The sequence below is a fragment of the Paenibacillus sp. FSL H8-0315 genome (assembly GCF_038005365.1).
GTDB lineage: Bacteria > Bacillota > Bacilli > Paenibacillales > Paenibacillaceae > Paenibacillus_AQ > Paenibacillus_AQ odorifer.
Map to the genome: position 1 here is coordinate 980,415 of NZ_JBBOTA010000001.1, position 57,671 is coordinate 1,038,085.

Annotated in this window: 46 protein-coding genes (2 of these 46 cut by a window edge); 11 read left to right on the plus strand and 35 right to left on the minus strand. The window is 43.2% G+C overall.

Going from position 1 to position 57,671, the window contains the following annotated elements; translation table 11 throughout:
- The 8 genes from MHB56_RS04245 to MHB56_RS04280 form a co-directional block, all read right to left on the minus strand.
- A protein-coding gene (locus MHB56_RS04245; protein WP_076183115.1) for an ABC transporter ATP-binding protein crosses the window boundary here: on the minus strand, positions 1-895 show its 5' portion. It extends 107 nt beyond the left edge of the window; only the first 895 of its 1,002 coding nucleotides appear in the window; the start codon lies at positions 893-895; its stop codon lies off the left edge, out of view.
- A gap of 13 nt (positions 896-908) precedes the next feature.
- Positions 909-1,739, minus strand: coding sequence for an ABC transporter permease (locus tag MHB56_RS04250; protein WP_370510612.1), 831 nt, complete (start codon positions 1,737-1,739; stop codon positions 909-911).
- A 147-nt stretch (positions 1,740-1,886) separates the two neighbouring features.
- Positions 1,887-2,810: an ABC transporter permease subunit gene (locus tag MHB56_RS04255; protein WP_036689023.1), complete on the minus strand. Its 924-nt coding sequence runs from the start codon at positions 2,808-2,810 to the stop codon at positions 1,887-1,889.
- A gap of 112 nt (positions 2,811-2,922) precedes the next feature.
- Complete coding sequence (locus MHB56_RS04260; RefSeq protein WP_076129894.1) at positions 2,923-4,527, minus strand: glutathione ABC transporter substrate-binding protein; 1,605 nt, start codon at positions 4,525-4,527, stop codon at positions 2,923-2,925.
- 89 nt (positions 4,528-4,616) lie between these two features.
- Positions 4,617-5,621, minus strand: coding sequence for an asparaginase (locus MHB56_RS04265; RefSeq protein WP_076281469.1), 1,005 nt, complete (start codon positions 5,619-5,621; stop codon positions 4,617-4,619).
- Between the two features lie 28 nt (positions 5,622-5,649).
- Complete coding sequence (locus tag MHB56_RS04270) at positions 5,650-6,807, minus strand: ROK family transcriptional regulator (RefSeq protein ID WP_076218480.1); 1,158 nt, start codon at positions 6,805-6,807, stop codon at positions 5,650-5,652.
- Between the two features lie 467 nt (positions 6,808-7,274).
- Positions 7,275-7,937, minus strand: coding sequence for an MgtC/SapB family protein (locus MHB56_RS04275; RefSeq protein WP_094903188.1), 663 nt, complete (start codon positions 7,935-7,937; stop codon positions 7,275-7,277).
- Positions 7,938-8,084: 147 nt separating this feature from the next.
- Positions 8,085-8,639 (minus strand): GNAT family N-acetyltransferase, encoded by a 555-nt coding sequence (locus MHB56_RS04280; RefSeq protein WP_081387118.1) that lies wholly within the window; start codon positions 8,637-8,639, stop codon positions 8,085-8,087.
- 186 nt (positions 8,640-8,825) lie between these two features.
- Here MHB56_RS04280 and MHB56_RS04285 point away from each other — a divergent pair, with 186 nt between their 5' ends.
- Entirely contained in the window at positions 8,826-9,221 is a 396-nt protein-coding gene (locus tag MHB56_RS04285; protein ID WP_076129897.1) for a DUF2871 domain-containing protein, read from the plus strand.
- Positions 9,222-9,278: 57 nt separating this feature from the next.
- On the opposite strand, the gene MHB56_RS29815 is transcribed toward MHB56_RS04285, so the two are convergent.
- Positions 9,279-11,972, minus strand: a complete 2,694-nt coding sequence (locus MHB56_RS29815) for a glycoside hydrolase family 6 protein (protein ID WP_445667741.1) — start codon at positions 11,970-11,972, stop codon at positions 9,279-9,281.
- Positions 11,973-12,380: 408 nt separating this feature from the next.
- On the opposite strand from MHB56_RS29815, the gene MHB56_RS04300 reads away from it, so the two are divergent.
- A complete protein-coding gene (locus MHB56_RS04300; RefSeq protein ID WP_076183122.1) occupies positions 12,381-12,809 on the plus strand; it encodes a VOC family protein in 429 nt (142 codons plus the stop codon).
- A 64-nt stretch (positions 12,810-12,873) separates the two neighbouring features.
- Here MHB56_RS04300 and MHB56_RS04305 read toward each other — a convergent pair whose 3' ends face one another.
- From MHB56_RS04305 to MHB56_RS04320, 4 genes are all read right to left on the minus strand, one after another.
- Positions 12,874-15,216 (minus strand): ABC transporter permease, encoded by a 2,343-nt coding sequence (locus MHB56_RS04305; RefSeq protein WP_076281466.1) that lies wholly within the window; start codon positions 15,214-15,216, stop codon positions 12,874-12,876.
- 2 nt (positions 15,217-15,218) lie between these two features.
- Complete coding sequence (locus tag MHB56_RS04310; protein WP_076183127.1) at positions 15,219-15,992, minus strand: ABC transporter ATP-binding protein; 774 nt, start codon at positions 15,990-15,992, stop codon at positions 15,219-15,221.
- Between the two features lie 159 nt (positions 15,993-16,151).
- The gene (locus tag MHB56_RS04315) at positions 16,152-17,426 is read right to left on the minus strand and encodes a HAMP domain-containing sensor histidine kinase (RefSeq protein WP_076190536.1); all 1,275 of its coding nucleotides are present in this window, start codon (positions 17,424-17,426) and stop codon (positions 16,152-16,154) included.
- Between the two features lie 2 nt (positions 17,427-17,428).
- Complete coding sequence (locus MHB56_RS04320; protein ID WP_076129903.1) at positions 17,429-18,112, minus strand: response regulator transcription factor; 684 nt, start codon at positions 18,110-18,112, stop codon at positions 17,429-17,431.
- A gap of 66 nt (positions 18,113-18,178) precedes the next feature.
- Between MHB56_RS04320 and MHB56_RS04325 the strand changes: the two genes are divergently transcribed.
- Positions 18,179-19,444, plus strand: a complete 1,266-nt coding sequence (locus MHB56_RS04325; RefSeq protein WP_076276075.1) for a serine hydrolase domain-containing protein — start codon at positions 18,179-18,181, stop codon at positions 19,442-19,444.
- 43 nt (positions 19,445-19,487) lie between these two features.
- Here the strand turns inward: MHB56_RS04325 and MHB56_RS04330 are convergent, their stop codons facing one another.
- A complete protein-coding gene (locus MHB56_RS04330; RefSeq protein ID WP_340010665.1) occupies positions 19,488-19,847 on the minus strand; it encodes a hypothetical protein in 360 nt (119 codons plus the stop codon).
- A 280-nt stretch (positions 19,848-20,127) separates the two neighbouring features.
- Here MHB56_RS04330 and MHB56_RS04335 point away from each other — a divergent pair, with 280 nt between their 5' ends.
- On the plus strand, positions 20,128-20,337 hold the full coding sequence (locus tag MHB56_RS04335; RefSeq protein WP_076100132.1) for a hypothetical protein: 210 nt from the start codon (positions 20,128-20,130) through the stop codon (positions 20,335-20,337).
- Here the strand turns inward: MHB56_RS04335 and MHB56_RS04340 are convergent.
- The 6 genes from MHB56_RS04340 to MHB56_RS04365 all read right to left on the minus strand — a co-directional run bounded on the left by MHB56_RS04340 (position 20,334) and on the right by MHB56_RS04365 (position 26,268).
- Complete coding sequence (locus MHB56_RS04340) at positions 20,334-20,816, minus strand: DinB family protein (RefSeq protein WP_179086268.1); 483 nt, start codon at positions 20,814-20,816, stop codon at positions 20,334-20,336. The genes MHB56_RS04335 and MHB56_RS04340 overlap by 4 nt on opposite strands.
- A 37-nt stretch (positions 20,817-20,853) precedes the next feature.
- Positions 20,854-21,891, minus strand: a complete 1,038-nt coding sequence (locus MHB56_RS04345; RefSeq protein WP_076191015.1) for an LCP family protein — start codon at positions 21,889-21,891, stop codon at positions 20,854-20,856.
- Between the two features lie 74 nt (positions 21,892-21,965).
- Positions 21,966-22,775: a GNAT family N-acetyltransferase gene (locus MHB56_RS04350; protein WP_341143312.1), complete on the minus strand. Its 810-nt coding sequence runs from the start codon at positions 22,773-22,775 to the stop codon at positions 21,966-21,968.
- Positions 22,776-22,983: 208 nt separating this feature from the next.
- Positions 22,984-23,211: a DNA-binding protein gene (locus MHB56_RS04355; protein WP_076190527.1), complete on the minus strand. Its 228-nt coding sequence runs from the start codon at positions 23,209-23,211 to the stop codon at positions 22,984-22,986.
- Positions 23,212-23,275: 64 nt separating this feature from the next.
- Positions 23,276-23,476 (minus strand): cold-shock protein, encoded by a 201-nt coding sequence (locus MHB56_RS04360; protein WP_036685790.1) that lies wholly within the window; start codon positions 23,474-23,476, stop codon positions 23,276-23,278.
- A 683-nt stretch (positions 23,477-24,159) separates the two neighbouring features.
- On the minus strand, positions 24,160-26,268 hold the full coding sequence (locus MHB56_RS04365) for a methyl-accepting chemotaxis protein (RefSeq protein ID WP_341143313.1): 2,109 nt from the start codon (positions 26,266-26,268) through the stop codon (positions 24,160-24,162).
- A gap of 178 nt (positions 26,269-26,446) precedes the next feature.
- Here MHB56_RS04365 and MHB56_RS04370 point away from each other — a divergent pair, with 178 nt between their 5' ends.
- A complete protein-coding gene (locus MHB56_RS04370) occupies positions 26,447-26,851 on the plus strand; it encodes a CBS domain-containing protein (RefSeq protein ID WP_038572361.1) in 405 nt (134 codons plus the stop codon).
- A 54-nt stretch (positions 26,852-26,905) separates the two neighbouring features.
- Here the strand turns inward: MHB56_RS04370 and map are convergent, their stop codons facing one another.
- Positions 26,906-27,652: a type I methionyl aminopeptidase gene (map, locus tag MHB56_RS04375; RefSeq protein WP_036685786.1), complete on the minus strand. Its 747-nt coding sequence runs from the start codon at positions 27,650-27,652 to the stop codon at positions 26,906-26,908.
- A 399-nt stretch (positions 27,653-28,051) separates the two neighbouring features.
- On the opposite strand from map, the gene MHB56_RS04380 reads away from it, so the two are divergent.
- Positions 28,052-29,689, plus strand: coding sequence for a cellulase family glycosylhydrolase (locus MHB56_RS04380; RefSeq protein WP_341143314.1), 1,638 nt, complete (start codon positions 28,052-28,054; stop codon positions 29,687-29,689).
- A 1,255-nt stretch (positions 29,690-30,944) separates the two neighbouring features.
- On the opposite strand, the gene cysI is transcribed toward MHB56_RS04380, so the two are convergent.
- The 5 genes from cysI to MHB56_RS04405 form a co-directional block, all read right to left on the minus strand.
- Positions 30,945-32,669, minus strand: coding sequence for an assimilatory sulfite reductase (NADPH) hemoprotein subunit (gene cysI, locus MHB56_RS04385; protein WP_076130761.1), 1,725 nt, complete (start codon positions 32,667-32,669; stop codon positions 30,945-30,947).
- Between the two features lie 46 nt (positions 32,670-32,715).
- Complete coding sequence (locus tag MHB56_RS04390) at positions 32,716-34,572, minus strand: assimilatory sulfite reductase (NADPH) flavoprotein subunit (protein ID WP_076309288.1); 1,857 nt, start codon at positions 34,570-34,572, stop codon at positions 32,716-32,718.
- A 234-nt stretch (positions 34,573-34,806) separates the two neighbouring features.
- The gene (locus MHB56_RS04395; protein ID WP_340976487.1) at positions 34,807-38,067 is read right to left on the minus strand and encodes an ATP-binding protein; all 3,261 of its coding nucleotides are present in this window, start codon (positions 38,065-38,067) and stop codon (positions 34,807-34,809) included.
- Positions 38,054-38,425, minus strand: coding sequence for a response regulator (locus MHB56_RS04400; RefSeq protein ID WP_076130763.1), 372 nt, complete (start codon positions 38,423-38,425; stop codon positions 38,054-38,056). The genes MHB56_RS04395 and MHB56_RS04400 overlap by 14 nt, the downstream gene beginning before the upstream one ends.
- Positions 38,426-38,486: 61 nt before the next feature.
- Complete coding sequence (locus MHB56_RS04405) at positions 38,487-40,118, minus strand: diguanylate cyclase (protein WP_076130764.1); 1,632 nt, start codon at positions 40,116-40,118, stop codon at positions 38,487-38,489.
- Between the two features lie 217 nt (positions 40,119-40,335).
- Here MHB56_RS04405 and MHB56_RS04410 point away from each other — a divergent pair, with 217 nt between their 5' ends.
- Both MHB56_RS04410 and MHB56_RS04415 read left to right on the plus strand, forming a co-directional pair.
- Entirely contained in the window at positions 40,336-40,605 is a 270-nt protein-coding gene (locus tag MHB56_RS04410; RefSeq protein WP_036685776.1) for an ACT domain-containing protein, read from the plus strand.
- A gap of 17 nt (positions 40,606-40,622) precedes the next feature.
- Positions 40,623-41,978, plus strand: coding sequence for a PFL family protein (locus tag MHB56_RS04415; protein ID WP_248548616.1), 1,356 nt, complete (start codon positions 40,623-40,625; stop codon positions 41,976-41,978).
- 89 nt (positions 41,979-42,067) lie between these two features.
- Here MHB56_RS04415 and MHB56_RS04420 read toward each other — a convergent pair whose 3' ends face one another.
- Positions 42,068-42,478, minus strand: a complete 411-nt coding sequence (locus tag MHB56_RS04420; RefSeq protein ID WP_248548519.1) for a hypothetical protein — start codon at positions 42,476-42,478, stop codon at positions 42,068-42,070.
- Between the two features lie 207 nt (positions 42,479-42,685).
- On the opposite strand from MHB56_RS04420, the gene MHB56_RS04425 reads away from it, so the two are divergent.
- Together MHB56_RS04425 and MHB56_RS04430 are read left to right on the plus strand one after the other, a co-directional pair.
- On the plus strand, positions 42,686-43,723 hold the full coding sequence (locus MHB56_RS04425) for a glycosyltransferase family protein (RefSeq protein WP_076310482.1): 1,038 nt from the start codon (positions 42,686-42,688) through the stop codon (positions 43,721-43,723).
- A 13-nt stretch (positions 43,724-43,736) separates the two neighbouring features.
- On the plus strand, positions 43,737-44,804 hold the full coding sequence (locus tag MHB56_RS04430; RefSeq protein WP_076130767.1) for a glycosyltransferase WbsX family protein: 1,068 nt from the start codon (positions 43,737-43,739) through the stop codon (positions 44,802-44,804).
- A gap of 33 nt (positions 44,805-44,837) precedes the next feature.
- Here MHB56_RS04430 and MHB56_RS04435 read toward each other — a convergent pair whose 3' ends face one another.
- Positions 44,838-46,298, minus strand: a complete 1,461-nt coding sequence (locus tag MHB56_RS04435; RefSeq protein WP_076278765.1) for an MFS transporter — start codon at positions 46,296-46,298, stop codon at positions 44,838-44,840.
- Between the two features lie 164 nt (positions 46,299-46,462).
- Here MHB56_RS04435 and MHB56_RS04440 point away from each other — a divergent pair, with 164 nt between their 5' ends.
- Positions 46,463-46,882: a MarR family winged helix-turn-helix transcriptional regulator gene (locus tag MHB56_RS04440; RefSeq protein ID WP_076130769.1), complete on the plus strand. Its 420-nt coding sequence runs from the start codon at positions 46,463-46,465 to the stop codon at positions 46,880-46,882.
- Between the two features lie 53 nt (positions 46,883-46,935).
- On the opposite strand, the gene MHB56_RS04445 is transcribed toward MHB56_RS04440, so the two are convergent.
- The 7 genes from MHB56_RS04445 to MHB56_RS04475 form a co-directional block, all read right to left on the minus strand.
- Positions 46,936-48,603 (minus strand): extracellular solute-binding protein, encoded by a 1,668-nt coding sequence (locus MHB56_RS04445; protein WP_339187776.1) that lies wholly within the window; start codon positions 48,601-48,603, stop codon positions 46,936-46,938.
- Positions 48,600-50,006 carry a response regulator transcription factor gene (locus MHB56_RS04450; RefSeq protein ID WP_076130771.1) on the minus strand — a complete coding sequence of 469 codons (1,407 nt, stop codon included), beginning with the start codon at positions 50,004-50,006 and terminating at the stop codon, positions 48,600-48,602. The genes MHB56_RS04445 and MHB56_RS04450 overlap by 4 nt, the downstream gene beginning before the upstream one ends.
- The gene (locus MHB56_RS04455) at positions 49,999-51,744 is read right to left on the minus strand and encodes a sensor histidine kinase (protein ID WP_341143315.1); all 1,746 of its coding nucleotides are present in this window, start codon (positions 51,742-51,744) and stop codon (positions 49,999-50,001) included. The genes MHB56_RS04450 and MHB56_RS04455 overlap by 8 nt, the downstream gene beginning before the upstream one ends.
- Before the next feature lie 134 nt (positions 51,745-51,878).
- Entirely contained in the window at positions 51,879-53,714 is a 1,836-nt protein-coding gene (locus tag MHB56_RS04460; RefSeq protein WP_341143316.1) for an ABC transporter substrate-binding protein, read from the minus strand.
- A gap of 91 nt (positions 53,715-53,805) precedes the next feature.
- Entirely contained in the window at positions 53,806-54,702 is an 897-nt protein-coding gene (locus MHB56_RS04465) for a carbohydrate ABC transporter permease (RefSeq protein WP_036685756.1), read from the minus strand.
- A gap of 17 nt (positions 54,703-54,719) precedes the next feature.
- Entirely contained in the window at positions 54,720-55,679 is a 960-nt protein-coding gene (locus tag MHB56_RS04470) for an ABC transporter permease (RefSeq protein WP_076130774.1), read from the minus strand.
- A 1,738-nt stretch (positions 55,680-57,417) separates the two neighbouring features.
- Positions 57,418-57,671: the end of an MDR family MFS transporter gene (locus MHB56_RS04475; protein ID WP_076301775.1), read on the minus strand. 1,294 nt of this gene lie beyond the right edge of the window; 254 of the gene's 1,548 nt are visible here — the last part of the coding sequence; its start codon lies beyond the right edge, outside the window — the gene reads right to left on this strand; it ends in the stop codon at positions 57,418-57,420.

The window sequence follows — 57,671 nt, forward strand, 5'->3', positions numbered from 1 at the left end:
GCTCCATGGCAAATTCGCAGCGTGGCGCAAACTTACAGCCGGCAGGCATTTGTGAAAGGTCTGGCACATTCCCTTTTATAGACTCCAAGCGATGTACATTCTGGCGCAGCTTAGGTACCGATTGAATCAATCCCCTGGTATACGGATGTTGCGGTCTGGCGAACAGCTCCTGAACAGAGGCTTCTTCCACCACACGACCTGCATACATAACAACTACCCGGTCACATAATTCGGCAACTACTCCAAGATCATGGGTAATGAGCAGCATTCCCATATCCTGTTCATCTTTCAACTGCTTCATCAGATCAAGAATTTGCGCTTGAATCGTTACATCGAGTGCGGTCGTGGGTTCATCGGCAATCAACAGCTTTGGATGACAAGACATGGCCATTGCAATCATAACCCGCTGTCTCATCCCGCCGGATAGTTGATGCGGATATTCATCGATTAATTCCTCTGCGCGAGGGATACCTACAAGCCGCAACATATGAATCGCATGCTCACGAGCCTTCTTGCGTCCATAACCCAAATGCAGTCTAATCGGCTCTGTTAATTGCAGCCCAATCCGCAGCACTGGATTAAGAGAGGTCATCGGCTCCTGAAAAATCATTGCCAGATCATTTCCCCGGATTTGGCGCATCTCCTTCTCAGAAATCTTCGTCAAATCCTTTCCTTCAAAACGCACAGAACCTTCAGAAATTCTGCCCGGCGTATCTTTAAGCAACCGCATGATCGATAATGAGGTTACACTTTTGCCACAACCAGATTCACCAACCAGGCCTAACACTTCGCCTTTTTTAATAGCAAAGTCTACCCCCGCAACCGCAGTTATACTTCCACCGCCGCGTTTGAACTCCGTTTTCAGCCCTTGTACATCCAACAAATGTTGAGTCATGTCTTGTCCCTCCTTAGTTTTTCATTTTGGGATCAAGAGCATCACGCAGTCCGTCCCCGACCAGGTTAAATGCAAGTACTGTTAAAAAGATGGCTATCCCCGGAAAATAAACGATATGTGGAGCAATACTTAAATAATCACGTCCCATACTTAACATTGCGCCCCAATCGGGCTCTGTTGTTTTTGCACCCATTCCGAGAAAGCTCAATGAAGCAGCGGCCAAGATCGCTCCGCCAATCTTCATGGATAGATTAACGATAATGCTGGGCACGGTCTCAGGAAAAATATGACGCCAAATAATCCGGCGATGCTTCGCTCCCATGGAACGAGCCGCTTCCACAAACAATGTTTCTTTCGCAGACAGCGTTACGCTCCGAATAATTCGGGCGAACGATGGAGTACCAAAAACTGCAACTGCGATAACAACGTTGGATAGACCCGGACCGAGAATGGCGACGATCCCAATGGCAAGCAGCAAGTCAGGAAAAGAAAATAGTACATCACTGCCACGCATAATTATCCGATCTAGCCAACCGCCATAATATCCGCTTAACAGACCTAGGATAGTTCCAAGTACACCTGCGATTAAGACGGAACTGAGACTGACCGCTAAGGTTAAGCGAGTACCATCAATCAGACGGCTTAGAATATCACGGCCATATTCGTCTGTCCCGGCCCAATGTGCAGCAGAAGGACCTGCCATAAGAGCATCGTAGTTTGGTTCATCAGGATTATACGGGGTCAGAAATGGCCCGAAAATTGCAATTAGGAATAGCAATATAATAAAAAATGCGGCCACAAGGGGCATCTTTTGTTTACTGAACTTACGTAAAAAAACACCCATACGGCCTTTTGTTTTCTCCGGGGCCAGTACCTCTCCGGGTAATGGAGATTTTGCTCCCATCACCGCCGAATTGTCACTCATGATATCCCTCCTGATCCTAAATTCACCCTATAAATCTATTGAAATTCTGCTTCTTAGTCGCATTAGCTACTGAGAAAACCTTATTTTCGGATTAAGTACGCCATACAATAAATCTACTAATAGATTGATAAGAATAAATTGTGTAGCAAACAGAAGCAGTAAGGCTTGAATGACTGTATAATCCCGGAACAAAATGGAGTCTACTAGCAGCCTGCCAAGACCCGGAATACTGAATACCGTCTCAACCATTACAGAGCCGCCGAGCAGGAACCCAAACTGAAGTCCAGCTACGGTAACCACCTGAATCAAAGAGTTGCGCAGCGCATGCCTGCCGATAACAACATACTCGCGTAAGCCTTTTGCACGTCCTGTACGGATATAATCCTCCCGAAGAGTCTCCAGCATAGATGACCTAGAATAACGGGCCAACATAGACATAATCCCCATCCCGAGTGTAATGGAAGGAAGAATATAGGACTTCCAGGAATCAACACCACCCGTTGGAAACCAACCAAGCTCTACCGAGAAAATTTGAATGAGTACCAAGCCTAACCAAAATCCAGGAATAGACATCCCTGAAATGGCTGTCAACGTCCCTAAATGATCCGGCCACCGATTGCGATAAACGGCTGAAACCACGCCAATTAGAAGACCAATAATTAGAGCCCAGGCCATACTAAGAAAAGTCAGCCACAACGTAGGCATTACTCTGCTTTCCAGCATGTCAGTAACCGGGATCCCTGAACGGATCGAATTGCCCAGATTCCCACTTAGCAGATCACCCATGTAGTTTATGTATTGCTTCCACAAAGGCAGATTGAGACCCAGCTGCTCCTGAATTCCACGAATCTCTTCAAGCGTGGCATCTTTACCGGCAATAAGTCGGGCTGGATCGCCTGGGATTAAGTGAATAAACAAAAAGACAAGCACCGATACAATGAACAACAGCGGAATAACCCCGAGGAGTCTTTGTAAAGCATATCTACCCAACTCATAAGCCCCCTTCAGTATCGACAAATGATTTAGTGAGGCCGCTTCCCACCATACTACAGAAGCGGCCTCGTTCATTTCTTGGGATATTAAACCTAACGTTTGTTTAGCATTATTTCACTTCTGCATTCAGGACATTAATGGAACCATCCGGGAAGACCTTAACTCCTTCCAGATACGATCTTTTGCCTGAGATGATTTGGTCGACGCCCATGAATGCCCATGGAGCATCTTCCCAAATTGTTTTTTGAATATTGCCATAGATGGATTTAGCCGCTTCTGGATCAACAGATTTATTCGCCTCAGCGATCCATTTGTCTACATTTTCATTTTTGTAATAGGCTGTATTTGAGCCAGCAGGCGGGAACATTTCACTACTGAACAACCCTCTGGTTGCACCATCTGCATCACCAGAAGACGGAGACCAGCTGACATACCACATTTGAATTTTCGCTTCTTCTGGTGTCTTAGCAGAGTTAATTTGGTCGGACAACGTGCCGCCTTCCATGGATTTCACGTCTACCTTAATCCCTACAAGTGCTAGCTGTTGCTGAATAAATTGCATACCCTTCATAGTTTCGGATTCATTTTCACCCCAAATTTCGGTTTCGAATCCATCAGGATAACCTGCTTCAGCAAGCAATTGTTTAGCTTTTTCAATGTCATAGTCATAACCTGTTTGCGGGGAATAGTATTGTGTTTTGGAAGACATCGTGGAATCAAGCTTAGCACCAAGACCCGATTTCACAACTTTGATATAAGCTTCTTTATTGATAGCATAGTTAATGGCTTGACGTACCTTCACATCATCAAAAGGTTTTTTCATCGTATTTAACGTTACATAACGGACAATTGTCGAATCGATGGTATCTACAGTAATTCCTTCAAGACCTTCAACCTCAGATACTTGCTCCGTTGGCATTGGATAAATGAAATCCGCCTCGCCGGTTTTTAGCATGGCTATCCGTGATCCATTCTCTGGTACAGGTCTAAAGGTCACACTATCCACTTTTGGCAACCCCGCTTGCCAGTAATCAGGGTTCTTAACGACAACCAAGCGGTCGCCTTGCACCCATTCTTTGAACTTAAATGGACCCGTCCCTACAGGATTTTTTGAAATATCGGTGCCATTTTCTTCTAAAGCTTTCGGACTAATAATTGGTGCCATAGCTACTTTATTTAAAAATGCGTTGTACGGCTCGCTGAGTGTAATAACCACGGTTTTAGCATCAGGAGTCTCCACTTTCGCTACCTTTGCGAAGCTTTTGCGCAGTCTCAGATTGTTCTTCTCATCTTGAATACGGGCGATGTTTACTTTAACCGCTTCAGCATTAAAGTCAGTACCGTCTTGGAATTTAACATTCTCTTGCAGCGTAAACGTGTAGACCAACCCGTCTTCACTTATGGAATGGCTTGCGGCAAGAACAGGAACCACGTTCATATTCTCGTCAAAACCCATCAGACCTTCGTACATCGTTCTGGCAGCGCTGATTGAATGCGTATCGCTTGCGTTATGAGGGTCCAGCGTAATAAAGTTAGAATTGATGGCAATTACAATGTCTTTATCATTCTTTGTAGTTGGGGTGCTAGTTTCAGTTCCACCAGCAGTATTGCCTTTTTGTCCCTCGTTGCTCGCTTTGTTGCCGCACCCTGCAGTCACTACTACTGTAATAAGCAGCAGCATGAACATTGACCATACTTTTCCTTTTGCTTTCATTTTTTACACTCCCCTATTCAAACGATGTATTAGAAAAGCTTCTAGTCCGATTAATCACCAAACTTGAAGATTATTCTTGACCTTATGCTCTAGATCTCCCATTGAAATACAGCACGGCGTTCGCCGACTACAGTACCGCCATCATTAACAATCGTGTTAGGCACGAGTGCATATAGGCGATCAATTGTGTCTTGATTGCTGTAACCAATACGTTCTAGAATCGATGCGATAATACATGGCCAGACTTGTTCTGATCCGTCGGATACTTTCAGTGATATACCCATTCGTTCCTTACGGAGTCCGATACCGTATACCCCTTTTGCTCCACCCTTAGCCGTCAGATTGTCATCCTTCAGGAGCTCTGAGCATACAAATTTCGTGTCAGCAATCATAACCGGGTTATCGTTCATAAGTTTTGCAATGGCAGCGGCTGCGTTACGTATATCCGTATCCTCAATTAAATCGGGACACGCTAGCTTTAGATAGGAATAAGCGATTTTATGAAGCGGAAGTGCGAAGATAGGAAGTCCACAGCCATCAATACCTTGCGGGATGGACGCTTTGGGAACTTCAGCGATATAAGCCATCATCTCAAGAATCTCCTGTTGTACAGGATGGTTAGGATCGTAATAAGTGTTTATATCCCAACCCATATATTTGCTAAGGCCCATTAACCCTGCATGTTTGCCTGAGCAGTTATGAAAGATTTTACGAGTGGGCTCATTTGCCCGGTGACGTTCTGCTTTGGCTTCTTCATTCAGCGGGTATGTAGAGCAGCAATGTAGTGACTCTTCTTTTAATCCCATTTTCTGAAAAAGAGCTTCAAGCGCTTCAATATGGAAGGCTTCTCCCCGGTGTGAAGCGGTAAACAGCGAAGCTTCTTTACTTGTCAAACCATATACTTCATCGATCCGGCGTTTCATTACCGGCAAAGCTTGGAATGGCTTAGCAGCAGAGCGAAGATAAGTCATATGCTCCGGATCGCCTGCTTTGTACAAAATGTTGCCCTTCTCATCAACTACACTAACTGCACCATAATGCACATTCTCCAGCAGGCCACCACGATATTCTTCTACCAATGTTGTAAATCCCATCTGTACAACCTCCCCAGCAGTAGTTAATTTAATCTAAGGCAAAAAATCGATTCTGCGATAAAAGTCCCGATCCAATAATTACACCCTTCTCATTCAGCAACGAGCGATGAATCGTAAAGGAACCACGAAGCGGCTCCCAGGTAAAGCGCGAGAGGTACAGCTGCTCAACTTCTTCGTATATATCCGGGAATTTGTCCACGAGTTCTCCACTTAAAATCACGCTGTCGGGGTTATACATGCATACGACATTATTAATGGTGATGGCCATATACATGAGTGCACGGTCGATCAAGTGAATCGCCCATTGTTCTCCTGCATGTTTTGCTGCGAATAACTCCTCAATCGTACGGATCGGGCGAATCCGATTAGCTTCAGATAATAAAGAACTGATATTTATATAGGTCTGTAAACAGCCCGCTTTGCCGCACTCACACATCATTCCGTTAGGATCCACTGTCGTATGCCCAATTTCACCCGCACTGTTCATCACACCTCGATAGATCTCTCCCTCGAGAATCATCGCAGAGCCCACGCCTTGACCGAAACCCAATAATGCCGTACGGCTGGAGCCGACTGCAGCTCCTTTAAGATGTTCAGCAAGAGCCCTTACTTTCAGCTCATTGTCCACAGCGATTTCAAAACCTGTCAGCTCTTTCAAGCGTTTGGCTAACGGCACATTTTTCCATCCTAGCTGAACAGAGAAGACAACAATTCCTTCTTCGTTATTCACAATGCCGGGAAGTCCAACGCCAATACCCACGATACGTGTTCTGTCAATCACATGCTGCTGGAACAATTGCTCAATGGCTTCATGAATCCGTTCCAGCGTTCGATCCGGGCTTTCGTCTGGTGTACGGGGAAATTGACTACTGCAGATAAGCTGTCCTTGTAAGTCCACAATTCCAATAGACATAAGACTGCGATCCAGTTCAACGCCAACCGATAATACAGAAGCGTCCATCATACCTATTAACGTTGATTTCCGACCTAATCCTGATGATACCTGCTCTGAATCGAGTAAATATCCTTCCTCCGTCAACTCTCCGACAATTCGACTTACAGTCGTAGGACTCATACCAGTCTGTTTAGCAATAGAAGCGCGAGAAATCGGTTGTTGATTTTTTATAATTTCGAAAACCGTTAAACGATTTTGTCGCTTCATAAAATCCTGATCGTGCTTTTTCACGGGCATTCTCCTAATTATTTTCTCCAGTGCATTAATTGGATTAATAAACCACAAAAACAAGAAATTATTTGCAAATAAAGCGCTGATAATGTATTCTTTGATTTAAATTTTAATTTAGTTTCTCCAGTGATGGGATTAATAATAAAGGGTCATGGTTTATGTGTCAATATAAATGACATATTTTTTATTTAAAAATAAATGTAAGCGGTTAACGAAAGATAACCAACACAAAAACCACTCAATATATAACACAGACATAACATATAAGCCCATGGATTAGCATTTAATTTGAATCTTGAACCTATTAATTGGAATAGAAAGACTGAAAGTGGTATTTTGCTTGGATTAATGTGAGGGTGTGTGAATCGATGGTAAATTGAAGGTAACACTCGCATCAAAAGGAAACTCTCAAAAAGGAGGTAGCTTTTGATGCGAAGTGAGTTAGTTACATCGAAGGTGCTAAAAAATCATTGAAACTCAACGGTCTTAACCGCTGCGTCCTCTTGGATCATCGATAACAATTGTACTGGATTAAATGATTCAGGCAATCTTACAACGATTTCTACGTTTAATTCGGATTCTACACTGTTATTTTCAGCATGAAAACTTAGAACAGCGATTTTGTGTTCTTTAAGCAACTCTTGAATTCGGCCCATAGCGCCTTCTGTGTTAGCTAGACTTATAACGAGCTGTTGGGTTTTTGGTGCGGCCAGCCAGCTGTTACGACTGTGTAAGATCTTTTGCCCAAGTAAAATGATTATCGTTGCTCCTACGCCAAGAATATAAAGACCAGACCCTATAGCCATGCCCACTCCGGCTGTTGCCCAAATCCCTGCAGCAGTAGTGAGCCCTTTGACTGTGTGTCTTTGCATAAAAATCATTCCTGCGCCCAAAAAACCTACTCCGCTTACTACCTGAGCAGCTATCCGAGCGGGATCAAGAGAAAGATTAGGCCAATCCGCTTGGTCCTGAAACCCATATTTGGAGATGACCATCATGAGTGCAGCACCTAAGGCCACAACAAAATGTGTTCTAACTCCAGCTTCTTTCATCCGGCTTTTGCGTTCATATCCAACTAATACGCCACAAATTCCCGCGCCAATTACACGAAGCAAATACTCAAACTCCATACCTTCACCTTCTTTCATCATGATATGTATGTTGGATTAGTACCACGTAGGATAAAGTCGATAATCTATTTATTGTATCACAAACAAAAAACCATAATACGTCCTCTCGCATTATGGTTAACTCGCTTTTTTATAATTTTATACTTCTTAGTTCGTATCGGAAGCTAACAAAGAGCAAATCTCCGCATCTACAAATCTACCTTTTTCAAAAAAAGATTCGCGCAACAATCCCTCATACTTAAAGCCCGCTTTCAAAAGAGACTTCTTGGAGGCAATATTAGCCGGATCATAAAACGCCTCAATTCGATGGAGCTTCATATGCTCAAAGCCATACGCAATAATAGCTGTCAGGACTTCCGTCATCACACCCTGCCGCCAATAAAGTGGAGATAATTCATACCCAATCTCTGCTTTGAAATTTCTGTGCGCCCAGTTATGATATCCGCATGAACCCATCATTATATTATCCTCACGCCTGGCTATTCCCCAGCGAATACTTTGTTTGCCTTTGAAACGTTCATCCCATCTTTCGATAAGGTTGATCGCTTGCTGTATATCGGTAAAGCTATCCAGATCATAATACTGGGTCACTTCATCTTTTGAAAAATAATTATATATTTCTTTAGCATCATCCAGTGTAATTCTTCTCAAAATAAAGCGGTCTGTTTCGAGCACAGGAAATCCTTCAACGTTATCGATCATATTTTCCTTAAGTCTCCTCTCATTTCTCTAGTAGTACAGTTCGTCGTGGAAAGTGAAACTTCCTTTAGGATATAATGTATTTTATAAACTAGTGATTTTTTTCACCTTGTAATCATTTGTTCATATTGCGTTCTTAATTGCTTGATACACTTCAATCATAACGATAACTACAAAGGAGATATTCTTATGAAAAAATTGTATTACACGTCTTTTTTCTATGCAATTCTTGGTTTGATAGCCGGAGTGGCCTATCGCGAAATTACTAAAATGAATGATTTCACAGGAGATACTATATTAGTTGCGCTTCACACTCACATTCTAGTCTTAGGATTCTTTTTCTTTATTATTGCTATGATCTTAGACAAGTTATTTAATATCCATGAGGCTAAATCTTTTGGTGCATGGTACATTGTCTATAACATTGGTCTTCTAATCACGATTGGTGCAATGGCTACACGCGGAATGCTGCAAATTAACGGCAGTGATATTAGCTTCCTGCCCCATATTGCGGGTCTTGGTCACGCCATTGTTGGGGCTGGAATCATCTGGCTGCTTGTGCTACTCGGTAAACGAATTAAATAATACAGAAAGAGCCGCCAGGATCACTCCAGCGGCTCTTTTAAATATCCCCTGCTTCCGTTACGGAGCAATCCCCCATACGAGAGCATCACTTTGATAAAGCGTCACTTTATCCCAGTTAGTATAAGCAGTTTTAGTAGCATCAAAGGAGTAGTCATTGGCTTCGTTAAAATTAGTCCAATCTGATTTATATATTCTGAGTTGAATATCTCCGGACTGGCCTCCAGCTGGAATGGAACCAGCCGAAGAAGCAAACGAAAGTTCAACGTAAGTGTCTGCATTCGTGCCAGTGTAGTCTGCAAAGGCGACTTGAACATTATTATTGCCGATCTGTGCCCAATCAATTGTGCCATTTAACGTCTGATTACTATCTTTAGTGAAATAATAACGGATTTTAAGATCGCTTAAGTTCACTGCGGTTGTGCCGTTATTTTTAATATTAAAATAAGGTTTGATCTGATTGTCTGTCGCATTAGTATCTCCTGCCCGATACTGCAACGTCAGACTAGTTGCTGCCGGAACTTGTGGAACAGCACTTGCTTGTGCCGAATCCACACTTTCTCCTACACTGTTGGTTGCGCTTACAACATAGTAATAGGTTGTTCCGTTAGTTAAGCCTGTGTTGGTGTAGCTCGTTGCCGTTAGCCCGGTTGCTACAGTGGTGTACGGCCCTCCGCTTGTGGTAGCACTTTTCACAGTGTAGCTAGTCGCATCACTGGATGCGCTCCAGCTCAGGTTTACTTTTGCATCTCCTGCAGTCGCTACCAAGTTAGTTGGTGCCACTGGAACTGTCGCCACTGCTGCTGGAGCCGCACTCGCTTGTGTAGAATCCGCACTCTCTCCCACACTATTGGTTGCGCTTACAACATAGTAATAAGTTGTTCCGTTCGTTAGGGCGGTGTTAGTGTAGCTCGTGGTCGTTAGCCCTGCTGCTACAGTAGTGTACGGGCCTCCGCTTGTGGTTGCACTTTTCACAGTGTAGCTAGTCGCACCATTGGATGCGCTCCAGCTCAGGCTTACTTTCGCATCTCCCGCTGTCGCTACCAAGTTAGTGGGTGCCGTCGGAACAGTCGCCACCGCCGCTGGGGTCGCATTCGCTTGTCCCGAATTCACACTCTCTCCTACACTATTGGTTGCGCTTACAACATAGTAATAGGTTGTTCCGTTCGTTAAGCCTGTGTTGGTGTAGCTCGTTGCCGTTAGCCCGGTTGCTACAGTGGTGTACGGCCCTCCGCTTGTGGTCGCTCGTTTTACGGTGTAACTAATCGCACTGCTGGATGCCGTCCAGCTCAGGCTTACTTTTGCATCTCCCGCTGTCGCTACCAAATTAGTGGGTGACGCAGGAACTACAGTACCCCCTCCGTTACTCAGAGGAATTACAGGGTAAGCATTCTGTACCAGCTGAACAAATTGATCATGGAACCAGTGGCCTGATACAGGCGCATTAGGTAATGCACCGGTCAGTGTGCCGCTTGAGCTGGTATAAGTCGGATCACACATTCTGTCAAAGCCCTTGCCCTCATTATTTGGAATGGCGCTGCTGGAGCCGTCAGATTCTCCCGGAGGTTTCACCCAGACGAATGCATCCAAATGTGAGGCTGCATAACCTGCGGGTGCTGCTTGTGGAACTTCTCCAATTCCGGCACCGCTGGCATTACACCAATTGCCGCGATGGAGACGTTTATCAATCCGACCGGAATCCGCATAAGCGTTAACGGTTGTTCCGCTTGCACTAGTCGGACGATTTGCTCCTCCCCACCCATTACGGGAAGTATCAATAAGGAAGCCGATCGTGGAAGGCCAACCTTTTGCTACAAAACCTGAATACAAAGCTGCTGTGAAATCAGCTTCATCAAAATACGGATTCCATTCATAATAACTTGCAGAACGAAGCTGCTGGCTGCCTATCGTAAGATTCGGATCTGGAAGATTAGGTTCTACTAGTGGAGTGGTATTGGCTGTATTCGTAATGAATCCATCGACACTAGCAAGTCCAGCTGTAGTGCCTGACACAACCGAAGTAAAGAGGTCGATAGCGGGGCCACGGTTAGTATCCCATCCGAGCCAACCAGAGTGACCAATATCCATGTAAGTATACACATTTGGAATGGCATGGAGAGCATTTAAAGTGTAACGTGTAGCATCACGGTAAATATTCGTGGAGTTAGCTTGAGCACACTGTGGTGTGCTGAGATTGGTAACTAGATTCGGAAGCGAATCCGGCTCTACGATAGTCACTATCCGAATGTCACTATATTTGGGCTTTGCAAAAATACTGGCGATTACGTCAACATAATCTGATTTGTAGGTTGTCAAACCCGCTGCTGTCAGTGGCAGCTCGCCATTGGAGGCCAAAGCGTGGCAATCCCGCCCAGGCATATCATAAATTACGAATGTGGCTGTAATCGGCGTGTTTGGTTGCTTTTGCGCGAGTACGGAATCTAATGTTTCCTCAAGACTTTTTCTGCCTCCGTTTTCTGTCCCGCCATAAATTGCAGCAATTCGATCCAGCCATACGGCTGTCGGATATTTTTTAATGGTCTCCATCTTGGAAACTAAAGTACTATCGGTAACCTGAGCAATAGAGGTATCAATCAGTGCGGCATAATCAGGATTAACATATGCTGTAGCTCCTACAAACGGATTGTCAACATGCGCCTCACTGGCATACGTGGTAGAAGGAGCATATCCGGTGATAACTAAAGCCATGATCGTAAGCAATAACAACATTTGCTTCCTTAGTGCTTTTGTCATTTATTATTCTCCTTTCGACAATTAAATAAATTCGTAAATAATTTATTAATAGCCACGCGATGCTACAATTGCAGTATTCACTCCTTTAAAGAATGGTCACCTCCTCTATGCCTTACCCGCACTCATCATCACCTCCTCTCCGTTTTAAAGATCTAACAAGAGCCTAAATACCCTAACTATTTAACATAAATATAATTTTATTTAATTTATAGAAAATTATCCCTTTTCTTGAATACTACCATATCCTATTTTTAATTAGAAGATAGTAGATGAAATAAAAGTTTAATAATGAGACTATAAGAATATTTGTTTATAAACTGGTAAATGATACAATGTGGAAGTGACAAGGTATTTTGAATTTTAAGTATTTTCGAAGTAACGCTAACAAACCTTTAAGGAGTGAAAAAAATGTCCATCGATGTTTATCTTAATTTCAATGGGAATTGTCGTGACGCAGCAGAGTTTTACGCAGAGGTGTTTGGCACTGAACGTCCACAAATCATGACCTTTGGTGAAACACCACCCGATCCCAATTTCACTCTTCCTGAGGAAGCTAAAGATTTGGTTATGCACACCCGCTTGAATATCGAAGGCAGTAATGTAATGTTTTCTGATGTTTTTCCAGGCATGCCTTTTATCGAAGGAAACAATATTAGTCTTTCCGTAGTTAGTAAGGATTTAGATAACATAAAGAAATATTTCGATAAGCTTCAAGAGGGCGGTAAAGTAGTTATGGAACTGCAAGAAACCTTCTGGAGCTCTTGTTATGGTAGTCTAAAAGATAAATTCGGCATCGACTGGCAATTCAATTATGATGACGGACGAATAAATATGTAATAAAAAAACAACGGGCATGGAGTAACTAACCTCCTGCTCGTTGTTTTTTTGTTTTTCGCTTAAATTAGTCCATAATCAAATCGTACACACTAACCTTCCGAATTCGCCGGGCAACAAGCATAGACACCGCATAAGCGACTACTAGAATGGCTGCACACAATAGCAATACTTGAGGCAAACTAACCGCCAGTTGGACATTATAAATCCCTAAACTCGAGAGCAATAGTACAAACGCTGAGTCTGAGAAAAAATACCCCCCTATGCTCCCCAAAGCTACTCCCACCACAATCACCGGAAACAGACTAAAGGTAATCTGCGTCATCAGATTAAAAGTGGTGTAACCCATTCCTTTAAGAATGCCGAACTCACGTTTCCGCTTCAGAATCAAAGTCTTAATCACTAAATACAAAATCAGACTGACTACTATAATCGTCACCACAGTGATGACTGCTGTCATAGAAGATACTGCGGCAGTGAATGTACTGAGCGTACTATCAACCGTTTCTCGAATGTTAGTAATGTTCCATTGCTTAGGGAAGCGTGCTTCCAGATCCTTCACAAAAGCTTGCGCATCTCCCCCCTCTTTCAGATACACATTGATGGACAGAGGGGTGTACTCCGGTTGAAGTCTTCTCATTCCATCACCGGTCATACTCGCCACCATTCCAAGTTGGCTAATCTGCTGGCTTAAGCCAGTAACCAAATAATTCTCCGTCACACCATTAAAAGTGATCGGGACCTCGTCCCCTATTTCTGAATTTTCCAACTTTGCAATAACACCGGAAATCACAATTTCATTATCATAAATTGGCTCTCGCCCTTTGTATATGGTTTGTGTCTCCAGCTTGCTATAATTGTCAGATACCCGGAGCATAAAGCTGGTGTTTTTAATCGAAGCGACCATGCTATCCAATACAGTCAACTTTTCAACCCCTGGCATGGCTTCTAATTCTGTAAACTTCCCCTGCTGTAGGTCACCGTTTTTCGGCAATAACAAAAAGTCGCTGCGTTCTATACCTACCAGTTCTATAACGGCGGAGGTATCTCCCTTAAAGTTGAAATTCAATATAGAGCAAAAAATACTAGAAAAGGTTAATCCGGCAACGATCAATACGATCATCATATTCTGTTTTGCCTGCCTTACTAAAGCTTTAAGGCTTAAGCTAAATTGCAGATTCATCCGGGATGTTTCGAGTGGAATTGGGTTCCGCTTGAAATTGTGAGTGAGGATTCCGCTCTGCAGAGCTGTAATCGGAGTAATGTTCCGAATTCGCCGGCTCGACAGATAGGTAACAAGTAGCACTAGTCCAGAGACAATAACCAAACTAAGCACTGCACTGACCCCTTCAAAGGATATTGGCCACAGAAGTCCGATTGAAGACGAAATCATATTCCCTACCAACGGCATAACCAGCCCAGATAACCCGCCTCCCGGTATAGCTGCAATGATGGAAACTGAGGTGAACTGTAGCAGAAGCGCATTTTTAATCTGCCATGAAGTATAACCGTTAGCTTTTAAAATACCGATGTTCGTTAAATTGTCTTCAATATGCCCCAATATTTGAAACCTGATGACAATAAGCGAGATTAGAACCATAATCAGTGCAAATACGATTAAAATGGCTGCTAAAAGATTAACAAAAACACGGTTTCCTTCGAGCCCAACCTCTGCCCGCATGACTTGAAATTGATCCGTACTTCCTGAGGCAAAAATCCGCTCACTAAGCATTTGCTCCAGCTTTACATCCTTTGAAGGATCGGTTAAATCTGCTGATAGAAAGCTGTACTGAGCTTCAGTTCCAAGACGTTCCCCCAACTGTTTATAACCTTCATCATTCAAAAATACTTTTAAAGCTCCATTAGTTAACGTCCCTAGCAACGGCTCCTCAATAAAGCCACCTATGGTATAAGAAAATGAGTTATTATCGTATACAAAAGTAAAAGTATCCCCAAGGTTATACCCCGATCCAACATGGAACAAATAAGGCAGATAGATCATATTCGCATCCTTAGATCCTAGTGGAGTCGTTGTCTTGAACAGTCCCTTGGTCCGCGGTGTATCCATGTTAAGAATTATAAAAGCTACCGTAGTGTCCGTTTGTCCGTACTTCATTTTAGCATCTGCTAACAGAATTGCTGCTTCATTCTCCCAGGATTCTGTATATGAATAACTATCCACAAGCTCCTCATACTCTTCTAGATAATCATCTTTTGGAAAATATGCACTTATTTCTGGAGTCCTTAATTCAGTCATTTTTTCTTGCTGGAAGGAATTGAGCTTCAAAATGACCGTAAGACCAATGTTCAGCAGCAGCACAGCTATCATGATAAGAATGAAGAGCGTAACCGTAGCACTTTTTCTTTTACGAATATTGGACCAAGCTAATTTTCCTATTAGGCTGCTCATCCCTACCACCCCAATTCGGTTAGAAAGGACTGTAATTGCTGCTGCCGTTCAGGTCCGTTATCTTCGCTATAAGGGGTAAGACGCAAATCTCCCACGATGACTCCATCCCGCAAATACAATATCCGATTTCCACGCAACGCGGTTTTAAGATCATGAGTAACCATAATTATACTTTGCCCTTGTCTATTCACCTCAGTAAGGACGCGCAGTACACCTATTCCTGCTGAACTATTTAACGCACCCGTCGGCTCATCGGCGAAAACCGCTTTTGGACTGTTGATCAATGCCCGGATAATCCCCGCCCGCTGAGCTTCGCCACCTGAGATTTGCGCCGGAAACTTGCCCCAGACAGAGTCATCCAGACCTACATCAGAGAGTAGCTTTTTGGCTTTTTTTACAGCACCTGCTCTATCCTTTTGTACAAGAAAAGCACTTGATAATACATTGTCGAGGACACTCATCGTATCCAGTAGATGAATCTGCTGAAACACGAACCCACAATTCTTCCGCCGGAATATCGCAAGCTGATCATTACTCATGGCTGTAATATCCTGACCTTCAAATAGAACCTCTCCAAGTGTTGGCTTATCCATACCCGAAATGGCATACAGCAGTGTTGATTTACCAGAACCAGAGCTGCCCATGATAATCGTAAAATCACCATGATATAAGGTCAGATCCAGATTTTTCAAAACATGCTGCTGAGTTCCTCCATGGGAGAAGGTTTTTCCAAGCTTATTAGTCTGCATCAGCACTTTATTATTCACTTCGCTCATGTTGAACACTCCATTTACATTCATGCTCATTAATTGCGCTAAGAAAAATCATAGTTCTACGCGAAATATAATGGCTGCAATCACAAGCTCATTCGTAATTGCAACCTTATCGTACGTTAAATGTTCTTAACATGTCTTTGTGCAATCCTTAGCTAATTCTTAATTCTGTCCTGCTAAAGGAATTAGCAGTTTGACTGTAAATCCGTCCTCCCGATTGGAGCACAGAATATCGCCTTGCATTTTTTGCATCATATAACGGGAAATGTACAGGCCTAGACCTGCACCATTCTGGCTCACGGCCAGACTGCCCCGAAAAAATTTATTGAATACTAAAGGCAGCTCCTCTTCAGGAACCCCGGGACCATAGTCCAGAATATCTACCTCCAGATAATGATCCGTGATCTCGAACTTAATATCTATGGGTGTGTCTGTGTAGGCATATTTGTAGGAATTATTCACAACATTATCGATCACCTGCTGCAACCGCAAGGGGTCCACCGTAATGAGACAGTCAGGCACAGATGCTGCTGAAATCCGTTCATAGAAATTCACATTATTTATAATTTGGATCAGCAGGTGGCTTTGCTCTTCCGTTAAGCTGACTTTAAGTTCATTTAGTTCCTCCAAGGTCGAATGGAACATATCAGTCACCAGACGATCAATCTGATCTGCTTTGGAGTACAAAGTGTTAAGCTGTCTGCCGGTCTTCTCATCCCTTGCGCTTAATAACATCAGTTCCGTGATCGCCTTTAACGAAGCAACGGGTGTTTTAATGTCATGACTGAGACTAGCAACCAGTTCCTTTTTACTTTTATTCGCCAAATATTCGCTGTGTCTAGCCGCTGCAAGCTCTTCCCGCATCATATCAAAGCTTTCGGTAAAAGCACCAAACAGATGATTACGATCCATCTCCAGCGGCACTTCCAGATCACCTCTCGCGATATGCTTCGCGAATTGCTGCATTTTGCGGAACGGACGGAGAACCGATCGATTCAGGAACCAAATATAGAGAACGCCTAGAACCGTAAGCAGAAGCAGCATCACAATAGAAACTTGTATAAATTGTTTTTTCATATGTATAAAGATCGCACGGTAATCATTATTAATAATCACCTTCCCCACCATCTTATCCTGAACAAAAACGTCCACTAGAGTATCCCGATTATTGATGGCTTCGTTAACAGTAACGGAAATCGCATTTCCCGTCTGATATTTAAGTACTCCCGTGGTATCTATAATAGCAAATTCATAAGGACTTTCCTTGTACAGCTTCGGATCAAGCTTGTCCCAGTTCTGTTCCGTGAGCTTCACAATGGTATTGATCGCCACTCTATCTGTTCCTGTCTCCACCTGCAAATTAAGAATTAGGAAGGTGAGCGCTAAACTTGCGGCAAATATAGTAAGCAGAAGGGCCAACAGCAGTTTTTTTGTCATAACTATTTGTCCTCAAAAGCATAACCGATGCCCCATACTGTACGGATGTACTGAGGATCATTAGGATTCTGCTCAATCTTCTCACGTAGATGACGGATATGTACATTTAAGGTGCCATCCCCCGCAAAAACATCTCCCCATACCTCAGTAAATAACTCCTCTTTGGGGATTACCCTATTTTTCTGCTGAATCAAATAGCTGAGCAATTTATATTCCATCGTTTTCAGCTTGAGAGCTACGCCATTAAGGCTTGCCCTCCTAAGTTCGGGGTCTATCTGGATAGGGCCGGCTTGGAGGATAGCTGCCTCAGCTATAACTTCATTATTGTGGCGTTTAAGCACCGCCTTCACTTTTGCGAGCAGCACTCGCAGGGTATACGGCTTATGAATATAGTCATCTCCTCCGATATCAAGAGCAATCAATACATCATCTTCACTGGAGCGGGCACTAATAAACAAGATGGGAATCCCCATCGTCTGACGCAGCTCTTTGCATAACTGGAAGCCGGATTCACCGCCTAAATTAATATCTAGCAGTAACATTGAGACCTGATGCTCACGTAAAAAGCTTCGACAGGCATCAGCGCTTGTAACAAACGCGGTTTGAACATCGAACAAATTAAAATATTCGCAGGTGGTCTCCGCAAGTTCAGTTTCATCATCAATAATTAAACAATCATATCTCATGGATTTCTCTCCGCTTCAACAGAATTTAGTATTATGTTAGAATATGCCTTTAAGGAGGGGTTACCTGTGGATAAACAATCCCAGCGTCTGGAGCAATTTTTAGATAAATACGAACAAAGCTGGCCATTGAGCGGCACAGTCTTGATAGCTCAGCATGGAGAAATCAAGCTACAAAAGGCATATGGGTATGCGAATCTTGAACATCAGGTCCCGAACGCTATAGATACCAAATTCCGGATCTGGTCGCTAACCAAGTCATTCACTGGCATGGCAATTCTGATGCTAAAAGAACAAAAACGTCTGCGACTGGAAGATCCGATCTTAAAATATCTTCCTGAACAGCATGCATTCGAGGGGATGACCATCCTTCATCTGCTGGGACATACCTCGGGTATAGCCAACTACACTTCTCTACCCGAATATAATCAAAAATTAAATAAACTGAAGCTGACTCCCTTGGAGATGTTACAGCTATTTGTGAGTCAACCGCCTGCATTTATGCCCGGCACATCGTTTTCCTATAATAATTCGGGTTATTATTTATTAGGAATGATCATTGAAAAGATTACTGGCATGACATTTGAAGATTATATCACTACTTTTATATTACAGCCTCTTGGCATGGTAAATACAGGAGTTTATAACAATCAGCAAATCATTTCAAAATTAGCCTCACCTTATCATTCCTCATGGGGAGAGTATACTCAGGGTGAATACATACATATGAGCTCTATCCTGTCAGCGGGTGCCATGTATTCGACGGCTGCTGATCTTTTCCTGTGGGATCAAGCGTTATACTCCGATCAATTAGTGTCTCACGATACTCTGGAGATGGCTTTTCATTCAAGTAATCTCAAGTATCGATTTGGTTGGTTTTTGGACGAACGTTATGATCGCAAAAGAATGTATCATGGTGGTGCTTATCGCGGCTTCCGAAGTGAAATGCACAGATATCCAGAAGAGCAGACAACCGTCATCATGTTGACCAATTATGATTGTGTCCCCATTACCAAGTTAACGGAATCTCTATCTGGATTAGTATTCGGTGAGCCTGCTGAAATGCCGATATTCCCGCGAGCCTTTCCACTTGATGATAGCATGTATGCTGAATATATGGGGACCTATGAGGGATTTGGCTGCAAAGCGAGCGTGGAGCGTAGGGGCCAGGACTATTATTTTGTCTGGAATGATGAAGAGGTTACACCGTTCTATCCTATCTCAGAAACAAGATTCCATCATACCAAGCATGACAGTGAATTTGAATTTAAACGAAATGAACAGGGTGAGCTTTCATTTCTGGGGATGAAAAAAAACAAACGAGTGCCGCAATAGCCATAAAATAGCTACTGGGCACCCGCCTTTTTTCAGCTAAGGCCTAAGCCTTGGCCAAAATTATAAATTGCGTGAGCATCACGATTACCGCTGAAGACACCCCCAGCGAATTAATGATTGTTAAAGCATTTGGATAACTTTCTTTCCGAAATTGTGAGAACAAAGACACCGTCCATAACACGCTGAAAAATAACGACGACAACCCAGATACAGCTTCACTATCAATTCGTCTGCTCCGGAGAAACAATCCGGCAAGGGTGGCGACAGTATAAACAATATATATTACTAGCTCTATCGATGTGATAACGATCGCCTCGCCGGTAGAGAACAAACGCATTAACAAGTATTGAAAACCTAAACAGATAAACACAAGCTGGTTAAAAGATAGTCTCTTCACTCTCATAGCTTAGCTCCTTTAGGATATATTTTCACAAAAGACAACGCTTACATTGTACTAGTGATTGAATATATCTTCTGTGACTTTCCATACCCTGCCAAATATTAGTCGGATAATATCCTCACATACAAAAAAGGAAGTACACTTTGCGAAAAAAATCCGCAAGGCATACTTCCTTTTTTTTACGATTCGATTGTAGATTTAGACGGAATGGGACATCTTAGTTCCAAAATAGAATGAACAGTGGATTTATAAGATGTTTTCTTAAAATTAGGAGGTCATTGCTGTGAGAAACAAACAATCCATTGTCTTCGTGACCATTCCATTATCCGAGATCAAGAAGTTCATCCTTATTGATATTGTTGCTGGATGGGTCTTTTATTTTGCTATAAAATTCCCCTTCCATTCCTTAATTGCCGCCTCTGCCGGAAGCATGTTTGGTCCTATCCTCATACGCCAATCCATGAAGTTAGTTCAAAATCGCGCCAAGTTTTAAGGTTTTAAGAACTGCTCAATCTGTTTTTTATGATGCTTATCATGTGGGATAAAACTTCTCAAGTACTTGCGAACGCTGAATTTTTTGCGATCTCCATCCTTATATTCCTGATTGAATTCCTCTTCCGTTAAGCCTACAGCTGCATCTATGATTTTAGTTCTATAACGTACAAATTGTTCAATTAATGTTTGTTCAGATAATAATTTAGCATATTCTACAGCGTTAGCATTAAACTCGTTAAAATCCAACTGCTTGGTTGTGATCGGTTCCCGGAGAATTATTTTCTTAATCGCACCTTCATAAAAATATTTATCCCATAACATGAGATGACAGATGATATCCTTTAAAGTCCATTTACCAGCTGCAATAGGCTGATTCCAATGTTTAGCTGATACTTCACCTAAAGATTCTACGAACGGGATGAGGGACTTAAATTCGAGTAACATTTGCTCATTTGTTTTTGCAGCCAGAGAGATCAACCTCCACATGAAAAATAAAATAATTCAGTCACAACATCTATGCTGCGTCATCCGCAGAAGCTGCGGCCAGATCCGTATCGGTAGAGTCAGGATTCAGCCAAATCTCAATCAACTCATGGGTACGCTTCACATCATTTTCGTCAAGGATGTAATACCATTGATCCTTCCGTCTGCCCTCACCCTGCAACATATGGCTTGTGATCTCAGGAGTACCCCCTTCAAGAATTACTCTTTTCGCCAAATCAAGAATAAAGTCTGACTTCATATTGGTTTGGAAATTACTGCCTGCTATTTCGATGATTTTCTGTATATTAAGGATATTATCTACTCTCTTCATCCGTTCAAGCGCAGATTTCAAAAAGATCCGCTGCCGCTCCGTTCGTTTAAAATCAGAATCCTCGCGGTATCTTACATACATTAATGCTTCAGCGCCAGAATAAATCGGTTTGTTCGGTTCAATTCTTAATTTCTCATGATCCGGGCTCTTGTTCTCAATCACCTTGGTAATCGGAAGTTCAACACCCCCTAGAGCATCTGTAACGCCCACAAGACCGTTAAAATTAATAGTAGCGTAATATTCGATAGGCGCGTTTAATAAATTTTTAACGGTGTCTACACTCATCTGAGGACCGCCATAGGAATGAGCTGCATTAATCTTGGTTTCTTTCCTAGCTCCTTTAACCTTTTCCGCTCCGATAATTTCTGCATAGGAATCACGAGGGATCGACACGAACAATACTTTATGATCAACTGGCCGGATCACAGTATATATAATCGAATCAGAAAGCCCGTTCTCTTTTCCCCGCTGATCAGTACCCAGTAGGAGGATAGAAAATGGACGATCCTTGTTATCCGCCGTTGGTTGTAATCCAGGAGCTTCAGCGTTTTCATTATTTTCTAAAGGAACGTATGATCCATCAAGCGTGTGTTCAATAGTCGGAGCCACAACATTATTAAATCCGAAAATCAGCAGTTCTTTACGAAAAACATAAGATCCTAGCCCAGCAATAAGTACGATAGCAAGCGTAAATAACCAGATCTTTTTTTTCTTGCTGGTCTTAGTTTTCTTCTTCACCTTTTTTTTCTCAATTCTACTTAAAGAAAATGAAGAAGCTGAATGGGTAGTCTGTTTATTTTTCATTCGGATCCTTAACCCTTCCTGATGACGGATTCTACCAGCCGATAATAGGGAATCATGTAGGTTGTCTCAAAGCCTAATCTATGCGCTAAGTTGAAAGAACCCTCGTTATCCAGACGACACGCCCACACCGGCTCAAGCTGATGTTCTAGACAGTATTCTATTAAGGCTGAACAGACCGCGTAGGCATAGCCCTTCCCCCGATGTGCTTCTGAAGTTTCTATGCCAATTTCCAGTTGATGCTCATTAACAAAACCCGAAAATGCCGTAGAGGCAATTTCCCCAGCGTCAAGAATATTGAAGCCCAGCCCCTCAGCAAGAAATTGCTCTTCATTCCTCCAAAACGCCTTAGGATTGACACCTCCTGTTGCCGCCAAAAACCGTTCTTTGTTCATTCGCACCACTTCAAGGTCTTGGTTAAGATAAGAAGCTTTCTGTTTCAGATATTTCTCGCAATTAAAGCTGAAGTTGACCCTTGTATTTCTATGGAGCATTTCCTGTTCACTCCAATGAGCGATAACTTCCGGCCAGCCTCCCGCTGGATCAACCTGCAGCAACTCTTGATGATGCCGAATCATATTTTTATTGGTTATGTAATCAAAAAGATCGCGCTTAAACTCTTCATTATCCGACTCTCCAATTAATAAAGACATTCCACAAGGGTGAGCAATGTAAAAAGCACGCGGGTTAACGATATCGTCAACATATACGCTGCCAGGTATGACTTGTTTAACCACGGACTCAGCAAACATCGTATTTATTTTCACTTTTCCTAAAGGCTCAATAGCTTTGTAATAATCTTTACGCTCTAGTCGTTTCATAATTTTCTCCTTAGATCTCACGTAATGTTTTGATAGATAACCACCAGTATGTGAGGATATTTTTTTGCTGGATGACACTGTTACCTAAAATATCCCATTATTATAGACGATCTTAGGGTCGATAAGTTTCTATTTATAAGAAATTTGTGAGACAAAAAAAGACCATATCCTATCAAGGATTGGTCTACCCTATTTATTAATGATGATCTTAGTTTTTTTTCACAATCATATCGATCTCACTCTTGAGTAAAAGATATCTGACGACACTTCTCATGATCGGAACTTTAGTCAACTTATGCTGATCTACATAACTTTTCATTTGATCTTTAGACAGCCCGAGCAAGCTTCCCGCTTCAGACACCGTCAATACTTCCTTGTTACTTGTAGCGTTAAAGGTTTTCTTAACTTTTAAATTCCAGTCTTCAAACACCTGCATTTACATCCGCCACCTTTCTATAAAAAAATCCCCAAACGATACGTTTGGGGATTCATTTTACTACTTACAGTTTTACAACATTCTCAGCTTGTTGACCACGATTACCTTGAACTACGTTAAATTCTACACGTTGTCCTTCATCCAGAGACTTGAATCCGTCACCAGTAATTGCGCTGAAATGTACGAATACATCTTCTCCACCTTCAACCTCGATAAAACCAAAACCTTTGTCTGCGTTAAACCATTTCACTGTTCCTGTTTGCATAATATAATTACCACCTTATTTTTATTTACATGTTATTCTTATCCTCAAAAAATCTCTTGCAAAATCTCTAAAAAAATAAAAATTCACATATGGTACAAGGTTATTAACGTCTAAAGAATAACCCTCTACGCTATGTGAATTCGCCAGGTAAATACTTTCGATAGATTGATTATAACACAGCTAACACCAAATAGATACTCTTCTGCATTATGAAGAAAATGGGAGGTAAGAAGGAGCTGTGCCATAATTGATTCTACGAGCGGAGACTGACCTCCTCACTTTCAAAATCCTAAAATCAACAAAACAGCGATTCTTCTGTTATCGAAGAATCGCTGTTCAGCGTTTTTTGGTCATTTGCGGCCTGCTACGACTACACATTCATTATCCTACGGGGCTTTCGGACTCGGTAGACGTTATTTACATGTTTTTATTCTTTACCGCTAGATTTCGGACTCCAGTGACGCTATTCCTTGGAAAGAGGCTCATAATAAGCATTTTTCAGGCCAATAGCTGCACTGGAGTCCGATAACATTCCAAATATCGGATAATCGTACGTTTAAGGACCACTGTGTCCGTTAGCAGGTTACTAAGCGTATTTTCCAGTGACTAAGCATCTGCTTTCGACACAGCAGTCATTTTCATAGTTTTAGGTGCCAGCCCTTCTCTATATTTGAAAAGGGAATCTAAATTTTAAAGTAAGATAATTTATCCAACAGGTCTTGCACCATTGAGCTGAGTGACTCCGACGAGGCTGAGATCTCTTCCATAGAAGCAAGCTGCTCCTCAGAGGCTGCTGCCACACTTTGGGAGTCAGAGGAAGCTTCCGAAGCAAGATCGGCTAATTGTTTAACGGTAACTGAAATTTGCTCCGTTCCCGCGGTCATCTGCTGTGCAGCTGCTGACACCTCTTGGATCTGATCGGTTACCTGTGTCATCTCTGTCAGAATCGACGTAAATAAAAGATCACTATCAGATACACTCTGCACACCAAGAATTACTTTTTCATTGCCGACAGCCATCGCTTGTGAAGCTTGATTAGTATCTTGCACCACATCTTCAACCAAAGCAGTAACTTGTTCGGCAGCTTTTTTAGTCTGATCTGCCAGCATGCGAATTTCTGAGGCCACCACCGCAAAACCTCGGCCATGTTCACCCACTCTGGACGCCTCAATAGCCGCATTTAGTGCCAACAGATTGGTCTGTTTACTTATGTTCGAAATCAAGCCGATAATCCCGCTGATCTGAGCAGATCGTTCGCCTAAACGTTCAATCGCCAGACTCGTCTCATCTACAGACAGCTTTAACTCCGACATTTGATTCACTGCCATTTGCAGCTGGACACTGCCCTTTTTCGTCTGATCGGTAACTTCATCTGCAGATGCAGATACCGATGACGAAGAGTCAGCAATCCGTTGCACTCCAACATTCAGCTCGCTCATCGCCATTGAAGAATCACCCGCATAATCACTCTGCAACTGCGCTCCTTCGGCTACTCGTCCAATTGCCACAGCAATTTGTTCAGCAGCTTTCCCAGTCTGCTCAGCGTTAGCTGTCAGCTCTTCAGAAGTAGCTCCCACGGACATTGATAGATCAGCGACAAGTCCAAACATTTCTCGAAGCTTATGGGTCATATGATTAAAATGTGTAGCCATTTTGCCGAATTCATCATCATTTCGAACCTGCAGGGTTTGAGTCAAATCCCCCTGAGACATCAGCTGCAATTTCTCAGATAACAAACGAAGCGGTTTAACTACCATCAACCATAGTTGAAGACCAACAATAACAGCTAAAATCAAAATCCCAATAATCATAATGATAAAAAATTCTGTTTTAGCTTGTTCATAATCAGCCATGATAACATCCTTAGAGATCGCTGTCTGTGTGTACCAGACCTGGTCACTTCCAGGCATTGGTATCGGAACAAAAGTCCGCAGCACGTCTTCTCCCTTGGAATTTATCGTGTATCCCAGTTTGGCCTCCCCATTCTTCACACGCTTCCACAGTACTGTTTTATCTTCTGTATCACCGAATTCTTTGAGTACACTTTGAGGATCATTTGGGTTGGCTGCATATTTGCCATTACCAGTGATTAAAGAAACATAACCTCCCAGAGGTTTATAGTTAACGGCTTCTTCCTGCAATTGGGTTAACGAAACATCGAACCCTACAGTCCCCAGAAATGCACCCGTTTTATCCAAAATTGGCAGCATGACCGAAATCATCTCTATAGCTCCACCAGTCGTCTCATAGGAGTAGGGTTCAATATATACCGGTTTTTTCTCTTTTTTTGGTAAAAGGTAATAATCACCCGCACCTTCTACATCATAATTCTTTAAGGGTTCAACCTTTATTGCACCTTGATTTCTAAAGACATAAGGAATAAAACGCCCCGTACCATCATCATATGGCATCTTATTTATATTAGCCTGATCGTTCTGATCAAAAGCATTGGGTTCCCATAATATGCTCATCCCAAAAATTTCTGGTCTGTGCTCAAGCATAGTTTTCATTGTAGAAACAACATCTTCACGGTCCAAGGTTTGACGTTCTCTTGATTCAAGGAGTACTTCAGCGAGCGCTTCACCCGTCGACTGAATGTCTATCATTCTATTCTGAATGGTCTCCGCATAACTTTTTCCTGCGACCTCTGCCTGAAGTTCACCGTTGGATATGCTCACACTACGCAGATTAGCCAGGTTTGCGACTAAACTAAAGAAAAAGATCACAATAATTACTAAACTTACCACCATAACAAATTTAAACGTTAATGAAAGCCTTCGATACAATGCCATCTGAACAACTCCACTCTAGGATAATATATCTTTAATCGACAAAATACGACCTCTATTCAATAGGACTTATTACCTATAATTCAAGGGGTGAAAATTTAAAATTCTATCCATTCCAAAAGTATGTTTAAATAAAAGTAGCCTAATCAAAAAATAACATATTACAAAGGAGTTCATGCCGATGGAAATATCCTCTTTTTTGTTGCCAAAAGATCAAGTCGCCTATATCACTAACTCACTATCCATGCTGGAAGCCTTAGAACAATTAGAACAGCACCATTACACGGCTATCCCTATTATTGATAATGAAGGAAAATATGTAGGAACACTTTCGGAGGGTGATCTATTGTGGAAGCTGAAAAACACAGCAGATTTAACCTTTGACAATATAGGGGAAGTTCCAGTAAGCGACATCCAAAAGCATGTTCATAACGAAAGTGTTCTCATTAATGCAGAAATGGAGGATATGCTGACGCTTGCTGCGGATCAGAATTTCGTTCCTGTGATTGATAATGAGGGTGTATTTGTTGGAATTATTAGGAGAAAAGATATCATTGAATATTACACTCGCAACATTACAGATTAATAAAAAATGACCAATCTCCATTACGGAGACTGGTCATTTTATTTTTCATCAAAATTACAGTTCAGTCAGGATAATCGTTCCTTGTGGGGTAATCGCTAAAGTATGCTCATATTGTGCTGACAATCCGCCGTCAATGGTACGCGCAGTCCAACCATCCGCATCAATTTTTGTTCTGTAACTGCCTGTGTTCAGCATGGGCTCAATGGTAAATACCATCCCCTCTTTAAGACGAGGCCCTCTCCCTGCTGGACCATAGTGAGGTACTTCCGGAGCTTCATGCATTTCTGAACCGATCCCGTGGCCAATAAAATCACGCACTACAGAAAACCCGTTAGACTCTGCATAAACTTGGATGGCATGCGCAACATCGCCAATACGGTTGCCTGCAACCGCCTGCTCGATTCCACGGAATAAAGATTCCTTAGTAGTGTCTAGAAGTTTGGTCGCCTGTTCACTAATATTGCCAATCCCGTAAGACCAGGCCGAATCTGCCAACCAGCCGTTTAAGTTAACAACCATGTCAATGGTTACGATATCCCCGTCTTTTAGCGGCTCTTTTTTCGGGAATCCGTGGCATATTACATCATTTACAGATGCACAGGTTGCGTACGGGTACCCATTATATCCTTTTTGCTCAGGAGTAGCTCCTTGAGACAATATAAATTTTTCTGCAAATTCATCAATTTCCCAGGTCGTAATACCAGGCTGCAAAATTTGCGCAATTTGACGATGACATTCAGCGAGAATTTTTCCCGCCGCACGCATTTTTTCGATCTCTTCCATCGTTTTCATGATAATCATAATATCGCCTCTTCTGTACAGAACACATCGCTCTCGGGCAACGGTTCTTCTTTTGTATTTAGTTTACCCTTTATATTATGAAAGAAAATCGCGAGAAATCCAAATCATTAGGCAAAAAAAATTATATTTTCCTTCCTGAATCTAAAAATAACATCATTTCTTATGAGAATGTTAGATGAAAGACGAGTGCCTTATCAGCAATTTCTCTTATCTTTCTAATAAAACATAAAGTTATTGTTATCGTTAAATTATTTATTATTCCTAAAAATTCCTTTATATGTTATATTCAAAATAACTGAGGAGGTGATACATGCCTGTAATTGAGTGCATTTACTGCAACCACCTGGAGGATACGCATAATCAAAGAAGCAACCCTATTTGATTAAGGAGGAAATGTTGATGAAATTCAGAAAGCATTTTTCGTTCCGGAAAATCAGTTTGTTAGTATTAATTAGTATCCTTACTCTTTCTATTTCTTTACCTCAACAGCAGGCAGCGGCAGCAAACACTTCTGTTAAAGGTTTTTATGTAAGCGGTACCACTTTATACGATGCTACTGGCAGTCCTTTTGTAATGCGCGGGGTGAATCATGCACACACTTGGTACAAAAACGATCTGGCTACTGCAATACCGGCCATCGCAGCGACTGGCTCCAATACCGTCAGAATTGTACTTTCTAATGGCAGCAAGTGGTCTCTCGATACTTTAGCTGATGTCCAAAATATTCTAAAGCTTTGTGATCAGTATAAAATGATTGCCATGCTGGAAGTGCATGATGCTACGGGCTCAGACAACACCTCTGACCTTAACGCTGCAGTAAACTATTGGATCAGCATCAAGGATGCTTTGATCGGTAAAGAAGATCGTGTCATTGTGAATATTGCTAATGAATGGTACGGTTCTTGGAACACTGCAACATGGGCTAGTGGATACCAAGCGGCAATTCCTGCGTTAAGAAATGCGGGCATTAAGAACACTTTAGTTGTAGATGCAGCGGGATGGGGTCAATACCCACAATCTATCTTCACTAGTGGTCAGGCTGTATTTAATTCAGATACCTTAAAAAACACTATTTTCTCAATTCATATGTACGAATATGCTGGAGGTAATGCTGCTACAGTTAAGAGTAATATCGATAGTGCCTTGGCTATTGGAGCCCCTGTGATTATCGGCGAATTCGGTGACAAGCACACGGGTGGAGATGTCGATGAAGCCACCATTATGAGCTACACGAAGGAAAAAAAGGTGGGCTGGCTCGCCTGGTCCTGGTATGGTAATGGCGGAGGCGTTGAATATCTGGATCTAGCCAGCGGTCCAGCAGGAACACTCAGCAACTGGGGAAATACAGTCGTTAATGGAGCAAACGGAACCTTAGCAACCTCCGTGCTTAATAAAATTTACACAACACCTGGTTACCAACCTGTGCCGGATGGTGGCACTACACCAACACCAACACCTACGCCAACAGCTACAGTAACACCAACACCAACACCAACACCTACAGCTACACCTACGCCAACACCTACACCTACACCTACGCCAACAGCTACAGTAACACCTACAGCCACTCCTACCGGCTCGCCATCCAGTAATCTGGCACTTTACTACCGTGCAGCAGATACCAATGCTACTGATAACTCAATCAAGCCCTACTTCAACATCTATAACAACGGAACAACGGCAGTCAATTTAAATGGACTGAAAATTCGTTATTACTTTACTAAAGATGGAAGCGCCTCTCTCAATGGAGTAATCGATTGGGCGCAGGTCGGTGCTTCTAATATATCGGTTGCCCTCGGGTCCACAAGTGGGACGAACGCCGACTCTTACGTTGAGCTTACTTTCAATACTAGCGCGGGCTCCATACCTGCCGGTGGACAATCAGGAGAAATCCAATTACGCGTGCACAAAAGCGACTGGTCTAACTTCAATGAAGCAAATGACTATTCGTTCGATCCAACCAAAGTTTCCTTCAGCACTTGGAACAAAGTAACCCTGTATCAAAACGATGTACTGATCTCCGGTATCGCTCCTTAAACACATAAACCAGCGAGCCTCCCGGAATTGGAGACTTGCTGGTTTTTAAATTGAATCTGTTGTAGCGCAGATGTTGGGATCTTACTAGATTATTGTAGATCAAATGAAGGCTGTTGCTAGATTTGTCAGTCAACGGTGATCTACTGCTGTTAGCCTGCTGCCGGACTGTTACTACTCTGATGTTAGTCTACCGCTGGACTGTTACTACTTTGATGATAGTTTACTGCTGCTCGTCTATTGTTCCGCTAGTCGGTTGCTTCTCTTTTATTTGGCTGTTCTGCGTTACTTCACTATTGCTCCTGCTGTTCTGCGTATTACTCTACAATTGCTCCTACTGAGCTAATTTCACTCTGTCCCACTATCTAATATGACCCTTTCACTACTCTAATGTTAGTCTACTACCGCTCGTCTGCGCTCATCTGCCGTTCTTTACCTTTTGAGCGCTTTGTTGTGATTTTCGGACTCAGATGACGCTATTTTTGCGATTTAAGCCGTTTTGAGCAACTTTCGGACTGGAGAGCCGCTATTCCTCTGAAAAAGGCCTGTTCCTGTCTCTTTTCATCCCCATAACGGCGCTGGTGTCCGAACACTCGGCAAATTGGCAAGATTTCAGGAAATAAGGGCTCCTGAGTCCGTCACCTTGTTAGTCTACTGCCGCTCGTTGCGCTCATCTACTGCTCTACTATTGCTCATCTACTACTCTTCTACTACTCTTCTACAACTCTTCTACTTCTCTTCTGCACTCATCTGCTGCTCATCTGCCGTTCTTTACCTTTGGAGCGCTTTGTCGTGATTTTCGGACTCAGATGACGCTATTTGTGCGATTTAAGCCGTTTTGAGCAACTTTCGGACTGGAGAGCCGCTATTCCTCTGAAAAAGGCCTATTTCGGCCTCTTTTCATCCCCATAACGGCGCTGGTGTCCGAATACTCGGCAAATTGGCAAGATTTCAGGAAATAAGGGCTCCTGAGTCCGTCACCTTGTTAGTCTACTGCCGCTCGTTGCGCTCATCTACTGCTCATCTACTGCTCATCTACTGCTCTACTATCGCTCATCTAATACTCATCTGCTACTCGTCTGCGCTCATCTGCTGCTTATCTACTGCTTATCTGCTGCTCTTTTACTCTTGTCTACCGTTCTTTACCTCTGGAGCATTTTGTGTACGACACGACACCCCGCGCATCTAACTACGACCAAACCACAAAAATCCCGGCAGCCATCAACTGGCCCCGGGACATTTTTAAATCTACTTTCATTTAGTCATGGAAATTAAGTCCAGAGGTAACGGCTTTAACATAATCTGCACGGATCACGAAATCTCCAAAATGCTCGCCTTGTTGACGTTCTTTGGCATATCGGTGAAGAATAGGTTCAAGCGTCTCTAGGATCTCCTTCTCATCTATGTTTTCTTTATACATTTTATTGAGGCGATCACCCGTAAAGCCTGCTCCTAAATACATATTGTATCTGCCAGGAGCCTTGCCGATAAACGAGATTTCACCCAGCGCCGGTCTAGCACAGCCATTAGGGCAGCCGGTCATTCGGATCACAATTTCCTCGTCACGCAAACCAGCTTTATCTATAACAAGCTCCAGCTTATCTATCAGCGAAGGCAGATAGCGTTCCGCTTCAGCCATCGCAAGTCCGCAGGTTGGCAGTGCTACACAGGACATGGAGCTGCGCCGCAATGCAGAAAGATGTGCTCCATCTGTTAGTCCATGCTGTTTAGCCAGCTCAGCTACTTTGCGTTTTTTGGCAGTAGTGACGTTGGCAATCGTTAGATTCTGATTCGGCGTTAGCCGGAAATCTCCAGTATGAATCTTAGCAATCTCCCGCAAGCCAGTCATCAAGGTGTATCCTTCTTGGTCATGAATCCGTCCGCTTTGGATATAAAGTGTCAGATTCCATTTTCCGTTGGTACCCTTCACCCAGCCGTAACGGTCTCCGTTGTGATCAAAATGATAATCACGTGCTGCTTCAAGCTGCCATCCGAGTCTTTCATGCAGTTCGTCTACGAACCATTCCAGACCATGGCGGTCAATTGTATATTTGAACCGTGCATTTTTGCGGACAGAGCGATTGCCATAATCCCGCTGGATTGTTACGGTCTTTTCTGCCACATCAATCAACTGTTCCGGACGGCAAAAACCAATTATACGTCCCAACTGAGGATAAGTACTGGTATCGCCATGAGTCATCCCCATACCGCCGCCTACAGAAACGTTGAAGCCGACTAGCTTCTCATTTTCCAGAATAGCGATAAAACCCAGATCTTGCGAGAATACATCCACATCATTAGAAGGAGGCACCGCTAGACCAATCTTGAATTTACGCGGTAAATATACCGGTCCATAGATCGGTTCTACTTCCGCACGCTCGCCTAAGCTATCTACTACCTTCTCACCGTCCAACCAGATTTCATGGTAAGCAGGCGTACGTGGTGATAAGTGATCACTTACTTTGCGCGCCCATTCGTAGACCTCTGCATGCACCTCTGACTGGTAAGGATTCGGATTACTCATTACGTTACGGTTAACATCGCCGCAAGCTGCCAGCGTCGTCATCAGCGTATCATTAATGCTGCGAATGGTTTTCTTAAGATTCCATTTGAGTACCCCATGCATTTGAAACGCCTGTCTGGTAGTCAGACGTAAGGTTCCATTGCCGTATTTTTGTGCCAGATCATCCATCACTAGCCACTGCTCTGGTGTCGCTACCCCGCCTGGGGCAACTACACGAAGCATGAACTGGAATGCAGGCTCCAGCTTTTGCCGTTCGCGCTCGTTGCGTAAATCCCGATCGTCCTGCATATAGCTTCCGTGAAATTTCAGCAGCCGATTATCATCTTCCGGCAAGCCTCCGGTAATCGGATTGCTTAATGTCTCAACAAGCGCGCCCCGCAGATAGTTACTCTCTTGCTTAATGTGCTCAACATCGCTTGGAGGCCCGCCGATCGGCTTAACCTTTTCATTGTTTGCCATTGTTGTTATCTCCCCCCGAAGTCATTCGATAACTTTCCTCTATCCATTAGTAAACATCACGTTGGTAGCGCTGCGCCTGCTGCATATTATCCAAATAAGCTGCCGCTTCTTCAGGACTCAAACCACCCTCATGCTGGATGACAGTAATCAGAGCAGAATGAACATCATGTGCCATATGCTTCTCGTCTCCGCAAATGTAAATATGAGCTCCCGCTTGCAGCCATTCGTAGACCTCGCGGCTCTTTTCCAGAATGCGATGCTGAACATATACTTTCTCTTCGGTATCACGGGAGAAAGCAACATCCAGCTTAGTTAACAAGCCGTCTTTAAGCATTCTCTGCCAGTCCGTCTGATAGAGGAAGTCCGTCACAAAATGCCGATCTCCGTAGAACAGCCATGATTTACCTTCCGCCCCAAGCTCGCCACGTTCCTCCAGGAAAGAGCGGAAGGGTGCAACACCTGTGCCCGGTCCAATCATAATGATCGGTGCATCAGGATTCGTCGGAAGCTTAAAGTTCGGATTATGTTGAATGTAGATGGGCAACGTATCTCCCGGCTGGACTCTTTCAGCACAATGTACCGAGCAGACCCCATAACGCTCACGGCCATGTGCCTCATAACGTACAGCTCTAACCGTTAAATGAACCTCATCTGGATTAGCTTTATAGCTGCTGGCAATTGAATAGAGTCGTGCCGGAAGCTTGCGCAAAATAGTCACAAAGCTACTGGCCGAACCCTCCCATGGAGAGAAGTCCTGAACTAAATCGAGCAGATCGCGGCCTTGAATATATTCCTTAAGCTGTTGCGCACGTTCTGGCGACAATAGATCACTTAATTGGTTAGAAGAAGATAACTTCGCCGCTTGTTCAAGTAACGGTTTGGTCAATACAGTGATTTCATAGTGGTGAAGAAGGGCCTCACGTAAGGTGCCGTCTTCCCCTTTTTTATTAAAAGGAACAATATCATTAGGATTCCAGCCCATAGTATGAATAATAGCGTCTACCAATTCAGGATGATTCTCCGGATAGACACCCAGCGCATCCCCTGGCTCAAATTGTATGTTAGAACCTTCTAGGGATAGCTCCAAATGGCGGGTCTCCCGGTCAGAACCACGTCCGTTCAGATTTAGATTCTCCAATACTTCCGCTTTAAAAGGATTGTTGCGGGTATACAAAGGCTCCTGAGAATCTGCGTCTTCTGCAGCTTGAACCGCTTTTGCCGCAATGGCCGGAGCATTTAAATGTGCATTTAAGGCACTAATGACGCCTTCAAACCACTCGGTAACCGAATCATCATAATCAAGATCACAATCCACACGTGGACTTAACCGCTTGCCGCCAAGTTCCTCAAGCCGCTGATCGAAGTCCTTGCCGGTCTGACAAAAGAATTCATAGGAGGTATCCCCCAGTGCCAGCACTGAGAACTTCAGATTCTCTAATTGAGGAGCTCTTTTGCTATAGAGAAATTCATGGAACATCCGTGCATTATCTGGCGGCTCGCCTTCACCATGTGTACTGACCAGCAATAGGAGGTTCTCAACCTTCTTAAGCGCATTGGGCTTAAAGCTGTTCATCGCAGTGAGTGTGACCTGAAATCCTTGCTCCTCCAGCTTGCGGGACAAGCTCCCAGCCAGCCGTTGGCAGTTCCCTGTCTGGGACCCAAACAACACGGTCACTTCACGTGAAGCTGCAGGTTGACTAACGGCACTACCTTCCACATTTCCTATCGTATTTGATTGTACTGCTTGAACCCCGGCACCTGCCGATGGTGCAGTAGTAAAGCCCATGGCTGACAAATAACCGCTAAGCCATATTTGCTGTGTCTCCGTTAAGGATGGTAGAAGACGATTGAGTAGCTCGACTTGGCTCTCGTTAAAAGGACTGTTCGTTACCTGTAGTTGCAACAATATCCACCTCTCCTAAACATGAAATCTTCTGATGATCCGTACCTCATGAAATCAGGCTATCACAATAATTGTAAACGATCAATGATGTCGATTTACCCTAATAATTGTATTTTATTGAAAAATCATCTATAAAGTACTTAAAAACCGATCAAAACAGTATGATTTAACCTGTTTTGATCGGTTTCATTATAAAAAGTGATACTATTTATAAAATATTGTGATAAATAAAAGCTATAATTTTTGCTTACTTTCGGGAAACAACACCTCGCCGCTCCCCGTCTTAATCTTCACTATCTCCTCAAGCGTATTCGACAGCTCGCCGGGCGGATAAGGTTTAGTTAAATATTTTTGAATTACATCGTTTAATTGGTTCTTATCCGATTGATCCAGAGCAGAAGAAATAACGATAGGTATATTTTCAGTTCTTGGATCTTCTTTAAGCATTCGGATCAAATCCCAACCATCCAGCTCTTCACCCAACATCAAATCTACCACAATCGCCACAAATGGTGTTTTCAAGGCCTGATCAAAAGCTTGCTGTGGATGGTAATGATGGGTAACACGGAAGCCCTTCCCTTTAAGCTCTTCTGATAAAAGCAACGATAGACTGTAATCATCTTCAACGATCATCACATTAGGCTTGTGCTCTTTATCGGTGCTCCATTTATTAAGCTCATCCTGTTGCCGGCTCGCTTCCGCATGGAGAATAGGAAGGCTAAACCAGACGGTAGTGCCCTCTCCTTCAACGGAATCTATACCGATATTTCCCTTTTGCTTCTCAATGATCTCCTTACAGATGGCAAGCCCGAGTCCTGTTCCTCCAATTCTTTTAGAGGCGCTATTATCCACTCTTCTGAATTTTTGGAATAGCTGTCCTATTTGATCCTTAGGAATGCCAAGACCATTATCCTGGATACGTACAATAATTCTATCCGACTCGTTATGCAGCAGTACTTTAACTTCATTGTTATCAGGCGAGAATTTAATCGCATTACTTAACAGATTCGTCAGAACTTGGACAATCTTATCCTTGTCCACGTCAACATCCGCATTCAAAGCCTCATCCACTAGGAGTACATGATGGGTACTGCTCAGTTTATATTGATCAATTACGCCTAATACAATTTCACTGAGATTCAAATGCTCCGTGATATATTGCTGCTTACCTGACTCCATTCTCTGCAAATCAAGAAAATCATTAATGAGCTCCGTCAGTCGTTTAGCTTCTTTATGAATCGTCTCCAGATATTTAAGCTGCTTCTCAGGCTTCATGGTCTTAGATAATAACAGTTCTGTGAAACCAAGTACACTCGATAGCGGTGTTCTTAGCTCATGACTTACCGTACTGACAAGATCAGATTTCATAAGATCCAGCTCATATTCTCTAGTGATATCTCTGTAGACAAACAATGTACCAATACGCAGTTCGCGACGGAATACAGGGATCGCATACACATCAATATGCTTCATCGATTCAGTTCCAATGGAGTATTGCATGCTGCTCGATTCCAGAGCATCCTCAGCAATCGCTTTTTCAAAAAACATCCGAAGTTCATGATTCTCATTCGAGTGCTCAATGAAATAATCCATCCATTTCTGACGGGGAATCAAAGCTCCTTCTGTCCACTCATAATTAAAAATGTTGCTCAACGCTTTATTCATCTGCAGGAGCATACCTTCTGTATTCACAAATTGTATGCCCTCGTTCACATTATTTACGATGTCCCGATTCAGCTTACGGCCATGTTCAATCTCTTCATACATGAATAAACGTTCAATCGCCAGCGCTACGCGGTTCATCATCCCTTGAACCTCATTAATCTCTTCTTTGCTGAAGGAATGACCAATCCGGCTGCCACAGAACACTGCAAGAATCTCATCCTCTGCGTTCACAACAGTAGTGTAGAAGTCGTAAACATAGACCTCACTCGCAGAAATCCCTTGCTCTGATTGTGTGGCCAGGCGCTTGATTAGGTACGTTTTTTCCGCTTGCAAGCGATATAACATCTCATTATTCTCATGATCAAGATAACGCTCCACATTCTCCTGGGGAATGCCTTTCACAGCCGCAATATTATCTTTCACAAGCAGGAAGAAACTCGAATCAAAGGCATACAGGCGATGCATAAACTCAATAAACTTATCGGCAAATTCATGTTTATCCAAAGTATAAGTAATATCATGATTTAGCTGATTATTAAGTTCAAGCATCATCTTGGTCTGTTCTGTGTTTTTTAACGTTTCGGCTAGCTCCTGCTGCACGCTTTTCATTGAGGTGATATCGTTCGCAATAAGGATGTATTGATAAATCACACCCTCTTCATTCAGGTAAGGCACAATCGTCAGATGCAGCCAGATGGGCAATCCGTCTTTGGCTAGAATCTGCAGCTCATTGTTCCACACTCCGCCTGTATTTAATTTGTTAAAGATTTTCTGATAACCCTCATCAGAGAGATTATAAAGTTCAAATAACTTATAGGTGTAACCGATAATCTCAGACTTTTTATAGCGGGTATATCCACTTAAATTATCATTCGCGTAGGTAAAGACACCTTTAGCAGTAAGGATCCCCACCGCAGACGATTGATCCAAGGCTTTCATCATACTCTCAATTTCACTAAGCGAGCGCTGCAGCCTATATTGCTGATCCTGAAGTTCATCCTGCTGCGCATGCAGCTCTTCATTCTGCATCATCAATTCTTCTTCTTTATCTTGAATACTTCTAGCCATATTTAGAAAAGCATCATAAAGTCGGCCAATTTCATCTTGATTCTTAAGCTTGCCCAGAAGAATTTCTTCTCCTGCAGCCAGGGAATGGGTTGCCCCTTCCAGCTTCAGAATAGGATCTATTAGGTTCTTCAGAATCCGCCAGATCATAAAGGTGAAGATTAGCAGAATAATCGTGCTGAAAAAGAATGCGATAAAGGTAAACTCATTGGCACGTTTGATGTAATCCATAGCCATAGTATTTAATGCGGCATCGGATCGTTGCTTGTACTCTTTTGTATACATTAAAAAATCATTTACTGATTTCGTGTTGCCATCTGCGGATAGAGCTCTCAAAGACACATAATCGTCTGCCTCGACAAACCGAATCGCTTCCGGCAAAACTTTAGTTTTGTACTGAACATAAAATGCTTTCAAACCATCTCTAAACAAGGCTTCTTCCGGAGATAAATTGAGATTAGAATAGGTATCCAGAATCTTATCAAAGTTAACAAGTCCTAAGTTTAAGAGCTCTAATTCATTGTCACTCTTAAGTGCGCTGAATCCCCTCGCTCGGAAAAAAACCTCATTTAACGCAGTCGCCAATTCGTTAATCGTGTCCGCCTTATTTTGCAGAACTTCACGGTCTCTACTTAATTTGTTCTGCTCATTGTTTATGAAAAACAAAAATACAGATCCCATAAGAATGATTAACGAAAAAACCAAGGCAATGATACGAAAATATCTATTTTTAATACTGTGATTAGAGCTGCTACCCTTTGTCACTTAGGATCCCCTCCACAATCTGCAAGAGTTCCATCGGACTAAAAGGTTTTGGCATAAAATAACGTGCGCCTGCATCTACCGCTCGAAGACGATCTACATCTTGGGCTTTGGCTGTTAACATTAAAATAGCTGTAGCCTTCTTTTTCTCATCATCCAGTTGACCTAGGACTTCAATCCCTGTCATTTCAGGCATCATATAATCCAATATCACCAAATCATAATGATCCTGTGACAATTTTGAAAGCGCCTCTAATCCGTTCTCGGCAGTGTGGATCTCCACGTCTTCCAAATCTTCTAAGGTGTCTACGATTAACATTCGTAATACTTCTTCATCATCCACTACCATTACCTTTTGCATAGCTGCCTAGTTCCCTCCGCTTTAGATCTCTCCTGGTGCTCACAACATATTCAGAACCCAATTAGAACAAAAATCTATGAGCCAACCGCTCTATCCTCGACAATAACTCAGGCATATGGACCGGTTTGACTACATAATCATCGGCACCCATCTGCAGGGCATGTACAATATCCGCCTGATTGTTTCTTCCCGTCAACATGATCACTAATATATTTACTTCCGGATACGTTTTGCGGATTCTTTCCAGAACTTCTACTCCATCCAGATCAGGCATCACACCATCCAGCAAAATAATATACTTCTCATCCACGGCATACCAATCCGATTGCAGGAAATCAAGCCCATTCGCATAGCTGCTAACCTTCACCTCAGCAATATTCTCCGGCTCCCAAATGGCGAACTGACTGGTCACAATTCTCCGAATTAGCGTATCGTCATCCACAACAATCACATTCAGAACCGAATGCTTTTTAGTAGTGGATAAATGGTCCGAATAAAGCGTTGTCTGATTCCTTCCAGCATGCTTACTGGCATAAAGAGCCTGATCTGCTTCCTCAATCAATTTATCGGCTATATTCTCGGCATCTGTTACCTCAGAAATCCCGCTAGAGATAGTCACATGAAAGATTTCATTTTTCGCAAAAAAGTCAGTCGCCGCAAACCGCTCTTGAATACGTTGTATAACCAACATTGCAGATTCCGCATCCGTGTGAGGTAAAAACACTGCAAACTCTTCTCCCCCATAACGGCAAAAGGTATCCTCCAGACGGATGGAATTCTTCACAAGCTCGGAAAAGCCCTGCAGCACTTCGTCTCCGATTAGGTGCCCATATGTATCATTAACGTTTTTAAAATAATCCAAATCAATCAGCGCTAACGAAAATACGCGGTTGGTCCGCTTAAAATCACCAATCAGCTGCTTCATGACTTGATTGAAGTGTTTGCGATTAAATGCGCCGGTCAAATCATCGACGATGATGGACTCCTGCCATTCTCTTTTGAGCTGAAAGCGATTTTTGATCAATACCAGAAATAAATCAATATCTACAGGCTTCGGCAAAAAATCCATCACCCCCAGCGAATACGCCTGCATTTGCGTCGCTTTGGAGTACTCCCCACTTATAATGATAATGGGAATTCGTTCTTTTTTAGCCTTGCCGATAATTTGGTTCAACACCTCAATCCCGCTTTTATCCGGTAAAAGAATATCCAGCAGAATGAGATCTGGTTTCGTTTCATAAAAGATTTTGAGTCCCCGTTCAGCAGATAAGGCAATGCTTACATAGTAATTCTGCCTCTCCAACGACTCTTTCAGATAAGCAACTAACTCTACATCATCGTCGATAAGAAGAATATCATTCTGCGTGAGTGTCTCAGCAGGTCCCTTTTTATCCAATGCTTTGACAGAGCTTGAAGCTGCCAATGAATGGACATTAAACAATGGAATCAGTGGATATAAATAATCCCCCCATTCCTCGACTGACCAACTCTTAAGACTGCTTTCCATGAAATAGGGCAGCGTATCCTCGGCAAATTGTTCGACATCTGGTAATCCGACAGTTCCAGCAGTGCCTTTTAAATTATGCAAAAAACGATAAATGTCCTTTTCCTTCACTTCCGCCTGTTCCGTCCATTCCTGGAGGGTCATCTTCGTTCTTTGCTCAACCATGTCTTTATATTTTTGTGTAGTCATATTTACTCCTTCAGACTATCATATCAAACTCTCAGTTCATCACATTTTTTATAGGCTGTCAAATGAATTTTCTATAATTTCAGCTGCCAAAACAAATATTTAATCAAACTGACAAAAAACCTTTGGTTGAAGCTTGTTTCATCATTTGCAATAATAGTTGGAATGGTTCATTCCGTATACACGGTGAAATCAACAAATACAAAGGGAGGCTGTATTCATGAAGGGGATTATTACTGTATTAGGAAAAGATAAAGTAGGGATTATCGCTAAAGTATGTACATATCTAGCCGAACACAATTTGAACATTCTGGATATTTCGCAGACGATTGTTCAAGATTATTTTAACATGATGATGATTGTAGACATTTCTAGCTCAACTAAAGCTTTTGAGAATATTGTAGAGGAATTACATTTGCTTGGCGAATCGATTGGCGTGGAAATCAAGCTTCAGCATGAGGATATTTTTAATATTATGCACCGAATCTAGGAGGATGGCTGACCATGATATCACTAGTGGAAGTACAAGAAACGAATAAGATGATTCGTGAAATGAATCTGGATGTGCGTACCATAACGATGGGGATCAGCCTCATGGATTGTGCCCACACGGATATGCGCACCTTTAATCAAAATGTATATGACAAAATCACCAGATCCGCTGAAAAGCTCGTAAAGACGGGTGAAGATCTGGAAAGACAATTTGGGGTTCCTATCGTTAACAAACGGATCTCTGTCACACCCATCGCTATTGCCGCTGGTGCGGTGAAGACAGATACCTATGTACCTGTTGCTGAAATCCTGGACAAGGCTGCAAAAGAGGTAGGCGTTAACTTTATCGGCGGCTTCTCTGCACTTGTACAAAAAGGCTGCACCAAAGGCGATCGTATTCTGATCGACAGTATTCCAGAAGCATTGGCAGTCACTGAAAGAGTCTGCTCCTCGGTCAATGTCGGTTCCTCCAGAAGTGGAATCAACATGGATGCTGTGAAATTAATGGGCGATATCATTATCCAAACTGCGGAACGCACCAAGGATCGGGATTCCATCGGCTGCGCCAAGCTGGTAGTCTTCTGTAATGCCGTTGAGGACAACCCTTTTATGGCCGGAGCATTTCACGGGGTTGGAGAGCGGGAATGTGTCATCAACGTTGGCGTCAGCGGTCCTGGTGTCATCAAACGTGCGCTTGAAGAGGTTAGAGGGCAGGATTTTGAAACCTTATGTGAAACCATTAAACGGACAGCCTTCAAAGTCACACGTGTCGGTCAGCTAGTTGCTCAAGAGGCTTCCAAACGGATGAATGTTCCTTTTGGGATTATCGATCTATCCTTAGCTCCTACTCCAGAAATCGGAGATTCCATTGCCGAAATCTTTCAAGTCATGGGTCTGGAGGAAGCTGGCGCTCCGGGAACAACCGCTGCTCTGGCGATCCTAAATGACAATGTTAAAAAAGGTGGCGTAATGGCCTCCTCCTATGTAGGTGGACTTAGTGGAGCCTTTATTCCGGTCAGTGAAGATCATGGCATGATTCAAGCGGTTCAGCGGGGTGCCCTTACACTAGAGAAGCTGGAAGCTATGACCTGTGTGTGTTCCGTAGGACTGGATATGATCGCTATCCCAGGAAGCACTACCAAGGAGACCATTTCCGGCATCATCGCGGATGAAGCTGCAATCGGCATGGTGAATAACAAAACCACTGCGGTTCGCGTGATTCCAGTAATCGGCAAGGACGTTGGTGAAATGGTCGAATTTGGCGGCCTGCTCGGATATGCACCAGTTATGGCAGTGAATGGCTTCAACTGCGCGAATTTCGTTAATCGTGGCGGACGAATCCCTGCACCAATTCATAGCTTTAAGAATTAATAGAAACCTCTAACAGCAAGTCCCTATTTGTACTTAGGAGACTTGCTGTTTTTTTATATTCTAAAGCTTAGAATATTAGTTTATCTTGATTAAGCCCGTTGAATGCCGATATTAGGCGTTCCGCCAGTCAAATCGATAAATAATACATAATCATTTCCATCTGTGCCCTTCAGCACGAGACCCGTCTGACCTACAGCACCTACAGAAAAGTATCGAACCTGTTGCAGGCTGGTAGGAGCGCCTGGTGGCAATGTTGCTTGGTTCGTAGCGATCAACCGGGTTGCAGCTCTGATGGTGCCTGCCCCGCTAATTTCACCGGTAACCCCCAGATGACCGAGTATGGATTCACTGCCGTTCACATTTAGGCTTCCCATTATAGTCTGACTACCATTCAAATGCAGATTCGAATCGATAGTCTCATTTCCATTAACGTGCAGATCATTTTGAATGGTCTGACTTCCTGTAACTAGAACGCTATCGAAGGTTGGCAAGGCGATCATCCCTTTCAGGTTTTATAGTATATCTTATGTTAAACAAGCCAGCCCTGTCATAGATAGATATACAGCTTTCACTAAATCCGCTTTTTATCTTCGAGACTCTGATTAATGGTCTTATACCTAAAGTCAAAATAACCCCCTACACATATAATGATTAGCAAGACTCGGTGCTAGAGCGGACGACTGGCTCCACAGAACACAGGAGGAATTATGAAGAAGACAGCTAATAGGCTCACTCCTGAAAGGCCTTCAAGTCACGAAGTCACCATCAGCCAAGTTAATCCATCGCAACACCATAACCTCATCCTAGAGATGAACTCTTATAGAGCAGAGCCTTTGCAACGGGAACTCAAACAATTAAGAATATTGCTGCTGGTTCCTACAGAGGCAAGCGGTAAAATGCCTAATGTACGACTTTTTAAAGATCAACTAAGGCATCTGGTCAAAGAAGTACTTGCTATTAAATTCCAGCATAATCTGGAGGAATATTTAGCCCATTTTCAACCTGATCTAATATTAGCTCTAGGATCGGAGACCCTATTTCCGGAGGAGAACCTCCCTGCTCTGAAAGCTTCCAATGTTCCCAAAGCGGTATGGATGGCAGATGCCGCTTGTCTTACTCCAACAGAACGTAATCTGGCATTGTTATTCGATTATATTTTCACACAGAACATAGCTAATCTGATCTATTACCAGGGTTTATGGGGCAAACACTCCAGCTATCTCCCATATGCTGCGGATACGGATCTCTATTATCCAAGACGTGTGGAGGACTGTTATCAGAGTGATGTACTCATTCTGGGCGATTTTCAAATCGATAGTGTGCTTTACACGTTGGCGTATTCAGACCTACTTCAAGGCCTTAAGGTAATGATCGACGGGCGTGGTTGGGAACCCCCCAGAAATTTCATTGATATCACCCATAGTAAAGATATGTCCAGCTATTATAATGGAGCAAAAATCGTCATCAATTGCACTGGTTCTGTGCAGCAGATTATGGAGGTCACCGCTTGCGGTGTATTTCAGTTAGTGGAGGATCATCCCCATCTTCATAATTACCGAATTGCAGAAGAAGATCTCATTCGTTTCCAGAACTTCAAAGAGCTCTCCGATAGCTTTAAGCACTATTTTTCACATAGTGAAGAAAGAAGAATTTCTGCCTCTCGTGCCCTAAAGGAACTTAAATATAACCATTCTTATATCCAGCAAGGAAAGTTACTGCTGAGAAAAATATTCAAGGAACCATAGGGGGTGACCTGACTTGAAATGCATTGCTTTTGTATTGCCTCAGTTTCATCAGATCTCAGAGAACGATTCCTGGTGGGGTGAGGGTTTTACAGAATGGACGAATGTCAGGAAGGCTGCAGCCCTTTATCCTGAACATGATCAGCCCAAGAAGCCATTAAATAATAACTACTATGATTTAACGGATCCTAAAGTGAAACAATGGCAGGCAGAGACCGCAAAGGCTCATGGCATTTACGGTTTTTGTTATTATCACTATTGGTTTAATGGCAGGCGACTGCTGGAACAACCGGTTCAGCAGATTCTTGCTAGCAAAGAGCCTGACTTCCCCTTTTGCCTTTCTTGGGCTAACGAACCCTGGACACGTAGCTGGGATGGCACCGAAGAGGATGTCCTGATGCCACAGGAATACGGAGAAGAACGGGATTGGCGAATGCACTTTTATGCTTTACTGGAAGCCTTCAAAGATGATCGTTATATCCGGGTGGAGGATAAGCCTGTCTTTATCATTTATCGGTCTGCTAGTATCCCGCACTGTGAAGAAATGCTTCAATATTGGCGCGAATTGGCTCTGCAGAACGGACTTAAAGGACTTCATCTGGTCCGGACACTGGGCGGTTTCCCCCTAAAGAAAGAGCAAGGATTCGATGCCAGTCTGGAATTTGAGCCGCATTACACATTCGCACATGGCGGGGTTAAGCATTTATGGAGCTCAAAGCAGGTGGAGGATCAGAGGCATATCGTAATTGATTATGATGAGTTATGGGAATCTATGTTGGAGCGGACACCCCATAGAGACGGAGAAATCATATATCCGGGAGCCTTTGTCAACTGGGATAACACACCACGTAAAGGCCCTGCCGGACAAAGCACCTTAGGCGCTAATCCTCAAAAATTCGGCCAATACCTTTCACGACAAATTGAGCGCGCCAAAAAAATGTTCAAAAGTGAATATATTTATATCAACGCCTGGAATGAATGGGCTGAAGGGGCCTACCTAGAACCGGATGTACGTTATCAATATCAATACTTGCAAGCCGTTAAGGAAGCCTTACAGTTTCATCACAAAGAAGATCCTTCTTAGCCGTAGCGCCAGAAGGATCTTTTTCATGGTATGTTATCTTTCCGATGACTGCACTCTAGCGCTTCTTGCACTCACCAATCTCCAGCCAGTTAATAAAGCAGCCACTAGACATATCGATGCCGAGGTTACAAACACTACATGCATGCCCTCGATAAATAACTCTGGCCGACCAGGAACTAGCCCTGTCACCCTATAGCCGGCTTTACTGCTCATCACTTGAAAAAGAATTGTAGTAGCAATTGTTATGCCGACAACCATACCCACATTACGAACTAACGAATTGACACTACCCGCAGAACCAAGCTGTGTTCTTGGTACCTTAGACATGACAAGCGAATTGTTCGGCGATTGAAATAAACCACTTCCTATCCCCAGCATAGCGATCCACACACCTACCAGCACAACAGAGCTTCCTACATGAAGCTGTGCTAATCCGAACTGCGCAATAACCATGACCACCAGCCCTGCAAAAGTCAAAAATTCCGAGCCTATTTTATCCGATAGCGCTCCACTCATTGGAGCCACGACTACCATACATATCGGCAACAGCATTAACAAAAAGCCTGCATAGAATGGCGATAAATTAAGCATGTTCTGTGCATAAAACGGCGCGATAATATTGAAGCAGAAATTCGCTGTAAATACGAGAAAACCACATAAGATACTTAAAGAAAACAACGGATTCTTAAATAATGACAGCTGCAACAGCGGTTCTTTTCTGCGAAGCTCCATCCATATGAAAGCAACGAAGCTGACTACAGCAACAATTATTGATGTAACAATTAAGCTGTTACCATATCCAAGCTGTTGACCTAGTAATAATCCTGCGAACAAAGTAATGATAAAGACAGCGAACAGTAAACTGCCCGGCACATCAATCGAAGATTTCACTCTCGTTAAATCCTTAGGCAATACCTTCCATCCAAAAAATATAGCGATCAGGCCAATAGGGACGTTTACCCAAAAGATATACTCCCAGCCTAAGGTGGAAACCATAATCCCGCCTAGACTTGGACCGGCTATACTTCCCAGAGACACGAATGTACCAATGAAACCAAGGGCTTTACCACGCTCCGTGGCAGGAAAGATATCCGTAACAATTCCCTGACTGTTCGCCATGGTCATCGAAGCACCTAAGGCTTGAATTACGCGCGAAGCAATTAAGGCTGGTAAGCTTACACTAAGCCCACACAGCATAGATCCAATAACAAATACAATCGTGCCAATCTTAAAAATTCGAATCTTTCCTACGATATCTCCAAGCTTGCCGAAGAAAAGGATCGCCGCACAGATCGCCATTAAATATCCTGTTGTTACCCATTCGATTTGCGCCATGGGCAGCTTCAGTTGTTTGGATAGCTCAGGCAGAGCAATATTGACAATACTACCATCAAGGGTGGACATAAACGTAAAAATATTCAGAACAATTAAGATCATCCAGCGCTTCTTCTGAATTTCTTTATCCTCCTGATAGGTTGCACTTACAGAACTCATAACTAACACCTCATTAAATATTAATAATCACTGTTTAGTTGCGCACGCAACCAAACTCGCCATACCCAGTGTACAACAATTTAGTTGCGTGCGCAACGACTTTATTGTACACTTTATTTCAAGGCAACAAATGAACGAACATATAACCCAAAGAGGTGTCTATATTGGCAAGAGAGCCTATCGGGAAGCTAATTTCCCATCTTCACCGTCAAAATCAAAAGAAACTGGTTAAGCAATTTGTCCCCTATGGAATCGGTAGTGGTGGACAGCATAGCTTTCTTAAATTGATTCTCTCTCGGCCAGGCATTACTCAGGATCAGTTAACTGCCGAATTGAAGTTCGATAAAGCAACTACAGCACGTTCTGTGAAGCAATTAGAGAACTCGGGATATATCGAGCGCAAAGACGATCCTAATGATCGACGCTCTCACCTTCTATATCCTACCCCGAAAGCCATCGATTTCTTCCCAGTTTTACAGTCCATCTTAGATGAATTTAATAAAAGCCTTGTGGGCCATTTAACCGATGAAGAAGTAGAGCAACTACATTTCCTGCTGCAAAAAATCAGCAAAAACGAAGAATAGAACATAAGAAAAAGGATGTCCCACAGCCATTAGGCTGTTGAGGCATCCCACATTTACTTTTGCTTTACGAGCTCAGTAACTTCTTCCGTAATCTCTTCTCCGCCCATACTCTTCCATTTAGCTACAAACGCATCAAAATCACTAAGCGGTGAATCACCCACAATGATATTTAAGAACGTCTCATTCTCCAGATTCTGCAGTTCCGGCCATTTAGTCTTCATAAGCCGGGTGTTCCCATAAAAGACCCCACGCACTCCCTCTATAGCAGTTGAGGTTAACACAGCTACTCCGTATTTATACGCATTTGCTGCTTTCCAGCCTTCAAGATCTTTTTTGGGCTGCTCTGTTTCTGCTACCCATTGATCATAAATGAGCCGGGTATCAGAATTTAATGTATCCGGGTCTATCTTTCCGTGCAAAGCCTGCTGGATATCAGCATAATGTTTCTCAATCGCATCCCTATAATCTATCAGAAGATCGAACGGATAATATGCACGCAGCTGAATGCCTGTCTGCGCAGAGAAATCACCCAGCTTTTTTACCTCCTCTTGATTAGGATCCTGTCTTCTTTCGAGTCTTGTAAACACGTTTAATTGCTTGATTACAGCCTCAGGATGTTCAAACCCTTTACGCACAACAAGATATCGATCTGTTACCGGCGCTAAATGAGCGACAAACTTACCGGAATCGTCAACTGGAGCTGCATATGCTCTCCATTCTGCCTTCGTATCCAAAGCCACTGCCTCTGATAAAGGATAATAAGGCATCCACCAAGGACCAAAAAACATCCCGGATTTACCTGTAATAATAGGCTCCTGAGTTTCCTTATATAGTGCAAAGTCCGGATCCAGCAACCCGCGTTTATACCAATCAGCAAGTTTAGCAAGCGCTTGTTTGGTCTCTGGTGTAATGGAGCCATACACGATATTGCCGTTGTTATCCTTAATCCAATTCGTGGGGAAAGCGTGAAATGCACTAAACACAGCATCCAGACCATTAACTAATGGTTTAGTTCCATATACGATATTTTTGTAGCCGCTTAGACCGACGGTATCTCTTTTTCCATTTCCATCAGGGTCTTTTTCAATAAAAGCTTTGGCAATTTTCTCGATGTCTTCAAAAGTTTGAGGAGGCCGCAGCTCCAGCTTCTCCAGCCAATCCTGACGAACCCAGAGCAGCACGGGAGAGTCAGCATCAATAGCTACATTCGGTAATCCATATAGTTTACCATCGCGGGAAGCGTCCTCTAATGCCTCACCCTTTGTAGAATTGTACATATCCTTGATAAGTTCAGATCCATATATTTTATAAGTCTCTGTCAAATCTTCAATCATATCATTATCAATTAATTTCTTCAGTTGATCACGATCTACAACCATGGCATCAGGCAAATCGTTGCTATCAATGGCAAGCTGTACCTTTTGCGTAAAAGCATCCTCACCCTTCGCTTCCCAGGAGTGAACCACTTTGATATTCGTAATGCTCTCTAAATAACGGGTGATTGGATTGTTATCGTTGCTGTCACCTGTATTAAGCCGCGAGTCGGGAACCTTAAACCCTACTCGGATCACAATCGGATCCTCATATTTGCTATAAGCGATAGAAGTAGCCTCATCCCCTGCCTGAGGGCTTGCAACCGAATCTACAATACCAATATTGTCACGACATGATGTCATTCCAATGACCAGACACACTAGGAGGATAGATTTCCAAAATTTCATATTTGGTTTTTCCCCTCCGCACGGAATTCACTTGGTAATTTACCAATACGTTCTCTGAACAATCTGCTGAAATAACGATCATCCTCAAAACCGGACCGCGAAGCAATCTCACAGACGGGAAGAGTAGTCTCCAGCAGCAGTGATTTGGCAAGCTCCAGCCGCATTCCCCGTAAACATTCACCAAATGTCTCTCCGGCAAAACGAGCGAAACATTGGCTGAAATAACCACGGCTCATATTAATGACGGCTGCTACGTCGCTCTGATTGATTTTGTCACCTGCATGGCTCTGCATATAACGAACTGCACGAATAAGACAGGACATAACCTCTTTAGTTAATCCAAGCTCCAGCATTCTTCGTCCCACATGATCAGAAAATCGCCGCAGCCAGTTCTTCCAATGGCACCAGTTCAGATTATGGGAGATGTCCCTTTCCAGTTGAGCAGCATCTTCAGGCTTTAAAAGTAAAGAACTCCAGCTTTGTATTAGAGAGTGTGCAAACGCCAGAAACTGATCAGAACGGGGTTTCTGCTGAAGTATGTTTGCTACAAATTTCTCCCACTCATTTCCATCAATTGTCCACTTCAAATTCTGTGCTTGCTCCAGCAGATTATCCGCCTCTTGTTTTGAGTAGGGAGCCGCTGGTTCCTTCTTTATGTCTTCATATTTCAATGAGGTCAAATCCTCAGGTTCAGGATGATAAAATAGAATACGGCGTAATTTCGCAGTGAGCTGTTCCTCCAGTTCCTGCAAGGGTTGATCTCTCAATCCACTGATCAGCGCGGTCTGCCATCGTCCGGATAGCTGGATCTTAAGCTCACGTTTGCTCTCATCTATTGAGAAACGATGCAATAAGGGCGACATCCACAACTCATGAAAAGTAATGAGCGGATTATTTTTCACGCTGGACAGCTGAAATAATTCTTCTTCATTGCATTGATGATTTAGTGGCAAATACAGCAGAGCCTTATCAGCAGCCATACGTTTACTTTCCCCACGAACCAGAGCATCCCGTGTATTGTCCTCCCATTTAATTCGATCGACAAGACGTCTGATGGTTTCATCCGCATTTTCCATCTCAAGCAGTGTTTTTACAATATAGTCAACGGCTCCTAAACGCATAGCCTCCTGAACATAGTCAAATTCATGATGACAAGTAAGGACAACACAGCGAATGCCTGCGAACCGTTGTCTAACCATTTTAATGAGCTCGAAGCCTGAAATGCCTGGCATGGTCAAATCCACAAATAATAAATCTACTTCCTGCTGTTGAAGCAGCTCCAAAGCAGATTTACCATCACCTGCCTCCCCAACTATAACAATCCCTAAGGATGACCAGTCGATCAGGGATATGAAGCCTTTTCGTACGAGTCTCTCGTCATCGACAACTACAGCCTTAATCATCGAAGTCCTCCTTACCTTTCCTCGGAATCACAATGGATACAACCGTACCTTCTCCTGGCTTACTGAACATCTCTAGCTTCATTTGTTCTCCATAATAGGTTCTAAGCATCCGGTTCACATATGAAAAACCAATTCCAAGTCCCCGTTTTTTCGCTCCATCATCAGACAACAGCTGATCTAATGTATCTGCATCCATCCCAGCGCCATTGTCTCTCACACATAGCTGAACCTCTCCTTCACCATGTTTCGTTATCTCAACATCTACCTTGCCATTATCGCTTAATCCATGATAAATCGAGTTCTCCACCAGAGGCTGAAGCAAAAATCTCGGGACAGCCACAGACAATACATCCTCATCAGCTTCAACGTTAAATTCAAATTCATAATCATAACGAATACGCTGCAGCTCCATATAATTTCGAATCGCTTCAATTTCCTCGCCAATGGTAACAATGATGCTTTGCTTTCCCAGATTATAATGCAGCACCTTTACAAGAAGAGTGACCAGCTTGTCGATCTCCTTCTGGCCGTTTAGCCGGGCCATCCACTGTACCGTATTTAAGGTATTATGCAAAAAATGAGGATTGATCTGGCTGAGCAACTTCTCAATCTCAAATTGGCTTTTCTGTTTCTCATTATGGGCAACCGCAACAATCAGCTCATTCACCTGTTTTTTCATCTGCTGAAAGTTGGTAAGCACGAAATCAAATTCTTCCACATTCGTATAGGCTACCGGAGCGGTAACATTTTCCGCCATTCGGTTGATTTCAAGGTTGACCTTACGCAACGGACCATAAATTTTCCTCCAGATGATCCAAGCCAGAAATCCGGCAAAAAGAAGGGTGGAGAAGGCAAGTAAGATCATTTTATAAAACCAAGAGTAAATTTCACTGTTGAATTCTGATTTTTTCACAACAGCAATAAGTTTCCAGCCCTGAGGACTCGCGTAACGAAAAAGATGATATCCGCTTAGCGTTTCATGGGTGAGATTGGAGTTGCTTCCCGCAGCTTTAATAATACTTAGCGGAAGTTTGCCATCGATCACTTTTGTACTATTACCTTGCTGATTGACCAGCAGATGATTTACTTTCATCCCGTAGGACTCCTGATTGAAGATTTTGCGAAACAAACTATAATTCGTCTCCAAATAAATATAAAGCTTATGCTGGCCCGGCACACGGACAATCCGCTGCTCCGAGAATACGAGATTATCACCAACAGCGTACATAGTGGGATGTGGTCCATAATAGTCAGCCCCGTTATATCGCATAAAAGACGCCAATGTACTGATATCAAAATTTCTGCGTGCGCTCATGTTGGTGAACAGAACGGGATCATCGCTGTCCGGCATAATGTAGGCTGTAAGTCCAATATAAGGGTTCGTAAAATTGACTAGATTGATCTTCTGGTTGATGGAATTCATCATTTGCGATTTGCGAAAAATTTGTTTTTCCTGAATAAATGAGGACATCTCCTGCACAATCTGACCGTCCAGAGCAAACTGTTTGGAGGCAAAATCCATATTGTCGATGGCATTCTCCAGGCTTGAGGCTTCCTGTCTCAGACTAGCGCTGATCCCGTTGCCAATTTTACCTGAAAGGATGGAGTAAATAGAGGTGTAGGTTACGAATCCTACTAAGAGAAGCGGAAGTAGTGTTCCGATTACTAGATAGATAAATAAGGTATTACGTAAGGATTTGACAGCTGGAGTATGACTCCGCAGGGGTACTCTTACCATCTGGATTATCCTCTTCTTTCTATCTGAAAGCGTTTTATATTAATGTGAGAATACCACATTTATCCTTAATTGAATAGAATAAGGCAGAACAGCCTCCACGCCGCCCCGCCTTATTTTATAGTTACTAGCCGTGTTTATTTAACGCTTTTACGGGCCTCGAACAATTCCTCAGCCTTTTTAATCGAGAAATCCATAACTTCGGAATACCCAAGACCATTTACCTTATCATGCATTTCTTTATTCAACTTATCGTATTCCGCTTGATCTTTAGCAAAGACCATTTTCCAGGAAATCTGTTGAATAACCGTACCGATTTGTTTATTCTTTTGTTCCACTGTTTTATCCATGGTTAATGGTTCTTTGCCAGTGAAGCCTTGTGGTGCTACAGCCAATAGATTGTTTTTCTCAAAATACTCCTTAGGAGTCAGGACGCCCATTTTCGCTCTCCAGTCACTATCAAGCTTGGAAGGGTTACGCTCTAGGGTTGTTGTCCACAGATTATGATCGAATGGCTCACTATTCTCTGGATTCACCATCGCCGGAACCACAAACGAGAAGTTCATTTGATTGGAGCCATAGTAGTAGTCACCCCCGCCGTATTCAGCAGGAACTTGAGTATTCTGTTGATCAGTATAAGCTTTCCAACCAAAATCAGTCACTGCAGGTTTGCCGTTTGCATCAATATCCCAAGTCAGACCTTGAGGTCCGTTAGGTACTGCTGTACCACTTCCTGCAGAAATCATTGCACCTTCCGGTGTGTACATCCAGTTAATGAATTCCATAATTCTAGCAGGCTCCTTAGCTTTTGCGCCGATTGCAATAATACCGTTACCACCGTAAACATTGAAGCCTGTGGAATACATCAATTCATCTTTGAACGGAACCAGCGCAAAACCTTTACCTTCGGCTGTTCTTTCTGGTGTATTGTAGTTAGCAGCTCCAAGCCATGGGAACCAAGAGAACAATAGACGACCATCTTTGTATTTCGCTACAACATCGTCAAATTTTTGCGTCATAGAGTCCGGATCAACCAGACCCATTTGGTTAGCTTCAAAATACAGTTTGAGCGATTTCATGTACCAGCTATCTTCGGATAAGAAGTCATAATACTTTTCTTCATCTGCCTTAACATACACAGCAGTATCAGGAATTTCGTCATAGCCCATCATGTTAGCGAACTGTTTAGCCAATGTCATTTTATAGTTGCCATCCCAATCAGACCACATCGAGAAAGCATAGGTTTTTTTGCCTTGTTCATTCTTAGGCTCGAGCTCTTGCATTTTTTTCAGCACAGGCAGATAATCTTCAATCTTTGTAATTTCTGGCGCTCCAATTTGTTGGTAAAGATCAAAGCGCAGGTCTGGACCCCAAGTCATATCTTTTCCTTCAGAAGGTCCGGATGGATTAGAAGCTACGCTGTTCCCCATACCAAAGACTGATGATCCACCGCCAAAAGCTACCTTAGCTTTTTCAATAGCTTTTGGAAAAGTGCTAGAAATGTCTTTTCCGTATTTGTCCAAAAGACCGTCCTGTGTCCAGTCCAAGAGCAGCTTTCCTTTGATGGCGTTTGGATAGTGGTTCTTGTCGTCACCGAAAATGATGATATCTCCAAGATCTCCGGAAGCCATCATTGCAGAGATTTTGGTATCTCCACCAGTCAGGTTTGAAGCTACAATCTCCATTTCGATGTTGAACTTATCCTTGATAATTTTTGCAAACCATCCAGTCTGTGGACCGGCATAGTTAGCGGTTGTTGAGAATACAGTCAGCTTCAGCGGCTTGGAATGATCAAGCGCTCCGTCATCCGGTGCTACTGTCTCTTCCGCCGGGGCATTCGTGGCAGCCGACGTAGGTTTCTCTGTGCTCGTGTTTTTGCCCGAGTTAGCCGTATTATTCCCCCCGCCACATGCTGCAAGAACGAAGACCAGGATTACGGATAGCATGACAAGCGATGCTCTTCTTAATCTCATTGCTTTATACCCTCCCTTTCATCTCTTCACTTATAGTTCAACTCTGCTTATAGCAGAGGAAAACCCAGTTCTGGTCCAGAGCGGCCAACCATCAGCCTTTAACCGCACCGATCATAATTCCTTTGACGAAAAAGCGTTGGAAGAACGGATACACGATCAAAATCGGCAATACAACGATCATAGTTACAGTCATCCGCACTGAGGTTGGAGTCTGCATATTCGCTGCACTAGCGGCCATATCTGGCGAATTACGAATTAAGGCTGCGAGCGAGCTGGATTCGTTCAAATAACGCCATAATAAGAACTGGAGCGTAAAGTATTTCGTATCTGTCATCAGAAACGCCGTATCAATAAAGGCATTCCACTGATTCACCGCTGAGAAAATCGTAATCGTAGCCAAGATAGGTGTCGTAAGAGGAACAATGATACTCCAGAACACCCGGAAGTAACCTGCTCCATCCATTGACGCCGACTCCTCAAGTGAGGGAGGAATAGCCTCGACGAAGGTTTTGACCAAAATGATATTAAAAGGAGTAATAATGGTTGGCAAAATATAAGCCAGGTAATTATTAGTCAGATGCAAGTTATGCATGGTGATATACCATGGGATCAGCCCTGCGCTGAAATACATCGTAACTACAACACTGCGGTACCAAATACTCCGGCCCCACATTTCCTTTTTGGTGAACAAGTACCCAAGAAATGCCGAAGATCCAACGGTGAGCAAAGTACCAACAACTGTTCTATAAATAGAGACTGTCGCCGCATGGCCTAAACCACTGATTCTTAGAACCTTACTATAGTTATCAAAATGGATCTGCCTTGGATAAAATTTGATATACCCTGCTGCGCTAAGATCATTCGAACTGATCGTATTAATGAACAAATAGTAGAATGGATAAATGCATGACAGGGTGAACAATCCAAAGAGTGTGTAGATAATAATTTGAAAGATTAATTCTCCAGAAGTTAGTTTTTTCTTTCTCAAATGGGATCACCCCTGCCTTAAATGATAGATTCGTCACGCACCATCTTGGATAATGTGTTTGCCGCGAACAGTAGAATTACACTAACAACCGACTTCAGCATACTGACAGCTGTGGCAAACGGAAAGTTGTTAGCGAACGCAATATTGTATACATATAGATCCAGCACTTCTATGGAATCTTTATTCATCGCATTTTGAAAGGCAAAGTACTGCTCCATCCCGTTATTGACCAGGTTACCTATGGAGAGAAGCAGTAGGACAAAGAAGGTTGGGATAAGACCCGGAATGGTAATATGCCAGATTTTACGGAACCGGCTTGCACCATCCACCTCTACGGCTTCATACAACTCCTGATCAATGCCTGCGATTGCAGCAAGATAGAGAATGGCACCCCAGCCTAACGATTTCCACCAATACCAAATGATCATCGTGACCCAAATATTCGAGCTGGAGGCTAAAAAGTTATAACCCTCATCAACGATTCCAAGCTGCACTAAAATGTGTGTGATGACCCCGTTATCAACGGAAAACAACGAGAAGGCCAATGCATATACCAGAATCCAGCTGATAAAGTTCGGAATCGTGGTTAGCGTCTGCACCATCTTGCGATACCAGCCTGACTTAATCTCGGTCAGAAAAATCGCAAAGATCACTGGAAATATTGAGGTAATTAGTCCAAGTGAACTCATGGCAAGAGTGTTCTTCAGCACGCGCACAACCTCTGCGGTCTGTGTTGGATTGGATACAATCGTCTTGAACCATTTCAACCCGACATATGGCGTGTCAGACAACGGTATTCCGGGAATGAAATCATAAAATGCATAAATCCATCCGCTGATCGGCAGATAATAGAAAATAAAGGTGACCACAAGAAACGGAAAAGCCATGAAGAACAACTTATGTTTGTTCTTCATCTTCCAGCGGGATCGATGAACCGGATCGACGCTGGGAAGTAATTCACCAGAAGGTACCCCCATGTCGGAATCTCCTATACCCAGATTTTGATTACGTTTTCATAGTATCAGAACCTTTACGTATGACGAGATAGATCACAGAACGGCCTCACTGGAGAACCGTCTGATGCTTGTGAACCAAATTCGCATCTATTTCGACCATTTTCTACCTAATCGCTGTAGGTCTAGTGATGGAGAGCCTACATGCCTTTTGGCTTATAAAAAGCGGCAGGATGACGGAAATTCCCGTCATCCTGCCGCTGAAAGAGATGGTTTACTAAGGAGCGCTTGGGAGCTATGGGCAACTAGACTCTCCTCGTTCACTACATCAACTATGGTGCGCTTTGTCCTCTTCGTCCGTTATATCAACTATGGTGTTTGTCCTCTTCGTCTGCTACATCAACTATGGTGCGCTATGTCCTCTTCGTCCGTTACATCAACTATGGTGCGCTATGTCCTCTTCGTCCGTTACATCAACTATGGTGCGCTATGTCCTCTTCGTCCGTTACATCAACTATAGTGCGCTATGTCCTCTTCGTCCGTTACATCAACTATGGTGCGCTATGTCCTCTTCGTCCGTTATGGTTTTTCACACTTCATAGTTTTGGCATAGGACCCAGGTGCACTTATTTCCGGGTTTCAACACATTCCCTCATGCTATCGGACTCAGGTGCAGCTATCCACACAAATATAGCCCAAATACGAGCATATGCATGCCGATAAGAGCTATACAGTCCGAAACTACGGCAAAGTAACTCAAAAATCACCAATAGCGACTCTACGGTCCGCAACACACTTCATGCAGCGAAATCAGGCACTCTTCTCTCGAGAATTCATCGCATTCCCTCATACTGTCTGACTCATTCTTGGATTCATCGCATTTGCTCAGGCTGTCGGACCCATTCTTGGATCCATCACATTTGCTCACGCTATCGGACCCAGATGCACTTATTTCCGGGTTTCAACACATTCCCTCATGCTATCGGACTCAGGTGCAGCTATCCACACAAATATAGCCCAAATACGAGCATATGCATGCCGATAAGAGCTATACAGTCCGTAACTATGGCAAAGTAGCTCAACAATCAGCAATAGCGACTATACGGTCCGCAACACACTTCATGCAGCTAAATCAGGCATACTTCTATGGAGAATTCATCGTATTCCCTCATGCTGTCGGACTCATTCTTGGATCCATCACATTTGCTCATCCTATCGGACCCAGATGCACTTATTTCCGGAATTCATCGCTTTTCCTCGTGCTATCGGACTCAGGTGCAGCTATCCACACAAATATAGCCCAAATACGAGCATATGCATGCCGATAAGAGCTATACAGTCCGAAACTACGGCAAAGTAGCTAAAAAATCAGCAATAGCGACTATACGGTCCGCAACACTCCACGCATCATTATCGAGAATTCAGCGCACTCCCTCATGCAGTCTGACTCATTCTTGAATTCATCGCATTCCCACCTGCTATCGGACTCATTCTTGAATCCATCGCATTCCCTCATGCTATCGGACTCAGATGCTCTTATTTCCAGAATTCATTGCATTTACTCAACCTTCGAACTCAGCTCCCTTACTTCGAGGGTTCATGCTCATTTGTACTCCCAACCACACATAAAAAGCAGCCTCTCAAATGAGAAGCTGCTCCATCACTTTACAACCCTAGTTTGTTTACAACCAATTCAATGCATTCCGCATAATGCGCACTACATTCCGCTCGTCATTCGAATGCCCGCGCCTTCCGCCATTGCCTAATGCCCGGGCGCCTGATCTTTCCCCTCCGCGGAGGCATCCATTTTCTGGCGCCCCATAAAAAAGGAGGCCAGCAAAGCTAACGCAGCAGGAATAACCGCCCAAGCGAAGGTGTTCGCAATGGAAGAGGAAAGTCCCTCTGTAATTTTACTCAAAATTTCCGGTGGAATGAGTGCTCTAGTCTCAGGCGACAGCAGGGAATGCGGATCTTTAAAATCCATAACCCCAGCAGCCCCCGCAGAAGCAGCTCCTC

What these genes read in the sequence shown, in the direction of transcription:
- MHB56_RS04250 (WP_370510612.1), bottom strand. Translation starts at nt 1,739, where the DNA reads ATGGGTGTTTTTTTACGTAAGTTCAGTAAACAAAAGATGCCCCTTGTG.
- MHB56_RS04260 (WP_076129894.1), bottom strand. Translation starts at nt 4,527, where the DNA reads ATGAAAGCAAAAGGAAAAGTATGGTCAATGTTCATGCTGCTGCTTATT.
- MHB56_RS04265 (WP_076281469.1), bottom strand. Translation starts at nt 5,621, where the DNA reads ATGGGATTTACAACATTGGTAGAAGAATATCGTGGTGGCCTGCTGGAG.
- MHB56_RS04275 (WP_094903188.1), bottom strand. Translation starts at nt 7,937, where the DNA reads ATGGAGTTTGAGTATTTGCTTCGTGTAATTGGCGCGGGAATTTGTGGC.
- MHB56_RS04280 (WP_081387118.1), bottom strand. Translation starts at nt 8,639, where the DNA reads ATGATCGATAACGTTGAAGGATTTCCTGTGCTCGAAACAGACCGCTTT.
- MHB56_RS04285 (WP_076129897.1), top strand. Translation starts at nt 8,826, where the DNA reads ATGAAAAAATTGTATTACACGTCTTTTTTCTATGCAATTCTTGGTTTG.
- MHB56_RS29815 (WP_445667741.1), bottom strand. Translation starts at nt 11,972, where the DNA reads ATGACAAAAGCACTAAGGAAGCAAATGTTGTTATTGCTTACGATCATG.
- MHB56_RS04300 (WP_076183122.1), top strand. Translation starts at nt 12,381, where the DNA reads ATGTCCATCGATGTTTATCTTAATTTCAATGGGAATTGTCGTGACGCA.
- MHB56_RS04305 (WP_076281466.1), bottom strand. Translation starts at nt 15,216, where the DNA reads ATGAGCAGCCTAATAGGAAAATTAGCTTGGTCCAATATTCGTAAAAGA.
- MHB56_RS04310 (WP_076183127.1), bottom strand. Translation starts at nt 15,992, where the DNA reads ATGAGCGAAGTGAATAATAAAGTGCTGATGCAGACTAATAAGCTTGGA.
- MHB56_RS04315 (WP_076190536.1), bottom strand. Translation starts at nt 17,426, where the DNA reads ATGACAAAAAAACTGCTGTTGGCCCTTCTGCTTACTATATTTGCCGCA.
- MHB56_RS04320 (WP_076129903.1), bottom strand. Translation starts at nt 18,112, where the DNA reads ATGAGATATGATTGTTTAATTATTGATGATGAAACTGAACTTGCGGAG.
- MHB56_RS04330 (WP_340010665.1), bottom strand. Translation starts at nt 19,847, where the DNA reads ATGAGAGTGAAGAGACTATCTTTTAACCAGCTTGTGTTTATCTGTTTA.
- MHB56_RS04350 (WP_341143312.1), bottom strand. Translation starts at nt 22,775, where the DNA reads ATGAAACGACTAGAGCGTAAAGATTATTACAAAGCTATTGAGCCTTTA.
- MHB56_RS04355 (WP_076190527.1), bottom strand. Translation starts at nt 23,211, where the DNA reads ATGCAGGTGTTTGAAGACTGGAATTTAAAAGTTAAGAAAACCTTTAAC.
- MHB56_RS04360 (WP_036685790.1), bottom strand. Translation starts at nt 23,476, where the DNA reads ATGCAAACAGGAACAGTGAAATGGTTTAACGCAGACAAAGGTTTTGGT.
- MHB56_RS04365 (WP_341143313.1), bottom strand. Translation starts at nt 26,268, where the DNA reads ATGGCATTGTATCGAAGGCTTTCATTAACGTTTAAATTTGTTATGGTG.
- MHB56_RS04370 (WP_038572361.1), top strand. Translation starts at nt 26,447, where the DNA reads ATGGAAATATCCTCTTTTTTGTTGCCAAAAGATCAAGTCGCCTATATC.
- map (WP_036685786.1), bottom strand. Translation starts at nt 27,652, where the DNA reads ATGATTATCATGAAAACGATGGAAGAGATCGAAAAAATGCGTGCGGCG.
- MHB56_RS04380 (WP_341143314.1), top strand. Translation starts at nt 28,052, where the DNA reads ATGAAATTCAGAAAGCATTTTTCGTTCCGGAAAATCAGTTTGTTAGTA.
- cysI (WP_076130761.1), bottom strand. Translation starts at nt 32,669, where the DNA reads ATGGCAAACAATGAAAAGGTTAAGCCGATCGGCGGGCCTCCAAGCGAT.
- MHB56_RS04400 (WP_076130763.1), bottom strand. Translation starts at nt 38,425, where the DNA reads ATGCAAAAGGTAATGGTAGTGGATGATGAAGAAGTATTACGAATGTTA.
- MHB56_RS04405 (WP_076130764.1), bottom strand. Translation starts at nt 40,118, where the DNA reads ATGACTACACAAAAATATAAAGACATGGTTGAGCAAAGAACGAAGATG.
- MHB56_RS04410 (WP_036685776.1), top strand. Translation starts at nt 40,336, where the DNA reads ATGAAGGGGATTATTACTGTATTAGGAAAAGATAAAGTAGGGATTATC.
- MHB56_RS04420 (WP_248548519.1), bottom strand. Translation starts at nt 42,478, where the DNA reads ATGATCGCCTTGCCAACCTTCGATAGCGTTCTAGTTACAGGAAGTCAG.
- MHB56_RS04425 (WP_076310482.1), top strand. Translation starts at nt 42,686, where the DNA reads ATGAAGAAGACAGCTAATAGGCTCACTCCTGAAAGGCCTTCAAGTCAC.
- MHB56_RS04435 (WP_076278765.1), bottom strand. Translation starts at nt 46,298, where the DNA reads ATGAGTTCTGTAAGTGCAACCTATCAGGAGGATAAAGAAATTCAGAAG.
- MHB56_RS04445 (WP_339187776.1), bottom strand. Translation starts at nt 48,603, where the DNA reads ATGAAATTTTGGAAATCTATCCTCCTAGTGTGTCTGGTCATTGGAATG.
- MHB56_RS04450 (WP_076130771.1), bottom strand. Translation starts at nt 50,006, where the DNA reads ATGATTAAGGCTGTAGTTGTCGATGACGAGAGACTCGTACGAAAAGGC.
- MHB56_RS04455 (WP_341143315.1), bottom strand. Translation starts at nt 51,744, where the DNA reads ATGGTAAGAGTACCCCTGCGGAGTCATACTCCAGCTGTCAAATCCTTA.
- MHB56_RS04460 (WP_341143316.1), bottom strand. Translation starts at nt 53,714, where the DNA reads ATGAGATTAAGAAGAGCATCGCTTGTCATGCTATCCGTAATCCTGGTC.
- MHB56_RS04470 (WP_076130774.1), bottom strand. Translation starts at nt 55,679, where the DNA reads ATGGGGGTACCTTCTGGTGAATTACTTCCCAGCGTCGATCCGGTTCAT.